Source organism: Kitasatospora sp. NPDC005856, assembly GCF_040629945.1.
Classification (GTDB): Bacteria; Actinomycetota; Actinomycetes; order Streptomycetales; family Streptomycetaceae; genus Kitasatospora.
On record NZ_JBEXWT010000001.1, the window covers coordinates 399,274 to 456,792 of the forward strand.

The following is a 57,519-nucleotide window of genomic DNA, read 5'->3' on the forward strand; positions in this document are numbered from 1 at the left end:
GCCGCCGCCCCCCGCACCGGGTCCGGCTGGCGGCCGGCTCCTACTCGCTGCTGCCCGCCCCGGTCTCCGCCGAGCGCGAGGCGCCGCTCGTCGACTGGGTGCTCGTGGTGGCCGGCGACGTCACCGAGTGGACCGCCAAGCGCCAGCAGCTCGCCGAGAACCTGGCCCGACTGGTCGCCGCCGAGCGCCACCGCCGCGACGAGGGCCGCCGGCTGCGCCGCCGCCTCGCCGACGAGGTGCTCGCCCTGCTGCGCCGCGACGCGGACCCGGCCGAGATCAGCCGCACCCTGTACGCCTCCTCGGCGATGGCCGCCCGCTACGAGGGCCCCGAGTCGAAGTCCCAGGCGGAGGAGGGCTCCTGGCTGGTGCTCAGCGCCGAGGGCACCGGCCTGCCGGAGGGCACCGTGCGGGCGGTGCTGGAGGAGGCGCTCGGCGGTGCGACCGACCGCGCCCTGGTCGCCGGGACGGGCACCGGCGCCGCGGTGGTGCTGCCCGTCCTGGAGGGCCCGGTGCCCGCCGACGCCCTGCGCGAGCTGCTCGCCCCGCTGGAGGCCGGGCTCGGCTCGGAGGGCCGGATCACCCTCGGGGTCTCCGGCCCCGCCTCCGGGGCCGGCGGTCTGCGCGGCGCCCTGGAGGAGGCCCGGCACGCCCGCCGGATCGCCGCCTCCCGGGTCGGCCGGGTCTGCGTGGCGGGCCCCGAGGAACTCGCCTCGCACGTGCTGCTGCTGGCCGCCGTCCCGGACGAGGTGCGCCGCGCCTTCCGCGGTCGGCTGCTGGACAAGGTGATCGCGTACGACATCGAGCACCAGGCGGACCTGGTCCGCACCCTGGAGGCCTTCCTGCGTTCGGACGGCTCCTGGACCCGCTGCGCCGCGCAGCTGCACGTCCACGTGAACACCCTGCGGTACCGGATAGGCCGGATCGAGGAGCTGACGGGGCGTGACCTCTCCCGGCTGGAGGACCGGGTGGACTTCTACCTGGCGCTGGAACTGTCCTGACGAACCGCCCTGACGGACCGTCCTGACGGGTCGGTCTGACGGGCCGGCCTGAAGGACCGGCCTGAGGAACCGGCCTGACGAGAACCGTCCTGACGCCGCGCCCGGACACGCGGCAGGGCCCGTCGCGACCACGGTCGCGACGGGCCCTGCCCGTACGGTTCGTTCCCGCTGATCGGCCTACTGGACCGGGATGACCGAGGTCAGCCACTGGAAGGCGCTCGGGACCATCTTCTTCCACTGCTCGGTGGTGTGCGGGCCGGAGCCCTCCTCGACCTGGACGGTGGTCGGGGCCTTGGCCGCGGCGCGGATCGCCTCGCCGTCCTCGTAGCCGTCGCCCTTGGAGCCGCTGACCAGCAGGGCGACCTTCGGCGGCTGCGCGGCGGTCTTCAGGATGTTGACCGGGTTGTTGGCCTCGCGCAGCTTGGCGTCCTTGCCGACCAGGGAGTCCGGCTCCTGCACCGGGTCGTTGTAGCCGGACATCGCGATGGCGGCCCGGTACCGGTTGGGGTGGGACAGCGACAGCTTGGCCGCGCAGTGCGCGCCGGCCGAGTAGCCGGCGATCGCCCAGCGGTCCGCGGACGGGTCGGCACGGAAGTTGTCCAGCACCATCTGCGGGACGTCGCGGGTGACCCAGGCGTCGGCGTTGATCTTGCCGGGGATGTCGGTGCAGCCCGCGTCCTGGTTGTTCAGCAGCTTCGTGCGGGGCGAGACCAGGATGAACGGGGCGACCTTGCCCTGCTGCATCAGCGGCTTGAGCTGCTCGGAGACCTTGAGGGTGCCGTACCAGGTGGACGAGGAGCCGGGGTAGCCCGGGATCAGCTCGACCACGGGGAACTTCTTGTCCTTGAACGCCGGGTCGTTGTACTGCGGCGGCAGCCAGACCAGCACCTCGCCGTCGACGCCGGACACCTGGCCCTTGAGCTCGGTCTTCTGGACGTCGTTCGGGACGAGCGGGTCGTTCACGCCGCCGAAGCTCTGCTTGACCTTCGGCGGTTCCTTGGCGGCGTCGGCGTTCTGGCCGGGGGTGGCGGCGGCGGCCGGGTCGACCGGCGCCACCACGGGCACCGCGCGGACGTGGTTGCCGGTGCCGAGCAGGTCGTCCCAGTTGCCGTAGATCAGGTTGGCGTTGTTGACCATCACGAAGACCATCAGGACGGCCGTGACCTGGCAGAACATGATCATGACGATCCGGGTGAGGTAACGCACCGGCTGCGGTCCGCCGACCTTCCCCCAGAACAGCAGCGCCACCGTGATGGACACCGGCACCAGGATGACGGTGAGGAGGAAGAATGGCGTACCTGTCAGTTCCATCGAGTTCTCGTATCCGGGTCGCACGCCGCCCGGGCCCCACTCGCCCGGACGCACGTCAATGGCATCAGACGGTGGTGGACCGGTGATCGGTTGCCGTCCGAATCTGTGCGGAACCTGAGAGGAACATCACTTTCTCGTGATGAGCCCGTTCGGATCGGCGCCTAAGTCTGCCACCCGGACGGAGCACGTCCGGACCAGATGTTCAGCGAACTACCAGGAAAGGTCCCCCGGGGCACCTTACCTCCCAGGCCGTTCGGCCTGCCGGGCGAGGCGGTGCGATGGCGCGCGACCGGGGAAGGGAGACTATGGGGATGAGCATCACCCGCTTTCGCCCGTCCCGCCGCTTCTGGCCCGTGTGCGCCGTTCTGGCACTCGCGGTCACCGCGGCCGGTTGCAGCAGTACCGGAGGCAGACGCGCCGAGGAGGCCCGCGCCAAGGCCGCGGCCACCGGCGGCAGCGCCGTCACCACCCCCCGCTGGAAGGTCGCCATGGTGACCCACGCCGGCGCCGGGGACGCCTTCTGGGACACTGTGCGCAAGGGCGCCGAGCAGGCCGCCGCCAAGGACAACATCACCTTCCTGTACTCCAACGACGCGCAGACCCAGAACCAGGTCCAGCTCGTCCAGGCCGCCATCGACCAGAAGGTCGACGGCCTGCTGGTCACCCTCGCCAAGGGTGACGCCATGGCCGGCGTCCTCGCCAAGGCCAAGGCCGCCGGCATCCCCGTGATCACGATCAACTCCGGCCAGGAGTTCTCGCAGAAGTTCGGCGCGCTCACCCACATCGGCCAGGACGAGTCCACCGCCGGCCAGGCCGCCGGTACGGAGCTGGCCTCGCGCGGCCGCAAGAACGTGCTGTGCGTGATCCACGAGCAGGGCAACGTCGGCCAGGAGCAGCGTTGCTCCGGAGCCCAGTCCAAGGCCGGCGGCACCTTCCAGGTGCTCTACGTCAACGGTGTCGACATGCCCGACGCCCGCGCCGCGATCTCCGCCAAGCTCCAGGCCGACCCGGCCATCGACACCGTGCTGACCCTCTCCGGTCCGATGGCCGCCACCGGCCTCCAGGCCGTCCAGGACGCCCACCGGGACGTCGAGCTGGACACCTTCGACCTGGGCACCCAGGTGGTGTCCGGGCTCAAGTCCGGCAGCGTCGGCTTCGCCGTCGACCAGCAGCCCTACCTCCAGGGCTACACGGGCGTCGACCTGATCTGGCTGTACAAGTACAACCTGAACATGCTCGGGGGCGGCAAGCCCGTCGAGACCGGTCCGCAGATCCTGACCAAGGACAACGCCGACGCGCTCGCCGAGTACGTCGCGAGGGGGACCAGGTGAGCAGCCCCGACCTCCTCGCCCAGGACGGCCTGGTCGACGGCCGTCCGGCGGCCCTGCGGCGGCTCCTCGCCCGCCCCGAGCTGGGCTCGCTGATCGCCGCCGTCGCGGTCTTCCTGGTCTTCGCCGCCGTCGCCGAGCCCTTCCTGCGGGTCACCTCGCTGGGCACCGTGCTGTACGCGGCCTCCACCATCGGGATCATGGCGGTGCCGGTCTCGCTGCTGATGATCGGCGGCGAGTTCGACCTCTCGGCCGGCGTGCTGGTCACCACCGCCGCGCTGACCTCCTCGATGGTCTCGTACCAGCTCACCGCGGTGACCTGGGTCGGCGTGCTGGTCTCGCTGGTGACCACGCTGGCCATCGGCTGGTTCAACGGGTGGATGCTCGGCCGCACCAAGCTGCCCAGCTTCATCGTCACGCTCGGCACCTTCCTGATGCTGACCGGCGCCAACCTGGGCGTCACCAAGGCGATCTCCGGCACCGTCTCCACCAAGTCGATCTCCGACATGGAGGGCTTCGCCTCCTGCCGCTGGCTGTTCGCCTCCGAGGTGACCGTCGGCGGGCTGACGATCAAGGCCACCGTCTGGTGGTGGCTCGGCCTGCTCGTGGTCGGCAGCTGGATCCTGCTGCGCACCCGCTTCGGCAACTGGATCTTCGCGGTCGGCGGCGACGCGGACGCGGCCCGCGCGGTCGGCGTACCGGTCGCCCGGACGAAGACCCTGCTCTACCTGGGCGTCGGTTTCGGAGCCTGGGTGCTCGGTCAGCACCTGCTGTTCTCCTTCGACACCGTGCAGTCCGGCGAGGGCGTCGGCAACGAGCTGATCTACATCGTCGCGGCCGTCATCGGCGGCTGCCTGATCACCGGCGGCTACGGCTCGGTGGTCGGCTCCGCGCTCGGCGCACTGATCTTCGGCATGGCCAGCAAGGGGATCATCTACGCCCAGTGGAACCCGGACTGGTTCAAGTTCTTCCTCGGCGCGATGCTGCTGCTGGCCGCGCTGCTGAACGCCTACGTCAAGCGCCGGGCCGAGCGGGGGCCGCGATGAGCACCGGGATTCCGGCCGGCGACGAGCTGCTGTCGCTCGAGGGCGTCGGCAAGAGCTACGGCACCGTCCGCGCGCTGCAGGACGTCTCGCTGACCCTGCGGGCCGGTGAGATCAGCTGCGTGCTCGGCGACAACGGGGCCGGCAAGTCCACCCTGATCAAGATCATCGCGGGGCTGCACCGGCACGACGAGGGCACCTTCACCGTCGGCGGCGAGGAGGTCCGCCTGGACTCCCCGCGCCAGGCCCTGGACCGCGGCATCGCCACCGTCTACCAGGACCTCGCGGTCGTCCCGCTGATGCCGGTCTGGCGCAACTTCTTCCTCGGTTCCGAGCAGGGCATGCGCCGCTGGGGCGGCCTGCGGCTGGACGCCGACGGGATGCGCGCCACCACCCGTGAGGCGCTCGCCCGGATGGGCATCGACCTGCACGACGTCGACCGGCCGATCGGCACCCTCTCCGGAGGGCAGCGCCAGTGCGTGGCGATCGCCCGCGCGGTGCACTTCGGCGCCAAGGCGCTGATCCTGGACGAGCCCACCGCCGCGCTCGGCGTCAAGCAGTCCGGGGTGGTGCTCAAGTACGTCACCGCCGCCCGCGACGCCGGGCTCGGGGTCGTGCTGATCACCCACAACCCGCACCACGCGTACCTGGTCGGCGACCACTTCACCCTGCTCAAGCGGGGCCGGATGGCGGGCAGCCATCCGCGTGCCGAGATCAGCCTCGAACAGCTCACCACCGAGATGGCCGGGGGCTCCGACCTCGCCGAGCTGTCGCACGAGCTGGCCCGGCCCTCCGTGCCCGGCCCCGCCGCCTCCGGTCCGTCCGTGTCCGGTCCGTCCGCCTCCGGTCCGTCCGCCTCCGCGCCCGGCGTTTCCGACCCGTCCGATTCCGACCCCCGTGAGGAGCGTCCGCAGCCGTGACCAGCTCCCAAGGCAGCACCCGGCCACCCGTCCTGCCCACCCTCCTCGGCCTCGGCCCGCGCGCCGAGCGCCGCCGCCGCGCCCTGCCCGCCGGGATACTGCGGTTGCCCACCATCGGCGTCGACATCGGCGGCACCAAGGTGGTCGCCGGGGTGGTGGACGGCGAGGGCAAGGTGCTGGAGAAGCTGCGCACGGACACGCCGCACAAGAGCAAGAGCCCCACGGTGGTCGAGGACGTCATCGTCGACCTGGTGCTCCAGCTCGCCGACCGCCACGACGTCCACGCCGTCGGCATCGGCGCGGCCGGCTGGGTCGACGCCGACCGCTCCAAGGTGCTGTTCGCCCCGCACCTCAACTGGCGCAACGAGCCGCTCCAGGAGGCGCTCAGCGAGCGGCTGCGGTTCCCGGTGATCGTGGAGAACGACGCCAACGCGGCCGCCTGGGCCGAGTGGCGCTTCGGCGCCGGGCGCGGCGAGGACCACATGGTGATGCTCACCCTCGGCACCGGCATCGGCGGCGCGGTGGTCCGGGACGGCTACGTGGACCGCGGCAAGTACGGCCTGGCGGGCGAGTTCGGGCACATGCAGGTGGTGCCCGGCGGCCACCGCTGCCCGTGCGGCAACCGGGGCTGCTGGGAGCAGTACTCCTCCGGCAACGCGCTGGTGCGCGACGCGCGCGAGCTGGTCGCCGAGGAGTCGCCGGTGGTGCAGCCGCTGCTGGCCCGGGCCGGCGGTACGGTCGAGGGCATCACCGGCCCGCTGGTCACCGAGGCCGCCCAGGACGGCGACCCGACCGCGACCGAGCTGCTCTACGAGGTCGGCACCTGGCTCGGCGTCGGCATCGCCAACCTGGCCGCCGCGCTGGACCCGGGCCGCTTCGTCATCGGCGGCGGGGTCTCCGAGGCGGGCGACCTGCTGCTCGGTCCGGCCCGGGACACCTTCCGCCGCACCCTCACCGGGCGCGGCTTCCGCCCGGAGGCCGCCATCGTGCACGCCGCCCTCGGGAACGAGGCGGGCCTGGTCGGCGCGGCCGACCTCGCCCGGCAGGTGGCGCGGCGCTTCCGCACGATCAAGCGGCGGCGCGTGGAGCGCACCGCGCTGTAACGCAGGCGAGGGGCGCCGCTGCACTGACAGAGTTCAGCCGACAGCTTTCAGATGACAGATTTCATTTTCTGTCATCTGAAAGCTGTCGGTTGTTTGTCCTCCCCGTGCTCCCCGTCCTCGCCGAGCCCCGTTGCCCCCGTCGATCCGTCAACTACCGGTTGGTAGCGGCGCGGTGTGGTTGTCGGATGATGCCTCCTGTGGAACAACTGATGAGTTGACGTCGACTCAGGAGGACTCGCATGAGAGCTCTGGCCCGTCTCGCGCCGTCTCTGTTGCTCACCACCGCACTGGTCTGGTCCGGCGTCGGGCCGGCCGGCGCCGCGGCCCCGCCCTCGAAGGTGCCGGAGGCGGTGGGCAGGGGCGGTGCGGTGGCCACCGTCGACGCCGACGCCACCGCCGCCGGCATCGAGGTGCTGCGCAAGGGCGGCAACGCGGTGGACGCGGCCGTCGCCGCCGCCGCGGCCCTCGGCGTCACCGAGCCGTACTCCTCCGGCATCGGTGGCGGCGGGTACTTCGTCTACTACGACCACGCCACCGGCCGGGTGCACACCATCGACGGCCGGGAGACCACCGGCCGCACCGCCGACACGGGCCTGTTCCTGGAGGACGGCAAACCGCTGGCCTTCGCCGACGCCGTCACCAGCGGCCTGTCCGTCGGAGTCCCCGGCACCGCCGCCACCTGGGACACCGCGCTGCGCAGGTGGGGCACCCGCTCGCTCGCCCAGAACCTGGAACCGGCCGAGCGGATCGCCGACAACGGCTTCGTCGTGGACGACACCTTCCGCGGCCAGACCGCCGACAACTACGCCCGGTTCAAGGACTTCCCGGCCACCGCCGCGCTCTACCTGCCGAACGGCAAGCCCCCCGAGACCGGCACCCTGCTGCGCAACCCCGACCTCGCCGCCACCTACCGGCTGCTCGCCAAGGACGGCGTCAAGGCCTTCTACCAGGGCGAGTTGGCCGGGGACATCGTCAACACCGTGCAGCACCCGCCGGTCGACCCGGCCTCCGGCCGCAACGCCCGCCCCGGCAAGGTCGACGCCACCGACCTCGCCGCCTACCGGGTCCGCGAGCAGGCGCCCACCCACGTCTCCCACGGCGCCTACGACCTCTACTCGATCGCCCCCTCCAGCTCGGGCGGCACCACCGTCGGCGAGGCGCTCAACATCCTGGAGGACGGCGGCGACGTCTCGACGTACAGCGGCACCCAGTACTACCACCACTTCCTGGAGGCCTCCCGGATCTCCTTCGCCGACCGCAACCGTTGGGTCGGCGACCCGGCCTTCAACGACGTCCCCACCAGGGAGCTGCTCTCCGAGCGCTACGCCGCCTCCCGGGCCTGCCTGATCAGCCCCGACCACGCGCTCACCAGCCCACTGGCCCCCGGCGACCCGCGCCACCCGGCCGACTGCGAGACCGCCGGGCCGGCTGCCGACGAACCGTACGAGGGCACCAACACCACCCACCTGACGGTCGCCGACCGCTGGGGCAACGTCGTCTCGTACACGCTCACCATCGAGCAGACCGGCGGCAGCGGCATCGCCGTCCCCGGCCGGGGCTTCCTGCTCAACAACGAGCTGACGGACTTCAACTTCACCCCGCTCTTCCCCGGGGTCCCCGACCCCAACCTGCCGGGCCCGGGCAAGCGGCCGCGCTCCTCGCTCTCCCCGACCATCGTGCTGCGCGACGGCGAGCCGCTGCTCGCCACCGGCAGCCCCGGCGGCGCGACCATCATCACCACCACCCTCCAGGTGCTGCTCGGCCGGCTCGACCGGGGCCTGAGCCTGGAGCAGGCCATCGCCGCGCCGCGCGCCAGCCAGCGCAACACCGCCGCGACCCAGGCCGAGCCCGGCTTCCTGGCGCTGCCCGAGCGGCCCGCGCTGGAGGGCATCGGGCACAGCTTCACCAGCGTCGCCGAGATCGGCGCCGCCACCGGCGTGGAACGGCTGCCGGACGGCCGCTGGGTGGCCGCCGCCGAACCCGTGCGGCGCGGCGGCGGCTCGGCCGCGGTGGTCCGGCCCACGCGCTGACCGGCCCGGCCTGTCGGTGCCGGACGGTATGTTCGGGGTGGGTCCGTCCGCGAGGGGCGGCCCACCCCGTTCGCATGTCCGTCCACACGTCCGTCCGCACCTCCGTCCGCACCGAACCCCCGGGAAGGCCGCCCGCCGTGACCGTCCGCATCGCCACCTGGAACATCAACTCCGTCACTGCGCGGCTGCCCAAGCTCCTGGAGTGGCTGGAGAGCGCCAAGCCCGACGTGCTCTGCCTCCAGGAGCTCAAGTGCGCGGCCGACGCCTTCCCGTACGAGGCGGTCCGCGAGCTCGGCTACGAGACGGCCGCGCACGGCAACGGCCGCTGGAACGGCGTCGCGATCGTCTCCCGGATCGGCCTGGACGACGTCGTGCGCGGCCTCCCCGACCAGCCCGGCTACCTCGCCGACGGCGCCCTGCTGCCCGAGGTGGAGCCGCGCGCCGTCGCCGCCACCTGCGGCCCGGTCCGGGTCTGGTCGGTCTACGTGCCCAACGGCCGCGAGGTCGGCCACGCGCACTACCAGTACAAGCTGGAGTGGCTGGAGGCCCTGCGCAAGGCCGCCACCGAGGACGCCGCCGGCTCCCGCCCGTTCGCCGTCCTCGGGGACTTCAACATCGCCCCGACCGACGAGGACGTCTTCGACGCCGCCGCCTTCGAGGGACTCACCCACGTCACCCCGGTCGAGCGCGCCGCACTGACGTCGCTCGGCGAGATCGGCCTGCAGGACGTGCTGCCCCGCCCGCTCAAGTACGACCGCCCCTACACCTACTGGGACTACCGCCAGCTGGCCTTCCCCAAGAACCGGGGCATGCGGATCGACCTCACCTACGCCAACAAGCCCTTCGTCGACGCCGTCACCGACAGCTACGTGGACCGCGAGGCCCGCAAGGGCAAGGGCACCTCGGACCACGCGCCGGTCGTGGTGGACCTCGACCTCTGAGCGGCGCCGCGGGCGTCACACCGGGTCACGGGCCGTAACCCGAACGGTCGTGAGCGCTGGCCGGGACCGGGGCGGGTCCCTACCGTCGGTGAATGACCGGGTGCGGTCGATCGACCACGTGGACATGGGAGTCCCCCGGTCGCACCCGAGAATCCCGGAGGTTCCGGCATGCGCCCCATGCGTACGGCCGCCGCCGCCCTGATCGGCGCGACGGCGCTGACCGGCCTGACGGCCCCCCTCGCATCCGCCAGGGACGGTGCGGCCTCGGTCAGCCCGTCCCAGGCCGCACCGGGCCAGACCGTGACGGTCACGGTCGCCTGCGAGAAGTCGGACAAGCCCGACGCCAAGACCATCACCGCCCGTTCCGCCGCCTTCGAGGGCGGTCCGGCGACCCTCACCCTGGGCCCCGACGGCAAGCACAGCGGCTCCGCCCGACTGGCCGGCGAGCACGCCGGGGACAGCAAGGTCGACGGCACCTGCCCGGACGGCGGCGCCTTCGTGACCACCGTCACCGTCACCACCGCAGCCTCCACCACCCCGGACAAGAGCGCCGACAAGGATCCCCAGAAGAATCCCGACAAGAGCCTCGGCGAGTGGGGCGAGGCCGCGGGGGAGTGGGCCGGTTCGCTCGGGCAGTCCGGCGCCGGCAGTCAGCAGGTCGCCCCGCACGGCTCGGTGCAGACCGGTCTCGGCGGCTCGGTCGCGGCGAACCCGGCGGAGCTGGCCGGCGGCCTGGTGCTGGTCGCGGGCGGGGTCACCGGCTTCTGGCTGCTGCGGAGGCGCGGTGCCTGAGGGCCTCACCACCGCGCTCCCCGCGCGCCCCTGTGCCGCGCCGCTGGAACCCGACGGGACCGGCGGTGCGGCGGCGTGTCACGCGGTCCGCGGCCCGGCGCTGCCGAAGCCCTCGCTGGCCTCGCTGGCCTCGCCGGCCTCGCGGTGGAGCCGGTCCTGGTGCCGGAGGGTGCCGTCGGCCAGCAGGTACTGGGCCAGCACGTAGGTCGCCATGATCCAGAACTGATGGCCCGGCAGCTCCCGCCACTTCGCCAGCTGGGTGGCGATCAGCGTGTCGGAGAGCAGGAACAGCGCCCCGCCCAGCCCGGTCCGCCAACCCAGCCCGGCCGAGGTGACGGCCGTCGAGGCCAGCAGCAGGCTGTAGCCCGCCACCGGGATGCGCAGGTCCCCGAGGTCCGGCCAGAGCTGCCCGACCAGGGTCACCCAGGCCGTCGCGTACGCGGCCGCGACCATCAGGGCGCGGCGGCGGTCGGTGAGCGCGCCGCGCTTGACGAACATCGTCACGTAGCAGACGTGCGCCGCCGCGAACGATCCCATGCCCGCGAGGAACGCGGGCTCGTTCTTCAGCTGGAGCAGCACGTCCCCGCCCGCGCTCAGCAGCAGTGCCGGCGCCAGCAGCTTCGGCGCCTCCTGCCCGGCCTGCCTGGCCGCCGCCACGCTCTGCGCGGCCAGCAGCGGCATCAGGGCCGGCTTGGTCGCGTTCCGGAGCACGGAGGCACCGGAGGCGATCGCGCCCAGGTGCGCCACCGAGGTGGCCGCGAAACCGCCCAGCAGACCGGTGGCCGAGCGCAGGCGGGCCCCGAGGCCGGCGCGGTTGGTGGTACGGACAGTCATGCGTGCGCCTCCCGGTGAGCCGTTGCTTCGGACCCGACCCTAGAGGAGCCGGACCGGCGGCGGAAGGCCGGGTTACCCGCGCGTAACCACGACGGGGACGCGGCGGTGACGGGCCGGCCGGCCGGCGGAGCGCGGGCCCCCGCTTCGAGGGCTCTTGCGGAGAGTTCCTCAGGAAGGCGGTTGCTGCCGTCGGGTGGCCCGGGCACCGTCTAGTCTGGACCCCGACATGGATCAGCAGGACTACGCGGTCGGCGCCACCCGGGTGGCCGGCAGGCCGGACGGACGCGCGGGCGGGGCAGGACGGGGAACCGCCGCCGCCGTCCTCGCCGTACGCGAAGCCGGTCCTGACGGCGGTCCGGGTGCCGGTCCCGGAGCCGGTCCCGGAACCGGTCCCGCCGAGAGGGGGCCTGGGGCGGTCGCGGCGAGCGGTGCTGACGACCCGCAGACACCGGCCCCCGCGGCCGTCGACGTGACGCTCTCACCCGACCCGGGGCTGCTGCGCCTGGCCCACTGGTTCGCCGCCGCCACCCCCGGCACCGCCGACGACCTCTGCGCCGCCTCCTTCGGCCTCTACCCCGCCCGCCACCTCGGGGCCGCCGCCGAGCCCGCCGCCGATCCCGGCGTCAGCTGGTGGCACGGTCCCACCGCGCACTCCGCCACGCCCCTGCGCCCCAGGGAGGACCGCGGCGAGGGCGGCCTGCGCCGCGCCCGGCGCGACGACGCGGCACTGCCCGTCGTCCGGTCAGGTGCCAAGCCGGGCAGGCCGGGCCGGCACCGCAGGCCCGAACCCGCGCGGGTGGCGCCGCTCACCGTCGTGGCGCAGGACCGTTCCGGCGAGGAGCTCCCGGTGGCCGAACGCCGGATCGCCGCCCGGCTGTTGCTCGCCCACCCACTGGTCACCGCCTCCGGCCCGCACGCCGACGGCTTCCCGCTGATCCGCCGTCACCGGGACTGGCTGGCCGAGCGATTCGACACCCTGCTCGGCTACCGCCTCGTGGTCGGCCCCTGGCACGCCCGGCTCTGCAAGGCCGGGCTCGGCCCGGATGCCTCCCGCCGACTCGAACACCCCGTCACCGGAGCGCCGTTCACTCCGGGCGGGTATGCCCAACTCGCTCTCGCGCTGGCCCTGTTGGTCGACGCCCCGGAGGAGCTGGACTGCCGGCGGCTGCTCGACGCGATGGCCGCCGCCGCCCCCGAACTCGCCCCCGAACTCGCCGCCGAACCGGCCGACCTCGCCATGGCGCTGGCCGCGCTGGCCGACTGGCAGGTGCTCGGCGAACTGCCCACCGACCCGACCGACGGCTCCTTCGTGCTGACCGTGGACCGCGAACTCGCCCGCGCCGTCCCGGCCGGCCCGCCCGCCCTCGCCGACGACGCCGCCGACCTGATCCGCCGCGCCGCCGACGCCGCGCCCGCCACCGCCGTCCGCCGGCTGCTCGCCGAGACGCCCGCCGTGCTGGCCGCCGACCTCCCCGAGAGCCACCGCGCCTGGCTGCAGGAGCACCGGCTCAGCGACCCGGCGGCGCTCGCCGAATTCCTCGGGCTGGAGGCCGAGCTGCGGGCCGAGGGCGTCGCCCTGCTCGACCCGGCCGCCGAACTCACCGACCTCGCCCTCCCCGGCGCGGGTACCGTCGCCCAGGCCGCCCTGCTGCTGGTCGAGCGCCTGGTCGAGGAGGTCCGCCCGCTGCCCGGCGAGACGGTGACCGGCGACGTCCCGATCCCGGACGCGTTGATAGACGGCGTCCTCGGCGACATCGCGGACGAGTACGGCCTGCCCGCCCGCTACCTCGCCGACCGCACCGCCCTGCGGCGCGACGCCCTCGACCTGCTCCACCGCCTCGCCCTGATCGCCCCCACCCCCCACCCCACCCGCCCCCCGGCCTGGCGCCTGCGCGCCCCGGCCGCCCGCTACGCCCCGGCGCCCGACCTGCATCCCTCGCCCGGCACGGGGCGGCACTCCCGTCCCGGCCCGCTGATCCCGCCGCCGGCCGGTCCCCGCGCGGAGCAGTGGGCGTAGTCGGGGTGCCGTTCGTGGGCGGGGGCTCGGCGCCTGCGTCGGGTCGTTGTTCCCTCCGCTGATCGGACCGCCGCTGATCGGCCCGCCGTTGATCGGACTGTCGCTCACCGTGCTGCCGCGTGCCGCGTGCCGCCGGCGCGAGGTGGGGGCGGGGGCGGGCCGGGAAGCAAGAAGCACCGGGTCCGGGATGGGGACCGCGGTGCTGGGCGGGGTGGGTGCCGGGGTGCTACTTGCTGGCGGAGGCGCTGGCGAGGGGGCCGTGATCGATGGTTTCCACGGTGGCGCCGACGCCCAGGGTGCCGAGGGCGATGGAGGCGAGGACGGCGGTGACGGCGAGCAGCCGGCGGTGCCGCTGGGGCAGGGGGAAGCGCGGTTCCTGGTAGGGCGCCTGAGGGTTGGCGTTCATGACAGGGAGGTTTCCAGGGCGGCGTGAACGGTCGGTACGCGCGGGTGAAGTCCGGACGGGGGTTGGGCGTCGGTTGGCCGCATACGCCCCGATCGTCGCCGGCCGGAGCGTATGCCCAGGTCAGCGGTGCGTGGTCGACTCGCCGACGGCCTCCCGGACGGCGTCCCGCAGGCCGTGCGGCGGGTGGAAGCGGGAGGGTGCGGCGGCCGGGTCCTCGCGGAGTTCCTTCACCAGCGAGACGCACAGCAGCAGCATCACCACCACGAACGGCAGCGCGACCAGGATCGTCGCGTTCTGGAGCGCGGTGAGCCCGCCGGCCAGCAGCAGGGCCGCCGCGACCCCACCCATCAGCACGCCCCAGACCACCACCAGCCAGGTGTGCGGATGCAGCGAGCCCCGGCTGGAGAGCGAGCCGAGCACCAGCGAGGCCGAGTCGGCGCTGGTGATGAAGAAGGTCATCACCAGTAGCACCGCGACCACGCTGGTCACCGAGCCGAGCGGCAGCGAGCGCAGCATCTCGAACAGGGAGGCCTCCGGGCCCTGCGGGATCGTCGCGACCAGGTCGGCCGCGCCGGTGGTGACCAGCCGGATCGCGGTGCCGCCCATCACGCAGAACCAGATGACCGTCGCCCCACTGGGCACCAGCAGCACGCCGAGCAGGAACTGTCGGACGGTGCGGCCGCGCGAGATCCGCGCGATGAAGGTGCCGACGAAGGGCGCCCAGGAGAGCCACCAGGCCCAGTAGAAGATCGTCCAGGAGCCGAGCCAGGCCTCGTCGGTGAAGGCGCCGGTCTGGGTGGACATGGCGAGCAGGTCGGAGAGGTAGCCGCCGACCGAGGAGGGGATCGCGTCCAGTGCGAACACGGTCGGGCCGAACACGAAGACGAAGAGCATGATCAGCGAGGCGAGCACGACGTTCGCGGTGGAGAGCCACTTCACGCCCTTGTGCACTCCGGAGAACGCGGAGACCACGAACGCGGCGGTCAGCGAGCCGATGATGATCAGCTGGGCGTTCTGGGTGTTGCGGACGGAGGAGATGTAGCCGAGCCCGTCGGCGACCTGGAGTGCGCCGAGACCGAGGCTGGTCGCGGAGCCGAAGACGGTGGCGAACACCGCCAGCAGGTCGATCGTGCGCCCGGGCCAGCCGTCCGCGCCGCGTTGTCCGATCAGCGGGACGAAGGCGGCGGAGATCCGGTTGCCCCGGCCCTTGCGGAAGGTGGTGTAGGCGAGGGCCAGGCCGCCGACGGCGTAGATCGCCCACGGGTGCAGGGTCCAGTGGAAGAGCGAGAACTCCAGCGCCTGCTGGGCGGCGGCCGAGCTCTGCGGCTCCAGGCCCGAGCCGGGCTGCGGGGCGGCGAAGAGCTGGAGCGGCTCGCCGACGCCGTAGAACATCAGGCCGATGCCCATGCCGGCGCTGAACATCATGGCGATCCAGGCGAGGGTGGAGAACTCGGGCCGGTCGTCGTCGCGGCCGAGCCGGATCCGGCCGAAGCGGCTGAACGCGAGCAGCACGGCGACGGCGAGGAACACGTCACCGGCCACCACGAACAGCCAGCCGAAGTTGTGCAGCACCCAGCCGAGCGCGGTGCCGGAGGTGCGGCCGAGCGAGTCCTCGGCGAAGACGCCCCAGGCGACCACCGCCAGCACGAGGACGGCGCCGATGCCGAACACCGCCCGGTCGGCCGGAAGGGTCGCGGCGGGTTCGTCGGGCTCCTTCACGGGCTGGTCGGGCGGAGGCGGCTGGCTGTTCATCGGATGGACCTCTCGACATACTCGGCGCGTTCGGACCGTTCGGACCGTTCGGAATCCGTTGGGGATGTTCGGAACCCGTTCGGGGCGCTCGGGACGCTCGGAATCAAGCTGTATGTCGCACTATGTCCAGTCCGCTCCGCGAGCGGCGGGACGGCGCGCCGGGGAGACTCCGGGTCGGGACCTACGTCCCGTCAGGCCGCCTGCCCCGCTTCGTGGTCCTGCTCGTGGTCGTGCCCGGAGTCGCGCGCGGTGGCGAGATAGTGGGAGAGCGCCCGGCGGCTGTGAGTGAGGTCCTCGATCCGGGAGTCCAGGTCGGCGAGTTCGTCGCTCAGGATGGTGAGCAGCCGAGGGCAGGCCTCCAGGACCGGGACGGGACCGGTGGCGCAGGGCAGCAGTTCGGCGATGATCCGGGTGCTCAGGCCGGCCGCGAGCAGGCTGCGGATCTGCCACACCCGGACGGTGTCCCCCTCGCCGTACTCGCGGTAGCCGGCCGCCGTGCGGTCCGGCCGGAGCAGGCCCTGCTCCTCGTAGTAGCGGAGCAGGCGGGTGGACACCCCGGTCAGGCGGGCGAGTTCTCCGATGCGCATGACGTCGCGAACGGCACCGTCCGCCGGGGTGTTCCCGGGGGAGGGGAAGCTCTCGAGGAACTCCGGTAGCACGTCGCGCAGTTCGGTCAGCTCCTCGACCACCGGCAGGTGTCAGCGGGGGAGTTCGGCCGGGGAAGCCGTCCGGCAGTGGAACCCCGGACGATCCGGGCGGGCCGGGTGGCCGACATGAGGTGCTCCTCTGCGGGCCGGGGTTTCGCCGACGGCGGGCACGGTAGGTGTTCACACAAGTTGAGAAGGTCAAACCGGAGAGCGCAGGCCCGGCCAGGACGGCCTTCGGGCCCCGGCCGCGGTTGCGCGCCCCGGCGAACCGCCTAGGCTGACACGGAAGGAACGCCGTTCATGGACGACGAGGTCCGCACCCCGAACGAAGCAGCCCCGATCCCGGCCGCCCCGGCACAGCCCGTCCGCGACGACGGGGTGAACCGCCGGACGGTGCTGCGGATGGTCTCCGCCGCCGGGGTGCTGGTCGCGCCGATCCCGGCCGCTCCGCTGCTCACCGCGGGCCGGGCGGCCGCCGAGGAGGTGCCCGTGTCCAGGCCCTTGCCCGGTCCGGTACCCGGGTCCGCTGCCAGGGCGACGCCGGGGGCGGTGCCCGGACCCGTGCCCGGGATCGTCAAACCGCTGCCCGCCGAGTGGTTCGTGCCGCACGGCACCAACGCCGAGATGCGCTGGGACGCCTTCCGCGACGCCGAAGGCGATGCCGTCGTCGGCCGCCACGTGCCGGTGGAGCGGTTCTTCGTCCGCAACCACACCAGCACCCCGCTGATCGACCCCGACACCTGGAGCCTCAAGCTCTTCGGCAGCGCTCTGCGCGGTGCCCCGACGGCCGAGCACCCGGTCGAGTTCGGCCTGGACGACCTGCGGGAGCTGCCGTCCACCCGGATCAGCGCGCTGATCGAGTGCGCCGGCAACGCCCGCAGCTACTACCTCAAGCAGCAGAACCAGTCCGTCCCGGGCACGCCGTGGACGCTCGGCGGCGTCGGCTCGGCGAGCTGGCGGGGCGTCCGGCTGGCCGAGGTGCTGCGGGCCGCCGGGCTGACCGGGGCGGCGGTGGACGTGCTGCCCACCGGCCTGGACCCGGACTACGTCGTCGGCGGCACCAACTACGGCCCGGTGCGCCGCCCGCTGCCGATCGCCAAGGCGTTGGACGACGTCCTGCTCGCGTACGAGATGAACGGCGAGCCGCTGACCCCGGACCACGGCGCCCCGGCCCGGCTGGTGGTGCCCGGCTGGGTGGGCATCGCCTCGATCAAGTGGGTCGGCAGCGTGGAGGTCGCCGCCCATCGGCTGTACTCGCCGTGGAACACCGACTTCTACCGGATGTTCGGCCCGGACTACCCGCCGGGCGGCGGCGACCCGCTCACCGAGCAGGTGGTCAAGAGCGCCTTCGAGCTGGCTGCGGGGGTGCGGCTGGAGGCGGGCCGTGAGCACCGGCTGTACGGGCGCTCGTGGTCCGGGGCGGCGGCGGTGCGCCGGGTCGAGGTGAGCGCCGACGGCGGCCGGTCCTGGCGGCGCGCCGAACTGCGCGACGAGCCAAGGGCCGACGGCTGGGTGCGCTGGAGCATCGACTGGCGCCCCGAGCGGCCCGGCCCGTACGAGCTGCGCGCCCGCACGACGGACCGCCGGGGCAACACCCAGCCCGAGCGGGCGGTGTTCAACCGGGAGGGCTACCTGTTCGGTGCGGTGGTGGCCCACCCGGTGACGGTGGTCTGAGCCGCGCCGGTGCTTGAGCCGTGCCGGTGGGCCGGGCCGCGCCGGCCCACCGGCCGACGAGCCCGGCCCGCCAGCCGACGAGCCCGGCCCACCGGTCGGGGCTCAGCCGGTGGACTGGACCTCGTACGGGGCGGGGTACCGCGTCTCGTACGGAGTGAGCACCAGCCGCACCACGTCCTCCAGACGCCGCCGGGCGTCCCCGAGGGTGGTGCGGCCGGTCACCCAGGCGGTCAGCTCGCCCTGCCAGGCGTGGGCGACGATGTGCCGCACCAGGTCGCTCGCGGCGGCCGGCACCTCGGTCGTCACGGCCTGCAGGGCGGTGCTGTCGGCCCGGGCCATGCCTTGCAGGGCCTCGCTGGCGAACGGGTCGGTGGAGGCGGCCACGGCCACCCTCAGCCGGGCGAGTTCGGGCTGCCGCTGGTAGGCCCGCATCCCGCCCCGGACGAACCTGACCGCCCGGTCGGTGGCCCCCAGCCCGGATCTCGGCCCGCGCAGCTCGGCCACGAGGTCGGCCAGCAGCAGGCGATGCCACTCGGCGATCGCCGCCGCCAGGAGATGGTCCTTGGAGGAGAAGTAGCGGTACGCCGTCCCCAGGGCGACTCCGGACCGCTCGCAGACCTGCTTCATCTGCATCCGCTCGACGCCGATCTCGTTCACCAGGGCGAGCGCGGCCGCGATCAGGCTTTCGCGGCGTTCGAGCTGACGCGGAGACATCGCCTCCACCGGCCGTGGTGACAGGTCAACCTTGGTCACCCGCACCATGATACGGGCCGGGGCCGCTCAGGAGTATGACGCCGTCCGGCCCCCTTCCGTTCGTCGGGGAGTCACCGGGGCGCCCCGGGGGCCGGGCCTGCTGGCCGGACCTGCTAGCCGAGCCTGCGGACCAGGGCCTCCTGGACGGCGGAGGCGACCAGTCGGCCGTCCAGGTCGTAGAACTCGCCGAGCGTCAGGCCGCGGCCGTCCGAGGAGGTCGGGCTGCGCTGGGCGAACAGCAGCCAGTCGTCGGCCCGGAACGGGCGGTGGAACCAGAGCGCGTGGTCCAGCGAGGCCAGCAGCAGCCGGGGCGGCCCGGGGCGCTGGAAGAAGTTCGGCTGCTCGTTCAGCCCGGCGGTGGAGGCCAGGGTGAGGTCGGCCAGGTAGGTGAGGGCACCGGCGTGCGCCAGCGGGTCGTCCTCCGGGAGCGGCGTGGTGGTGCGCAGCCAGACGAACTGCTGCGGCATCCCGGGGACGGCCGGCGGGAGCCCCGGGGAGTCCGGCGGCACGAAGCGCAGCTCGAGATCGCGGAACCCGCTCGACTTCCGTGCCGCCTCGCGCAGTTTCCCGGGCCAGCCGGAGAGCGCGTCGGGCAGGGACTCCGGGGCGGGCACCGGGGGCATGCCGCGGTGGCGCTCGTCGGTCGACTCGGGGCGTTTGAAGGAGGCGGTGAGGGTGAAGATCTCCTGCTCCTCCTGGACCGCCCGGACCCTGCGGGCGGAGTAGGTCACCCCCTCGCGCAGCCGCTCGACCTCGTACGTGATCGGCCGGGTCGGGTCGGCGGGCAGGAGGAAGTAGCTGTGCAGGGAGTGCACCGTGCGCTGCGCCTTGCAGGTGCGTCCGGCGGCGACGAGGGCCTGGGCGGCGACGTGGCCGCCGAAGGCGCGCGTGGGGGCGCCCTCGTGGCACTGGCCCCGGAACGTGTTCTCGTTCAGCTGCTCGATCTCCAGCAGCCCGGCGAAGGAGGTGGCCGGGCTGTGCTCCTGTTCGGCCGGGATCTGCTGTTCAGTCAGGTCGGTCACGGGCCCATAGTGGCAGAAGCCAACCGTGCGGCGATGTGACCTGGGTAACGCCCGGGGGCTTGGAGGGTGGATAGAACACGTTTCAGTTGGTGGTCGGTGCGCCGGATTGTCAGTGTCCTCACCTAGCGTGCTCGGCATGACGCAATCCGCACACGCGTACGCCTATCTGCGTCCGTCCGCCGTCCTGGACGGCGCCGACGGCCGCAGCCTCGATCTGGCCACCTCCGGCGGTGCCACCCCGCTCGGCGCCGCCGCCAACCCGCGCTTCTTCGCGGGCTTCCTGGCCGATCCGGCGCCGGCCGCCGCCGCGCTGCTCGCGGTCGCGGACGTCGCCGCCGCGCGCTACCACCAGCCGCAGCTGCGCGCCTCGCTCGACCCGGTGGTCACCGCCAACGGGGACCGGCTGCGCTTCGAGTCCTTCTCGGGCTGCTGCGGCGTCTACGCCCGGCTCGACGTGCTCCGGGCCGGGCTGGACGGGGACGAGATCGGCCACGGCACCACCAACGTGGACGTCAACAACCCGCTGCGCGAGGCGCTGACCAGGATCGGCCCCGCCGACCCGCTGCACCTCGCGGTCGGGCCGGACGCGCTGGAGGTCACCGGTTTCGACGGGCCGCTGGTCGAGAAGAAGGTCCCGCTGCCGGAGCGCTGGCTGCGCGGCTTCGCCGAGACCCAGGTCGTCGCGGCCGGCTTCGAGCCGCGCGCCGAGCTGCCCGCCGCCGAGGCCGTCCGGTTCCTGCGCTCGCTTCCGCGTTCCGGGCGCGGCGGGCGGGCCGGCGTCGGCTGGGTCGTCCCGGCCGGCAAGGCCCTGCGGCCGACCACCCGGCCGGTGCCGGGCGCGGTCTGCCTGCCCGGGCCCGAGCGGCTGGTGGCGCTCCAGCGGGTGCTGCGGCACGCGCTCGCCCTGCGGGTGTACGGGCCGGTGGCGGCCGGGGAGCCGACCGCCTCCGCCTGGGAGGCGGTGCTGCCCGGCATGCGGCTGACCCTGACGCTGTCGCCCGACGCCTCCCGGGGCTTCTCCGGCGAGGGCGGGGTGCTGGACTCGCTCGCCACCGGAACGGCCGAGCGGGACGCCGAGCTGATCGCGGTGCTGCTCGCCTGGGAGCCCCGGATCGAGGTCGGGGACCTCGCCGCCCAGTCCGGGCTGAGCCCCGAGCGGGTCCGCGCCGCGCTCACCCGGCTGGGCACCGCCGGGCAGATCGGGTACGACACCGCCGAGGCCGCGTACTTCCACCGGCAGCTCCCGTACGACGCCGGGCGGGCCGAGGCGGCCAATCCCCGGCTGCGGGCCGCCCGGGCACTGGTCGAGGCGGGCGCGGTGCGGGTGGAGGCGGGCGGGGCGACGGCCGTCGTCACGGTGGACGACCACATCCAGCGGGTCCGGACGGACGAGTCGGGGCGGCTGAGCTGCACCTGCCTGTGGTGGGGCAAGTACCGGGGCGGACGCGGGCCGTGCAAGCACGCGCTGGCGGTCGGGATGGTGCGGGACTCGGCCGCCGGGACCGCGGAGGCGAAGGGGGCCGGAGCGTGAGTCGGACCGGGAACAGCAGCGTGAACCGGGCCGACAGTACGACTGCGGGTGCCGACCGGCACGGTCCGGTCGACGAACTGCTGACGGCCGTCCGGTCCGGACGGCTCGCGCGGATACCGGAGCTGCTCGCCGCCCTGGACGCGGTCCAGCGGCGGAACTGCCTGCCCGCCCTCAAGGAGCTGCGCAGGGAACTGCGCCAGGAGTGGTCGCGGGAGGCCGTCGAGGCCAGGGCCAGGCTGCTGGTGGCCGGGGCGGGCTGCCACGCCGGCCCGGCCGGCGCCGCCACCTGGCTGGCGGGCAGTGACTTCAGCGGCCGCCAGTGGGCCCGGAACTCCGTGCTGCACCAGGTCATCGAGGCGCAGCCGGTGGAGTGGCAGGTCGAGGTGGTCACCCGGCTCGCCGCCCGGCCGACCCGCTCCTGGGGTTCGACGATGTACCCGGTGATCGAGGCCGTGGTCCGGCGCACCGGCTGCGAGGTGCCGCGCTCGGAGTCCTTCGTCCGGGGCTGGATGGACCGTGCCGAGGACCTGGGCGGCGCGCGTCCGACGCTGGCCCAGAAGGTTCGCGAGGACGGCTTCACCCCGGTCCTGCTGCCCGAGGTGTTCGAACTCGCGGACGTCGGCTGGCAGCTGACCTGCCGGTACAGCCCGCGCCCCGGCGACGTCTGGACGGAGGCGATCGGCGATCTGGCCGCGGCCGGCGTGGTGGACCGGGCCGAACTGCTCGACCGCTGCCTGGCCCGGCTGCTGCGCGGCGGCAAACCGGCAGACCAGCGGGCCTTCCTGGAGGTGCTGCGGGCGCTCGACCCGACGCCCGAGGAGTACGCGGCCCGGGTGCGCGACGTGGTGGCGCTCGTGGACGGCCTGTCGGTGCTCGCCGGGCACGCCCAAGAGGTGCTCGCCGGGCTGGACGAGGCCGGGCTGATCGAGCCCGAGGTGCTCACCGAGGCCTCGGCCGTGGTGCTGTTCCGCAGCGAGAAGAAGCTGGTCCGCGCCCAGCTGGCCTGGCTGGAGAAGGCCGCCCGGCGCTCGCCCGAACGCTCCGGCCCGGTGGTGCTGGCCGCGGCCGAGGCCTTCGGGCACCCGGACACGGCCCTCCAGGCACGGGCGCTGAACGTGGTGGCCCGTCACCTGAAGGCGGCGGGGACGGCGGTGGTGGCGGAGCTGCGAAGCGCTGCCGAGACGTTGAACCCGGTCCACCACCGGCGCGCGGGCGAGCTGTTCGGTGCGCCGGACGGCGACGGCGAGGACGATCCCGACACCGGGTGGAACGAACTCCTCCCCCCGGCCCCCGGGCCGCGCCCGCTCGGCGCGCCGATCGCCTCGGCGGCCGAACTCGCGGAGGAGCTGTCGGCCCTGCTCGCCGCGCGCGAGCCCGGCGTGGCGGCCTTCGAACGGGTGCTGGACGGGCTGGTCCGGCTGACCCACCTGGACCGGAAGGCGTTGGCCGAGGCGGTGGAGCCGGTCCGCCGGGCGCACCCGTGGAGCGGCACCGGCAGCTGGGGGGACTGCGCGCCCCGGGAGATCCTCTACGTGGTCGCCGCGGTGGCCGGCGAGACGCCGCCCTGGAAGCTCTGGGACTACCTCGGCGGTGCGGGCCGCCACAAGCTGAGCGGCCCGCGCACCACGGTGCACGGGGCGGTCCTCGCCGCCCGGCTGGAGGAGGTGGCCTGGCACACCGTCCAGGCCCCGCTGCCGTACCTGCTCGCGACCCCGACCGACGCCACCGGCGCCCTGGAGGCGGCCGTGCTGGTCGAGCGGATCGCGGGGTACGAGGCGGCGGACGTCAAGCCGGGGAAGGCCGACCTCTCCCAGGCCCTGCTGCGGGTCGGCGCCGCGGACGAGGTGGTGCTGGCGGCGGCCGAGGAGCTCGGTTCCCCGGCCGGGCGCCGGGTGGCGCACTGGCTGCGCACCGGCGGTCTGCCCGGGCAGCCGTCCGAGCGGGTGCTGTTCGCGCCCGGCAAGGGGCTGCGGCGCGCCAACGTGTACGGGGACCGCTGGTGGGAGGAGGTCGAGCGGATCGCCGTGGCCCAGCCGGGCATCGGCGCCGGGCCGAAGGGGCCGGGCGGCGAGCGGCTGTCGGCCGAGCTGCGGGCGCTGCTGGACGGCACCGAGCCCAGCGTCGCCCGGGCCCGCACGGTGTACGACTGGAGCCGGCGGCCCGTCGAGCACTGGTTCGCGATGCTCCCGTGGCACCGGGAGGAGCTGGCCGCGCGCTGGCTCGACCCCTTCGCCGAGGGCGCCGACCGGGACGAGCGCGGCGCCGCCCGTCACCTTCCGCTGCTCGCCGAGGCGGGCGGTCCGGCCGGGCTCGCGCTGCACCTGGCGCTGGCCTACGGCCTGGGCGCCCGGCACACCGAGGACCGGACGGCGGCGGTGGACGCCCTGCTGGTGCTCGCCGCGCGCGGCGACCTGGACGGCGCGCTGCTCGGGCGGGAGCTGGGCGCCCTGGTGGCCTGCGGCACGGTGATGGCAGGTCGACTGGGGGCGGCGCTCGCCCTTGCGGCGGAGACCGGGGCCCGGGCGACGGTCTGGTCGGTGCTCGGGCCGGCCCTGCCGGGCCTGCTGGGGGAGGCCGACCCGTCGACGCGCGGGCTGGGCGACCTGATCGCGCTGGCCGCCGACTGTGCCCGGCGTACGGGCGCCCGCGGGCCGGTCGCCGAGGTGACGGCGATGGCCGAGCGCGCGGGCTCGGGCCGGGTGGTCAAGGAGGCCCGGGCGCTGCGGGACGTTCTCGCGGGCTGAGGGGGTGGGTGGGGGCTGACGGCGGACGGATGTCGGCTGACGACTTTCAGCGAACAGATTTTGAAATCTGTTCGCTGAAAGTCGTCGTCTGTTCGCGCCCATCGGCAGCCCCCACGGCCCCCGCGGCCCCCGCAGCCCCCGCAGCCTCCGTCCCCGACCGCTCGCCGGCCAGCGGCGGAATGCCGCGCGGGGTGGCGGCGACGGCCCGCCACCACAGCCGCAGGGCGGGCGGGTCGGCGGGCTCGAAGGGCTTGCCGGGACGGGGCACCGCGAGCCGGGCGCCGAGCGCCTGGGCGGCGGCGACCACCCGCTCGGCGGGCTCGTCCCAGGGGTGCAGCGCGAGGTTGAAGGTGCACCAGTGGATCGGCAGCAGCAGCTCGCCGCCCAGATCCAGGTGCGCCCGCACACCCTCCTCGGGGGTCATGTGCACCTCGGGCCAGAAGTCGCTGTACGCGCCGACCTGCATCATCGTCGCGTCGAACGGGCCGAGCCGCCGGCCGATCTCGGCGAAGCCGGGGAAGTAGCCGGTGTCCCCGCTGTGGAAGATCCGCTGCCCGCCACCGGCGACCACCCAGGACGCCCACAGGAACAGCGCGCTGGTGCGCGGCCCACGGCTGCAGTAGTGACGGGCCGGCGTGGCGGTCAGCGTCAGTCCGGCGACCTCGGCCGACTCCCACCAGTCCAGTTCGACGATCCGCTCGACCGGGACGCCCCAGTGCTCCAGGTGCGCACCGACCCCGAGCGGGACGGCGAACACCGCGCCCGTCCCGATCAGCGCCCGGACGGTGCCCATGTCGAGGTGGTCGTAGTGGTCGTGGGAGACCACCACCACGTCCACCGGCCCGAGTTCGGACAGCGGCAGCGGCACCGGGTGCAGCCGCTTGGGTCCGGTCCAGGAGAACGGGGAGCAGCGCTCGCCCCAGACCGGGTCGAGCAGGACCCGCCGTCCGCCGATCTCGGCCAGGACCGTGGCGTGCCCCAGCCAGGTCAGCCGCAGCCCGGATTCCGGCGGTGCGGCCAGGTCGCCGGGGAGCAGCCGGTGCACCGGCACGGCGGCGGTCGGCGCGCGGCGGGCCTTGTCCCCGGCCAGCTGGGCGCGGGTGATCTCCAGCGGGCTGCGCTCGTACACCAGGCGGCGGGTGGGCACCGGGTTGCGGAAGGCGCCGTCGGCGAACTGCGGGGAGCGGCGGATGCGGGCCAGCCGCTCGCCCCGGGGCTCGGCGCCGAAGGCGTCGGTCCGGATCCGGTGCCAGGCGGCCCGGGGCAGTCCGGCCAGTCCGGGTACGGCGCGCTCGGCGGCGGGGTCGGTGGACGGCGGGACGAACAGCGCGGACAGACCGGCGAGGCGGGAGAACCACGGGGCGGGGCGGGGCACGGCTCCTCCAGGGACGGTCACGGCTACCGGGCGTGCCGGGGCGCGCAGCGCAGTGGCTCATGGGGCTGCTGCGGTACGACAACCATCTCGTCGGAGGTTACTCGCCATGGGCCGTCCGGACCTGGTGGAGGGCCCGGCGCGGTCCAATCGGCGTATCCGGGAGGGCGGCGCGGGCCGGAGCCCGGGTCCCGCTCGGCTCTCCCCGCGGCACCCGCCCCGGCACCCGCCGGGTCCTGGTCCGGCTCCGGCGCGTCAGGCGTAGAAGCGGGTGATCGTCTCCGCGACGCAGTGCGGCTTGGCGCTCCGCTCGCTGGTCACGGTGAACCGCACCACGGCCTGGACCCCGCCCGGCACCTCGGTGGCCGAGACCAGCTCGGCGGTGGCCCGGACCGCCGTGCCCACCGGCACCGGCGCCGGGAAACGCACCTTGTCGGAGCCGTAGTTCAGCGCCATCCGTACGCCCTCGACGGTGTAGCACTCCTTCGCCAGCACCGGGATCATCGACTGGGTCAGGTAGCCGTGCGCGATCGTCGAGCCGAACTGGCTCTCCTTGGCCCGCTCCGGGTCCACGTGGATCCACTGGTGGTCACCCGTCGCCTCGGCGAACAGGTCGATCTGCCGCTGCTCTATGGTGTGCCACTGGCTGGTGCCCAGCTCGGTGCCGACGGCGGCGGTCAGCTCGGCGAGGGAGGCGAAGGTCGTCACGGTGCGCTCCTGGTGGGGACGGGCCCGGGGAGGGATCAGGACGCCGGAAGCGTATGCCTACCCACCGGTATCTGTCAGGAGCCGAACGGAAATCCGGTGTTCGCGGACGGGGTGCTCGCCTGCCCGGCGCTCATCCGCCCGGTGCTCGCCTGCCCGGTGCTCGCCTGCCCGGCGCTCATCTGCCGCCGCGTCCGGCGGCCCGGGGCGCCCGGCCCGGTCGGGAACAGCCGGCGGCCGCTGACCAGCTCCGGCACCAGCGCGATGAACAGCGGCTCCGGATCGCCCACCCAGGGCCGCAGGCCGGAGCGCAGCACCCGTCGGACCTGCTCGGGATCGCTCACCACGTCGGCCCGCCCGTGCACCAGTACGCTCCACCCGGTGCGGGTGACCGGGTCCAGCAGATCCGCCTGGAAGGCCACCACCGTGCCGTCAAGCCCGCGCGCGGTGGCACTTCCCCGGCGTACGGCGAGCACCAGCCGCCCGTCCAGGACCTCGAAGGAGACCGGCAGGACGGCCGGCAGTGCGTGCTCGGTGTACACCACGCGCCCGACGGGCACGGTGCTGAGCAGCCGCAGGCACTCGGCCTCGCTCAGGGTCTCCACACGGTCCTCACGCTCCATGCGTCCGATCGTCCTCGGTCGGTGCGCGCATCGATAGGGCCCATGGTCCCTGAGCGGGCGGGCCGGGAGCCCCGTCGGAGGCGGCTCGGGGCGGTAGCCTGCCCGGCGGGTGGAGAAATGGTGCAGGAGGGGGACGGCCGGATGGCGGGCGGGGTCGATCTGGTGGTGATCGGGGCGGACGGCGGGCCCGACCGAGCCTTCGGGGGTGCGGCGCTCGCGCCGGACGGCGCCCGGCTGCTCGCCGAGGTGCTGCCCGGGATGTGCTTCGACACCGGCGCGGCCGGCTGCCGGGTCACCACGGTGGCGCCGGACGCGGACGCCAACGCGATGCTCACCGCCGTCCGGGACGCCGCCCAGCACCCCGGCCGCTGGCTGCTGGTCTGCCTGGTCGGCCAGCTGGTGGTCGATCCGCGCGGGCGACGGCTGGCCCTGGTCACCGCCGGGAGCACCGCCGACAACGCCTACCGCCGGGGCCTGGCCTGGGACTGGGTGGTCAGCGCGATGGTGCACGGGGACCAGGAGGAGGCGCTGCTGCTGGTCGACGCGGTGGTCGACCGCGACAGCTGGGCGGCATTGGAGCGCGGCGAGGACGGCGCGGGCGAACTGCTGAGCTACTCGAGGGTTCCGCTGTGGGGCCGGATCGGCCGCCATGCCCCGGGCAGCCGCTACGCGCCGGGCAGACGCGGCCGGGACGCCGTCCTGCCGGGCGGGGAGGGCTCGTTCAGCCGGGCCCTGACCACCGTCCTGCGCCAGGGCGTCCCGGGTGCCCCTGCGGCCGTCGCCCCGCTCGATCTCCAGCCGGCCGTGGCCGCGCTGACGGACGGTGGAGAAGCGTCCGGTAGTTCGGGTGCGCCCGGCGCGCGCCTGCTCGTTCCGCCACACGCCGGGCGGCTCCTGATGCGCAATCGGGCCGCGGTTCGGGGCGCATTGGCCGGATTGTCGCTTTCCGAAGAACTGTTGGCCGTTCTGTGGCGGGAAAGTGCCCCGACGGAACCTCCTTCCGCGTAAGGTCAGGGGGCCTGAGGTGTTGCCGTGATGGGGTGGGTTGGCGAAGAATCGATCCTCAGCGGAAACACCGGCGGGACGGCGGAATTCTCCTGGCGGCCGTGGATCACGGATCGGGTCGGTCGCAACGAGGTGGGGCCATGCGGCAGCGCGGAAATGTGTTGCGCCCAGGGGCGGTTGGGGTCGGTGGGGCGGTTCTGGTGTTGCTGCTCGGTGCTTGTGCGAGCGGTGGTGCGGGCGGTTCCGTCGATCGCATCGGGTCGGCCGCGCCCACTGTCGCGGGAGTGGACCCGCTAACTCCTTCGAGTGGTCCGGTAAACGGCTCGATCGCGCCGACCAGCGGTCCGGAAGGGGCCATGGGACGGCTGGCCCTGAAGGCGTATCAGGACTGGTGGCAGGCCCAGGCCCAGGTCTTCGGGCACTCGGATTCGGACGCTTACGGACTGGAGCAGTACTCCTCCGGTCGTGCGCTGTCCGACAGCCTGGTCAGCCTCCGGCAACTGCGCGACGCCAAAGTGGTGATGACCGGGACTCCGCGCAATTCCGCGGTGGTCAAGGCCATCGATCTCAAAGCCGATCCGCAAACCGCCGTGATCGAGGACTGCGTCGACCTGTCGGGCTGGCACCGCGTCGATGCCGTCACCGGGGCCGCCAAGGATCCCGGAACACGTCTGAACCGGTACGTCGGGACCGCCTCCCTGCGCTGGTTCCAGGCGCATTGGCTGATCTACGACTTCAAACGGGAGGTGGACCGGACATGCTGAACGCGCGGAAACCGGCCCGGCGAATCGCGATCGCCGCGTCGATGTCGGCCGGACTGCTGCTGTCCTCGGCCGTCAACGCGACCGCGGACGAACCGCCGGGCGGCGGCGCCGAGCAGTGCTACCCGAACGTGATCTGCATAGACGTCAATTCCGGCGGATCGACCACGACGCCCGGCGGAACGACGCATGGCGGTGGCGGCGGTTCGGACACCGGCCCGCAGCTGTGCAGCTACCACGAGGTCGCGTGGGCCTGCCACGACCCCCAGCTGGGCTGGTTCAACAGCGACAAGGGCTGCTACTTCCGCGCGTTGGACAACCCGCCGCCCGCGGGCGACCCGGCGTGGGAAGGCCACGACCCGAAGGACGGCATGCTCTACACGAAGGTCTGTCCGCAGACCGACGGCGGCCAGGGCGGCGCGGAGATCGTCTTCGAGGCCACCGTGCCGGGCGGACAGAACGTCAACGCCGAGGCCATGGCCATCCAGAGGGCCTACGACCAGGTCCGCTTCCGGCCGCCGGTGGGCCGGGCCGCGCCCCAGGCCACGGCGGTGGTCAACGCCCCGGTCTGGCTCTGGGCGGACGACGCCAGCCTGCCCGCCCCGGGCAACGCGTCGGTCGGGGGCGTCTCGGTCACCGTCACGCCCCGGCTGGTCCGGGCGGACTGGAGCTTCGGCGAGCACCTCCAGACCTCCTGCACCACGACCGGCACGCCGTACGACCCCAAGTACGGCGACGCGAAGTCCCCGGACTGCGGCTACGAGTTCAGGACCAGCTCGGCCCGCGAGAAGAACGGCGTCTTCAACGCCACGGTGACGATGCACTGGGAGGCCGCCGTGGTGGTCACCGGAGGGCCGAACCCGCGGAAGTTCACGATCCCGGGGATCAACCAGAGCAGCAAGCCCTTCGAGCTCAAGGTCGCCGAGATGCAGGTGCTCAACTGAGAGCGCCGGCGCGGCGATTCGCACACTGACCAGCCAGACGAGCCAGAGACGAACGAGGGAAGGGCGGAACCCGGTGGAGAACCGTACGTTCGCGACGCCGGGATCCGGCACCTCCGCGGGCGCGGCGTCGTCCGTGGCGATCCCGGAGCAGCAGGAGCAGGCGGGCCCGGGCAAGGGCCGGGGCCGGGCGGCCCCGCACGCGCCGGGGCGGACCATGGGGGCGCGGCGGCGGCGCCCGGCGGTGCTGGCGATGGCGGTCGCGCTGATCGCCGCCGGCGGGCTGGGCGGGGCCGTCCTCTACAACAGCACCGGCCAGCGGGTCGCGGTGCTGGCGCTGGCCCGGGACGTGCCCTGGGGCCAGGTGATCACCGAGGACGACCTGGTGGTCGCCCGGATCGCGGGGGACCCCGCGCTGCGCCCGGTGTCGGCGCAGGACCGGGCGAAGGCGGTCGGCATGCGGGCCGCCACCGACCTCAAGCGCGGTGCGATGCTCACCGGTTCCGACCTCGCGCAGGGCCTGTCGGTGCAGCCCGGCCAGATCGTGGTCGGGGTGTCGGCCAAGCGCACCCAGCTGCCCGCCAGCCGGCTCCAGCCCGGCGTGCAGCTGGTCGTGGTCTTCACCCCCGACAACGGCCGGGCCGACTCGCTGTCGGCCACGGTGATCACCGTCGGCCGGGTGGACACCGACGGCAGCCAGGTGATCGACGTGGCGGTCGGCGCCGCGGACGGTCCCCGGCTGGCGCAGTGGGTGGCGAGCGGGCGGATCCAGGTACTGCTCGCGCCGCGCGGTGCGGCAGCCGGCGGCGCCGCCGCGCCGGCCCCGGCACCGGGCGGTGCGCCCTCGGCCGGCGCCACCACGCCCGGGGGCGCGGCACCCGGAGCCACCGCGCCGGGGGCCGCGACGCCCGGCGCCGCCGCACCCGGGGCCCCGGCCGCGACGGGCGGAGCCTGATGGCCGTGATCGCGGTGGTCGGCGGCCCGGGCGCACCGGGAGCGACCACCACCGCCCTGGCGCTGCTGCTGTCCTGGCCGCTGCCGCCCGGCCGGCGGATCCTGCTGGTCGAGGCCGACCCGGACGGCGGCGCGGTGCTCGCCGGCGCCCTGGAGGGCCGGGTCGAGGCGGTGTACGGGCTGCGCAACCTGGCCGTCGCCGACCGGCGCGGACTGCTCACGCAGACCATCTGGGAGCAACTGATCGACCTCTCGCCCGAGGGCAACGCCGAACGGCTGCTGCTGCCCGGGCTGACCGACCCCGTCCAGGCACCCGGCCTCGCCTACACCTGGGAGCCGCTCGCCGAACTGCTGCACGGCGTGGAACAGCAGGGTTACGACGTCATCGTGGACCTCGGCCGCTCCGGCGCCACCGGCCACAGCGCGGTGCTGGCCCGCCGCGCCGACGCGGTGGTGGCGACGGTGCGCACCACGTTGCGCGGGCTGAGCTCGGTCCGGCCCCGGCTCGCCGCCCTGGCCGAGGACCTGGCCACCGCCGGCACCGGGGCGGACGCGCTCGGACTGCTGCTGGTCGCCGAGGGCCCGTACACCAGGGCGGAGGTGAGCCGCGAGCTCGGGCTGCCAGTGCTCGGGGTGCTGCCGCACGCCACCCGGACGGCGAAGGTGCTCTCCGACGGCGGGGACACCACCGACCGGCGGTTCGTCCGCTCGGAGCTCATGCGGACGGCGCGGTCGGCGGCGGACGAGGTGCAGCTGCTGATCCGCCGGCGGCGCCAGCGGCTCGCGCCGGGCGCCGTGCAGGACGCGGCGCCGGCCCAGCTGACGGCGGGCGGCCCGGCGGCGGGCCCGGTCGCGGCGGCGGTGCCGACGCCGCCGATACCGGCCCCGCCCGTGTCGATGGCGCCGCAGCCGTCGATGCCCGCGCCCGGGGTCGGGGCCGGGCCGCTGCCTTCGCCCGGGCCGGGCCCGTACGGGCAGCCGGGGTACGCCCAGCCGGGGCACGGTCAGTCGGGGTACGCCCAGCCGGGGCACGGCCAGGCGCCGTACCCGCCCGGAGGGTACGGCGCGGCGGGCCACGGCCAGTTCGCGCAGGGCCAGTTCGTGCAGGGCCAGTCCGTGCCCGGCGGCCCCGGCTACGGGCCGATGGACGGCGAGCAGCCCTCGTACACCCCGCCGCAGCCCGTACCGCCGGTGATCACCACCGGCCCGGTGGCGCCGCTGGCCGGGCTGGCGCCGCAGCCGGCCGCGCCGGCGCCGTTCCCGGCGCACGTCCAGTCCGCGCCGTACGGCGAGCAGGACGACCAGTACCACCTCCAGCAACCGATCGTGACGGACGGTCAGGACGAAGTGAACGGGCCGTACCCGCACAACCCCGGGGAGGTGCTCCGTGCGCGGTAGCCCCCTGCACCAGCGTCCCGCCTCCGATCCGGCCGCGCTGCCCTGGAGCGCACCGCTGCCCGGCCCGGTCGTCCCGCCGCACGGGTACCAGCCCGGCCCGGTCGCGCCCCAGCCCGTACCGGCGCAGCCCGTCGTGCCCCAGGCCGTTCCGTCCGGCGCGGCCGGGTCGGCCTCCGGGCCCACCGCCGTGCCCTCCCAGCTGCCCTCGCTGGACCTGCGCGGCTCCGCCACCCGGCCCGCCGTCGACCCGCAGGTCGCCCGCGAGCTCAAGCGCCAGGTCGCCGCCGAACTGCACCAGCAGATCACCCGGTTGACCGCCGCCTCCGGCTCCGATCCGGACCGTGCCACCCGCCGCCAGCGCGGCCGGGCGCTGATCGAGGAGGCCGTCGCCCGGTGGTCCGACGCGTATGCGCAGACCCACGGCATCCCGCCCACCCGGGAGCAGGACCGCGCCCTCGCCGAGGCCGTCTTCGACCTGCTGTTCCGGGCCGGGCGGCTCCAGCCCTACCTGGACGACCCGGAGATCGAGAACATCCTGATCAACGGCTGCGACGACGTCTGGGTCTCCAAGGTGCACCAACCCCTGCGCCAGGTGCCGCCGGTGGCCGAGAGCGACGCCGAACTCATCGAACTGCTCCAGGACCTGGCCCGCCAGCACGGCGGCGGCGAGCGCAGCCTGTCCACCGCCAGCCCGACCCTCGCGCTGCGGCTCGAGGGCGGCATGCGCCTCCAGGCGCTCACCGAGGTGACGCCCCGCCCGTACGTGGCGATCCGGCGCCACCGGGTGGCCTCGGCGACGCTGCCCGAGATGGTCGAACTCGGCACTCTGGACGCCACATTGGCGGCCTTCCTGGCCTCCGCGATCCGGGCCCGGAAGAACGTGATGATCACCGGCACCCAGGGCGTCGGCAAGACCAGCCTGCTGCGCGCGATGGCCGCCGAGATCCCGCCGGACGAGCGGATCGGCACCCTGGAGTCGGAGTTCGAACTCTGGCTGCACACCCTCGGCCACCTGCGCCAGGTCGTCCCGATGGAGGCCCGCGAGGGCAACGGCGAGCGCGTCGAGGGGCGCCTGGCCGGGGAGTTGACCATCGGCGACCTCATCCCGGCCGCGCTGCGCATGACGCTCTCCCGGATCATCGTCGGGGAGGTCCGCTCCGGCGAGGTCGTCCCGATGCTGCGGGTGATGACCAACGGCGAGGGCGGGTCGATGTGCACCCTGCACGCCCGCGGCCCGCACATGGTCGTCGACCGCATCGCCGAACTCTGCCTGGAGTACGGCTCGCACATGACCGACTCACTCGCCTACCGGCTCACCGCCAACGCCCTGGACCTCATCGTGCACGTCACCATGGTCGACGAGACCGCCGTCGGCGGCCGCCGGCACCGCTTCGTCTCCCACGTCCTGGAGGTCACCGGCCTCGGGGAGAGCGGCCGGCCCGCGCTGAACACCGTCTTCGGCCCCCGGCCGGACCTCGGTGAGCCGCGGGCCGTCCCGCACACCCCGCCGCAGTGCCTGGACGACCTGCGCCGGGCCGGCTTCGACGCCTCGCTGCTCGGCTCCCGGTACGGGAGTTGGGCCACCCCGCTCCAGCTGCGGATCGGCGGTGGCGCGCGGTGATGCTGCTCTTCGCCCTCTGCGGGCTGGCGGTCGCGGGCGGCCTGGTCGCCCTGGTGGTCTGGGCCCGCGGCAGCGAGCCCGGCGACGAGGACGGGGCCGAGCGGGAGCCCAACCCGCTGGCCGGCCGGCTCCACGTGTTCTGGTACGGCGCCCCCGGGACGGCCGCGCACCGGATGGTGCGGCTGCGCCGCGTCCAGCTGCCGCTCGCGCTCGCCGGCGCGCCGCTGGCCTGGCTCTTCACCGGCATCCCGCTGACCGCGCTGCTGGTGCCGCTGGCCGTCTTCGGCCTGCCCTGGCTGTTCGACACCACCCGCCCGGACACCCACCGGATCGAGCGGCTGGAGGCGCTCTCCGAGTGGACCCAGCGGATCGCCGACGTGCTGCTGCTCGGCGTCGGCCTCAACCAGGCCATCGTCACCAGCCGCCGCACCGCCCCGGCCGCCCTGGAGGACGAGATCGGCGAACTGGCCGCCCGACTGCAGGCCCGCTGGCGGCCCGAGGAGGCGCTGCGCGCCTTCGCCGACAGCCTCGCCGACGCCACCGCCGACAAGGTGCTCGCCGCGCTCGTGCTGCGGGCCGGGGACAGCGGCCCCGGCCTGGCCCGCACGCTCTCCGACATGGCCGACTCGGTGCGCGAGGAGGTCCGCCAGCGCCGGGCCATCGAGGCCGACCGGGCCAAGCACCGGACCACCATCCGCTGGCTGGTCGGCATCATCGTGCTGGTCGTCACCGTCGGCTCCTTCAACACCGAGTACACCCGGCCGTACGGGACCTTCCTCGGCCAGGTGGTGCTCGCCGTGGTGGCCGCCCTGTTCGTGGCGATCATCGCCTGGATGCGGGCGCTGGCCTCCCATCCGCCGGTACCCCGGTTGCTGGCGCCGGACCGGCGCAGCAGGAGCGGGCGACGGTCCGCCGCACCGGCGACCACGCCGGAGCCGACCGAGCAGCTCGGGGAGGTCCGGTGATCTCGCCCTGGTCCGTGCTGGCCGGAGCGGTCGCGGCCGGCGGCCTCGCCCTCCTGGTCGCCGAACTGCGGCCCGCGCCGCCGGACCTGCGCCAGGCGCTGGACCGGCTGCACGCCACCCCCGCCGACCGCGAGCAGGACCCGGACGAGCGGCCCCGCTGGTACGACCGGATCGGCGAGCGGTCCGTCCACCTGCGCGGGGTCTCCGTCCCGCGCCGTGAGCTCGCCCTGATCGGCCGCAGTCCGGCCCGGTTCATGGTGCACAAGCTGCTGTTCGCCGCGCTCGGCCTGCTGCTGCCCGCCTACCTGGGGGCGATGGCCGTGCTGATGGACACCGGCCTGCCGTTCGCGCTGCCGCTGGTCGCCGGGCCGCTGCTGGCCGGACTGCTCTGGTTCGTCCCGGACGCCATCGTGCGCGGCGAGGCCAAGGAGGCGCGCACCGAGTACCTGCACGGCATCGCCGCCTACCTGGAACTCGTCGCGATGGAGCGGGCCGCCGACTGCGGCCCCGCCGAGGCGCTGCGCCGGGCCGCCTCGGTCGGGCAGGGTGCGGTGTTCCGGCGGATCCGCGACGCCCTGGAGCGCGCGGCCACCGACCGGCTCCCCCCGTGGGCCGGACTCGACGCACTCGCCGAGGAGTTGGGGCTCAGTCCGCTCCAGGACGTGGCCGACATCATGCGGCTGTCCGGCACCGACGGCGCCGCCGTGTACGACACCCTGCGGGCCCGCGCCAAGGGCCTGCGCGGGGAACTGCTCGCCGAGGACCTCGCCCGTGCGAACGCCGACAGCGAGCGGATGGTCGCGCCCGGGGCCGCACTGACCCTGCTGATGACCGTCCTGATCGTCTTCCCCGCCCTGCACCAGATGCTCAACTGAACGATCTCCACGACCACTTGCCGTACCCGACCGGCCCTCGCGAGCCTCACCCGCCGGTCTCGGAGCAGCAGGCGCCACCACCACACCACACCGCCACATCCTCCGGGAGAACCCGATGACCGTACGACTCGCCCGACTGGCAGTCCGGGCGCTGCGACCCGCCCTGCTACCGGTCCAGTTCGCACTGATGCTCTTCACCCTGCGGCTCGGCCGGCTGCGGGCCGCCCGCGTGCGCGGCGACCGCGGTGCGATCAGCATCGAACTGGCCCTCGCCATCATCGCGTTGGTCTTCGTCGCGGGTGCCGTGGCGACCGCCCTCTACCTGCTGAAGGACAAGGTCGTCAAGAAGGTCGAGCAGGACCCGAACATGCCGGGCGGCGCGGGCGCGGGCGGCGCCACCCAGTGATGCGTCCTGCTCTCCGCCGCAGGGGCGACCGGGGGTCGATGAGCGTGAGCCTCGCCATCGTCTTCCCGGTCGTCCTGCTGCTCCTGCTGCTCGTCGTCCAGGCCGCGTTGCTCTGGTACGACCGGCAGGTCGCGCTCACTGCGGCCCGCGAGGGCGTGGACGCCGGACGGGTGCAGAGCAGCGCGACGGACGGCGAGAAGAACGAGGCCGCCGAGCGGCAGGCCCGCGACTTCCTCGACCGGCAGGGCGTGCACGGGTACGCGGTGCGGACCGACGGCAGCACGGCGGAGACCATCCGGGTCACCGTCCAGTTGACCCCGCCGCTGCTGATACCCGGACTCAGGGCGCCCACCGTCACCCAGTTCGCCGAGGCGCCGCGCGAGCGCTTCGTGGCGCCGGCGGTGAAGCCGTGAGGGGCGCCGGGTGTGAAGCCGTGAGGGACACCGAGGGTGAAGCTGCGAGGGGTGCCGGGGGTGAAGCCGTGACGGGCGCGTCGCGGGCACCGGGCCGGTGGCGGGGGCCGGTGCGGCCAGGGCCACCACGGCCGCGGTTCCGGTCGCGCCTGCGCAGGCGCGACCGGGGCGGGATCGCGATCGAGGCGGCGATCGTCGTTCCGGGGGTGGTCGGACTGGTCCTGGTGGCCATCGCCGCCGGACGGGTGCAGACCACGGCCGGCACCGTGGAGGCCGCCGCCCGGGCCGGGGCCAGGACCGCCTCCCTGCAGCGCAGCGTGGACGGGATGGACCAGCCGGCCAGGGACTCCGCCCTCGCGACACTGCGCCAGCAGGGCGTGTCCTGCCGCAACGGGGACGTGCGGGTCGACAAGGGGGAGCTGAACCTGCCCGGCGGACCGGCCACGACCGTCACCGTCACGGTGATCTGCGACGTGGAACTGGCGGACCTGATCGGCGGACCGTCCGGGATACCCGTGACGAAGCACCTCGTCGGCGAGTTCACCTCGGTGGTGGACCGTTACCGGGGCACATGACGGCGCGCGGCGTCGTCGCCGGCAAGACGGGGGATTGGAGACGGCCCGTGCGGGGGAGACGCAAGCGGAGAGCGCCCGGGGGATGACACAGCAGAACCGAGTGGCGCCCGGTGGGGGCCGGTGGGGAGAGCAGCGTGCGAAGTGGGGGGAGGGGACGGGAGTGGTGAGCCGTCTGCGGCGACGGCTGTCGGCGCGCCGGTCCGACCGGGGCGCGGTGGCCCTCTTCGTGGCGATCTGCGCGGCCTACACCGTGCTCGTCATCGCCCTGGTGATCGACGCCGGCGGCCGACTGCGGGTCGCCGAGCGGACCGACGCCTACGCCCTGGAGGCCGCGCGGGTCGGCGGCCAGCAGCTCGACCGGGCGGCCGTCCTGCAGGGCAAGGGCTTCAAGGTCCAGGAGGAGTACGTCCGGGACGCCGCCGACGCCTACCTGCGCCTGTACGGCCTGCGGGCGGGCGACATCGGGTTCTCCGGTGACGGCAAGGTCGTCACCGTCACCGTGCAGGCCGACTACCGCCCGGTCCTGCTGGGCGCACTCGGGGAACGGAAGGTAACGGGCAAGGGCAGTGCGACCCTCGTCCACGGAGTCGAGAAAGCGGAGACCGACTGATGGCCGCGCCACGTGCCAAGGACCAGGCCCGTACCGCCCAGGCCCGCAACGGCCGGGCCGGGACGTCCCATCGCGCCGGCGGCGCCCGAAGGCCGGCCGCCCCGGCGCCCCGACCACCCCGCGGGCGCGGGCGCGCCGTGGTCACCGCGCTCGGCGCGCTGGTCGCCCTGCTCGCCCTGCTGATCGGCGTTCCCGCCCTGCTGCTGTACGGCACTCAGGCGGTCGCCGGGATGGGCGAGGTCGCCTCGGGCGGGGTGGGCGAGGCGCTCACCAGCCCGGACGACGGAAGCCTGTTCCTGTGGGCGCTGGTGGTGGTCGGCTGGATCGCCTGGGCCTGCTTCGCGCTCTCCGTCCTGCTGGAGATCCCCGCCCAGCTGCGCGGCCGGATCGCCCGCCGCATCCCGGCCTTCGGCTGGAGCCAGCGGCTCGCGGCCGGACTGGTCGGCTCGGTTCTCGCTCTGCTGCCGGTGGCGGGCTCGGCGTTCGCGGCCGTCCCCGAACTGACCCAGGGGCCGGTCGTCCAGGCACAGTTGACGCCGGGCGTGCAGCGCGCCGCACTGCCCGCCGCGCAGGCCGCACCGGCCCTGACCCCGGCCGCCGAGCAGCAGAGCACCTACACGGTGCGCGACGCCCGGCCGGCCGACAGCCTCTGGTCCATCGCTGAGCGCCAACTGGGCTCGGGGGAACGGTGGGTGGAGATCGCCAAGCTCAACGAGGGCCGGGTGATGGGTGATTCGGGCACCCGTTTCGACGCCGAACGCCCGATCCAGCCCGGCTGGGAACTGCTGATGCCGGCGGACGCCAAGCCGGACGAGGCGAGGACGCCGGCACCCGCTCCCGCTCCGGCACCCGCGCCGGCTCCGTCCGGGGACGCGGCGCAGGGCACTCCGCAGGGGACGCCGCAGAACGCCCCGCAGTCCGGGACGGAGGCCGGGGGGCCCGGTGGCGCCGGCGGTACGGGCGGATCCGGCGGGCAGCGGACGGTCACCGTCCAGGTCGGGGACAGCCTGTCGGCCATCGCCCAGCGGGAGTTGGGGGACGGCGAACAGTGGCCGACGCTGTTCGAGGCGAACAAGGGGGCGCAGGCCCCGGACGGCGAGCAGCTGACGGACCCGGACGTGGTGGTGCCGGGGATGGTGCTCGCGGTACCGGGGGCGGGTGGCGCCACTCCGGCGCCGGCCGATCAGCCCCCGGCTCCGGCGCCCGCACCGGCTCCCGCCGATCAGGCCCCGGCGCAGACTCCGGCTCCGGCACCGGCTCCCGCCGACCAGGCCCCGGCGCCGGGCGTCCCCGCGCAGGGCACGCCGCAGTCGGCCCCGGCGCCCGCGCCCACCCACGCACCGGCCCACGCCCCCGCTCCCGCCGCGCACGCCGACCAGGACTCCGACGACGACTACACCGTCGCCCTCTCGGCCTCCACAGTCGGCGTCCTGCTCGCCGCCATCATGGTCGGCGCCGTCGCCCACAAGCGCGGCGGCCAGCAGCGCGCCCGCCGCCCCCGGCACCGCATCGCGATGCCCGGCGCCGGGGCCGCCGCCTTCGAGAACGAGCTGATGGCCCGGCAGGACCAGGCCGGACTGGAACTGCTGGACCGCGCCCTGCGCACCCTGGCCCGCAACACCGTGCGCGGCGGCAAGCGGCTGCCCGCCATCGTCGCCGCCCGGATCACCCAGGGCCAGACCATCGAGCTGCACCTGTCCGGCCCGGCCACCCCGATCGCGCCGTTCCGCGCCGCGCACGCCGCCAACGTGTGGTGGTGCAGCGCCGACTCGGGCGACCTGCTCAGCCCCGCCCAGGCCCGGAAGACCGCCGCTCCGTACCCCGCGCTGGTCACCCTCGGCACCTCGCCGGACGGCTCGGTGGTCCTCGCCGACCTCGAGGCCGTCCGGCTGCTCCACCTGTCCGGCCACCCGGACGACGCCCGGGACGTGCTGCGCACCCTCGCCATCGAACTGGCCCACAGCCCGCTGGCCGACCGGCTCCACCTGCACCTGGTGGACCTCGCCGAGGAGGTGCCGATCAGCGGCCCGGCCGCCGAACGGGTGCACCGCCACCCGACCCTGGAGGCCGCGCTCGCCGCCCTCGGCCCGCGCACCGCCAAGGCCCGTGCCACCCTGGTCGCCGCCGAGGCCATCAGCCCGCGCGAGGCCCGCAGCCGGGGCCAGGCCGACGAGTCCTGGACGCCCGAGATCGTGCTCTGCGCCCACCAGCCCGGCGGGGACATCCCGGCCGAGCTCGGGCGCCTGCTCGACGCCCGCCCGCGCACCTGCGTCGCCGTCATCACCCGGGCCCCGGAGCGCGGCACCGGCCCGGTCGCCCGGTGGACCCTGCCGACCTCCGGCCAGGCCGCGATCCCGGGCCTGCACCTCACCGTCGAGCTCCAGCGGCTCAGCGGGCAGCAGTACGACCAGGTCGCCGAGCTGCTCCGGGCCGCCGACGACACCACCCAGCACCCGGCCCCGGCCTGGACCCTGGACGGGCCGGAGGACGACACCGACACCACCGACCTGCCCGCCGCCGTACCGGTGCTGGCCGCCGTCGGGGCCTCGGTGGGTGGGGCTTCGGCGGGCGGGGCCTCGGTCGGTGGGGCTTCGGCGGGTCGGGCGGAGGAGGGCGCGGACGCGGCCGCCGGTCCCCGGCTGCTCGCCCGGGTCATCGGCACCGGTGCGAGCCCGTTCGCCGGTACCGATCCGGTGACGCCGGCCCCGGCTCCAGCCGCCCTGCCGCCCGCCGCTTCGGCTGCGACCCCGGTTCCGGCTCCCGTGCCGGCGCCGGTTCCGGCCGGGCCGGCGCGGTTCAGCGTCAACGGGCAGGGGCGGCAGGCCGGCAGCGACGAGAGCACCCGGGACCTGCGGCGGCCCGGTCTGCCGGAGGGCGAGGGGGCGGACGAGTCGGGGGACACCTCCTCGGAGTCCACGACGACGGTCGTGCTCGCCGTCCAGCCGGTCGTGCCACAGCCCGTCGCGGCTGAGCCGGTCGTGGCGGAGCCGACCGCGCCGGAGACGGTCGAGGAGCCGACGCCGTCGGCCGAGTCCGCTCCGGAGCCTGCCGTCGCCGCCGGGGCCGGGCCGGCCGGGACCGGGCCGGCCGGGATCGCGGACCCCGTCGGTACGGAGGAGCCCGAGCCCGCCGTCGAGCCGGGCCCGGCCGCCGCGGCCCCGGTCGCCCGGACCACGCCCGGGCGCAGCGACAGCGACGACCTGCTCGCCATCCTCCGCTCCCCGGAGGCGCACGCCCCTCGCAACGCCCCCCGGATCCGGCTGCTCGGCCCGGTGGACGTCGCGGGAGTCCACGGCACCGCCGCACCCGGCGCTCTGTCCAGGCTCACCGAACTGGCCGTCTACCTGGCGCTGCGTCCGGGCTCCGACCACCACGCGCTCGACCACGATCTGCACCCCGGTGCGGCGCACCTCGACCCGCACCCCACCACGGCCGACGCCAGGAGCCCGCTGCCGGCCAAACTCGCCGATCTGGCCGCCTGGTTCGGCGCCTCGCCGGAGGGCCGCGCCTTCCTGCCGACGGAGGGGGCCGAAGGGTACTCCTTCACCCCGGCGGTCACCTGCGACTGGGACGAGTTCCGCGGCCTCTACCGGCGCGGCATGCGCAGCACCAGTGCGAGCGCCGACGCGGCGCTCGCCCACGCCCTGGCACTGGTCCGCGGCGCGCCGTTCGCCGAGGCCCCGCCGGCCTCGTACGGCTGGGCCGAGGCCGAACGGCAGGACATGATCGCGGCGATCGTCGACACGGCCCACGAACTGGCCGCCCGCCGCCTGCAGTACGGCGACCACCGCAGCGCCGAGGCCGCCGTCTTCCGCGGCCTCGCCGTCGCCCCGGACGTCGAACTGCTGCACCGGGACCTCTTCTACGCCTACGCCTCGGCCGGCGCCAGGGACCAACTCCTGCGCGCCGTCAACCGGTTGGACGCGCTCAGTCGCCGTACCGGCCGGGACCTGGACGCCGACACCGTCGCCCTGCTGCGGGACCTGCTCGCGGGTTCCTGACGCGGATCGCCGACTGCCCGGTCGCTCCCACGGGGGTGGCCGGGCAGTCGTGTTGACGGGCCAGGGGCCGATGCGGTCGGTCGATTGGCGGATCGGCAGGCCTGAGGCCGCTCAGGCTGCCCGCAGCCAGGCGTCCAGGGCGGTGAAGTCCGCCTCGGTGAGCCCGCGTCGGGGGTCCACCCAGTGGAGCAGGGCGCGGGCGGGGGAGTGGGCGGCGACCCAACGGCGGTCGGGCTCGGTGATCTCGTCGTCCACCCAGGCGAACGGCCGCCCGTTCGCCCATGCGACCAGCGTACGGGTCTTCCAGTGCACGCGGTCCGGGCCGTCCGGCCGGTTCGTGATGTCCATTCGGTCCTTCGTGTCCGTGGCTTCCACGGCGTTCACGGCGGTCACGGCTTTCACGGCTTCCACGGCGCCCGCGTCGTCAGTGTCATCCGCGTCGTCCACCGGCCAGTCCACGACGGGGAGTCGGGGCAGACCGAGCCAGGGCGCGAGGCACTCGTTGGCGTCCTCCAACCAGGTGGTGGCCCACACCGGCCAGCACGGGAGGCTCAGCAGTCGCGGCCCCAACTCCGGGTCCACGCGGGCGATCAGCGGGTTCCCGCCCATTGCCGCGCCGGGCCGGACGTACGGGCTGCGGTAGGTGGGGTATCCGCCGGGGGGCGGGTCGCCGAAGGGGATCAGCGGGCCGTCCACGTCGAGGAACAGCAGGGGGCGATCGGCATCGATCATGACGGCACCTTAGTCGGGCGGTGCGGGTGGTGTGGCGCGCCGATCGGCCACCCGGCCTGGAACGGGTGAGCCGGGATCTCGTAGGGTGGCGCGCACGGAGTGTGGTGGCAGGCACCACGCAGGCGAGGGCATCAGACGCCGCGGGAGCGGCGGGGCGGGGCGGTGACCAGGAGATGGCGGAGACGACAGCGGTTTCCGGAGGTCCCGACCCGGCAGGCGGCTCGGGGCCCTGGGACGCCGTACCGCCGCCTCCGCGCCTCCCGGCCGAGGAGCACCCGCCCGGCCCGGCCGCGCTGTACGAGCCGCCGCCCGTGCCCCCGGCGGCCCCCGCCCCCGTTCCGGGCACGGCTTCGGTCCCGGGCGCGGTTCCGGGCGCCGCGCCGGCTTCCGGGGTGGGCGCGCAGGGGGGCGTGCAGCCGGTCGGGCAGGCGCCCACGCCACCGCCCGCGCCCCCGGCCGCACCGCCCGTCCCGCCCACCGGATGGACCCTCACCGGGATGCCCGCCGCCGGGGCGGCCTCCTCGGCGACCCCGCCGCCGTTCCCGGTCCAGAGCACGGCGCCCGCCGCCGCCGCCGTCGTCGGCGCGGGCGGGCCCGGCGCGGGTGGACTCGGCACCGCGCCGCGCGGGCGGATCCTGGTGATCGAGGGCGGGTACGGCAACTCCGGCCGCCGCACCTGGGGCCGTGGCGGACCGGCCCAGGCACCCGTGCTCTCGGCGATGCTCGCCGCCGTCTCGCCGCAGGTGCTGCTCGCCGCGGACGCGGTGGACGCCGTCCACCTTCCCGGCGCCGGTGACCCGCACACCGTCCTCGCCCACCTGCGCGCCGCCTCCCGCCACCCGGGACCGCTGCTGATCCACCTCGGCGGCCACGTCGTCGCCGACAAGCGCGGCGGACAGCTCCAGCTGACCCTGCGCGACGCCAAGCAGGACGGCCTCCCCTGGCAGGCCGTCGCCGCCGAGCTGAGCCACCGTCCGGCCGAGTGGCAGACCCTCGTCATCGCCGACCTGAGCGCCGACCAGAACGCCTGGCCGTACCTCCAGGGCACCGTCTCGCCGCTCAGCGAGGGCATCCCGCTGTGGGCGGTGGTCAGCCCGGACCCGGAGCAGATCGGCACCTTCACCCGCGCGCTGATCGAGGCGCTGCACGGCGGACGGCCTGGCGCGGGCGAGGTGCTCGCGCCCGAGCAGCTGCGGCAGCAGGTGTACTCGGTGCTGCGGCCGGACGTGGTCATCCTGGCGACCCACGCCCCGGACCGGCCGTTCTTCCGCAACACCGCCCGTCGCGGCGAGGGCCTGCCGGCCGACGTGCCGCCGGTGCCGGCCGCCGGGGCGGCGCACTCCGACGTGCCACCGCCCGCGGCGCCGCCGCTGCCGCGCCCGACGGAGCCGCGGGACGCCGTCCCGGGGCGGCCGTTGCCGGTGCCGACCGCGGTGCCCGAGCCGTCGAGCGCGGCCGTCGGCTATCCGGCGACCGAGGGCGGCCCGGTGAGCCTGGTCAAGCCGGGCGTACCGCCCACTCCGCCGCGGCCGGCCCGCCCGGTGAGCCTGCTGAAGGCGGTCGTGGCCGCCGAGGCCGCGGGCGTGACCCTGCTCAAGGCCGTCCCGGTCGACGGCACGCCCCAGGACGGCACGCCCCCGGCGGGCGTCACGCTCCTCAAGTTCCGGCCGGAGACCGCGGACGTCGTCGTCGCCGAGCCCGAACTCCCGCAGGAGGACGCCGTGGTGGCCAACGAGGCCGCGGCTGAGGCGGAGACGGTCGAGGTTCTTGCCAGGGCTGAGGCCGAGACGGTCGAGGATCTGGTTGCTGCTGAGGCGGAGACGGTCGAGGACCTGGCTGCGGCTGCGGCTGCGGCTGGGGCTGAGGCCGCGACGATCGAAGCGATCGAAGCGATCGAGGCGATCGAGGCGATGGTGGAGCCGTCGGCGGAGGAGCCGGGCGAGGAGCCGGGCGAGCACGCTACCGAGGAGCTCATCGCGGCAGAGCCAGAGGCTGTGGATGAGCCCGGGGACGCCGTCCCGCCGGAGCCGAGGGAAGCGGAGGAACTGCCCGCCGAGTCGACGCCGGTCGACGGGACGCCGACCGACGAGAGGCCGACCGGCGGGGAGCCCGCCGACGCCGTGCCGCAGGACGAAGGGTCGGCCGACTCGCCATCCGCACCGGCCGACAGCCCGGCTGACAGCGCTTCCGAAGCACCGGCCGACAGCCCGGCTGACAGCGCTTCCGAAGCACCGGCCGACGAGGCCGCTGCGGCGGCTCCGCCCCGGCCGGACTACCGCGAGGTCATCGGGCGGATCGTCCGTAGCGCCGACGCGGGTGACCATGCCGCCGCCACCGACCTGGCGTTCGCCCTCGAACTGGAGGCGATCGCAGAGCACGGTGCCGTCTCCGAGCCGGTGCTGCAGGTCCGACAGGTCCGGGCGCACGTCTGCCGGCTCGCGGGCCGCTCGGCCGAGGCTGCGGACATCTACCGCGAGGTGGCGCTGACGCTGCTCCGCTCCCAGGGCCCGGACCACCCGGAGACCCAGCAGGCGGCCACCAACGCCGAGGCCTGCTGGCGCGCGATCACCGACCGCTCCGAGGCCATCCGGATCGCCCCGGAGATCATCGAACTGCGCGCCTACCTCCCGGGCCCGGACGGCCGCAAGCTCCGCGCCGCCGAGCGCTACCTCGCCCAGCTGGCCGCTGCCGCCGCCGGCTGACGGGCCGACGGGCTGACAGGTCGACGGCCGACGGCCGACGGGGAACAGCGGACGGATAACAGCAGACGGAAAACAGCGAACAGCTGACAGATTTCGAAATCTGTCAGCTGTTCGCTGTCATCTGTTATCCGTCACTCGTCATCTGTCACCCGTCACCGGCCACTCGCACCGGTGACCAGGCGGTTCAGCGACCGGCGATCGCGTGCACGAACTTCGCGCCGTCGATGGTGCCCAGGCCGCTGGCGAGGTCGTAGCCCTCGGTGGCGTTGTAGCCGGTGACGCCGTTCCAGCCGTTGTCGCCCTGCTTGACGTCCACGATGCCGCTCCACTTGCTCGGCATCAGGTTCATGCCGTACAGGCGCCAGTTGAGCTGGCCGAGGCGGTGGCCGGCGAGCTGGTCGGCGAGCGCGACGACGCCGGAGAAGAGCGGGGTGGCCTCGCTGGTGCCGCCGGTGAGGTGCCAGCCGACCGAGGTCGGGTCGTAGGACTCGTAGGTCCAGGCGGCGCCGTCCACGGCCGCGCTCATGCTGATGTCCGGGGTGCCGCGGTGGTTGCCGGTCACGTTGGCCACGCCGGCCTGGTACCACGGGCGCTCGAAGATGCCCGAGACGCCACCGCCGCCGGCACCGGACTTGTCGTGCCACACCTTGTCGGGTGCGGTGCGCTTGCCGGAGTCGTCCAGGGTGAGCTGGGCGCCGCCGATGGAGGTGACCAGCGGGTCCGAGGACGGCCAGGAGTTGACCTTGTACGGGTACAGGTCGCTGCCGTTCTCCTGGGCGTCGGTGGCGCCGTTGTCGCCGGAGGCGGCGAGCACGGTCACGTTGTGGTCGGCCGCGGCCTGGAAGGCGTACCGCAGGTCGGTGAGCGACTTGAAGTCGCCCTTGTCGTAGCCCGGGAAGGTGTTCTCGGTGGCGCCGAAGCTCTGCGAGATGACGTCGGCCCGGCCGGCCTTGATGAGGGCCTTCTCGGCGTCCATCATCTCGGGCAGACCGGTGGTGCCCTCGGTCTCGGCGACGCCGGTCTCGACCAGGATGATGTGCGCGTCGGGGGCGATCGCGTGGGCGTACTCGACGTCCAGGGTGGTCTCGCCGGCCCAGCCGGTGTGGTCGGGGTTCTTCGGGTCCCAGGCGGGGACGTTGCCCCACTTGACCACCTCGACGTTGGTGTCCGGAATGCCCCACTGCTTGTCGAAGACCTCCAGGTCGTGCTGGATGGTCGGCGAGCCGAAGGAGTCGACGATGACGATCGTGCGGCCCTTGCCGGTGATGCCCTCCTGGTACAGCGGGTCCAGGTTGTAGGCGGTCCGGTACTGGAGCGGCGAGTAGCAGTGGATGCCGACCTGGCTGACGCACTGGGTGGTGCTCAGCGGGGCGGGGCGGCCCTGGGCGCTGTGCTGCCCGAAGGAGGCGGGGCGGACGTGGACGCCCGTGAGGTCGTGCGTGGGGGCGGCGATCGCGGTGCCGGCGGCCGGTACGGCGACGGTGCCGGCCGTGAGGGCGGTGGCCCCCACGGCGAGAAGGGCCAGGGCGCGGCGGAGGGTGGCGGGGCTGCCCATGGGACTCCTTGGGACGCAGGGCCCGACCTGGTTCGGTCGGGTCGGTCCGGCCATCCCATCGATAGCTGCATGATCATGCCATAGTCATTTGGTGGGGTCATCTGATCAAGGAGATGGTCATGCTCGGCCACGCGAAAAGGTAAAGGCCGCCCCAGGGGAAAGTAACCTCCCACCTGGGGCGACCCGGTGACGGTGCGTCAGGACGGCGCCTAGCGCGCCCCGCCGTTGACGTACAGCGTCTGCCCGCTGACGTAGGAGGCCTCCTCGCTGGCGAGGAAGGCGACGACCGAGGCGATCTCCTCCGGCTGCCCGACCCGGCGCAGCGGCGTCCGGGCGGCGACCTCGGCCTGGTGGTCCTCGGCGCGGCTGCCGACCCGCTCCGCGGTGGCCGCGGTCATCGCGGTGGCGATGTACCCGGGCGCGACGGCGTTGACGTTGATGTTGAACGGACCGAGCTCGATCGCCAGGGTCGCGGTGAGGCCCTGGATGCCGGCCTTGGCGGCCGCGTAGTTGGCCTGCCCCCGGTTGCCGAGGGCGGAGCGCGAGCTGAGCGAGACGATCTTCCCGTACTTCTGCGCCACCATGTACTTCTGTGCGACGTGGCTGCAGTTGTACGCGCTGGTCAGGTTGACCGTCAGCACCGCGTCCCAGTCGGACTTGGGCATCTTGAAGAACAGGTTGTCCCGGGTGATCCCGGCGTTGTTGACCAGGATGTGCACCCCGCCGAGGTCCGCCGCGACCTGGGCGAACACCGCCTCCACGGCGTCGTAGTCGGCCACGTCGCAGCCGTACGCCCGAGCGGTGCCGCCCTTGGCGGTGATCTCGGCGACCGTCCCGGCCGCCCGCTCGGCGGTGAGGTCGACGACGGCGACCGCCGCCCCCTCCTCCGCCAGCCGGCGGGCGGTGGCCGCCCCGATGCCCTGTGCCGCGCCGGTCACCACGGCGACCTTCCCCGCGAACCGCGTCATGTGAACTCCTCGGAGGTCTGGATCAACATCTGGATCGGCAGTCGACAACAGCCGATGAATGAACGGTCGGTCGACGGTCGACGATCGACGGACGGCAGGTGGTCAGACGTTCTCGACCAGCACGGCCGTGCCCTGCCCGACACCCACGCACATGGTGGCCAGGCCGCGCCGGGCACCGGTACGGCGCATCCGGTGCAGCAGGGTGGTGAGGATACGGGCGCCGGAGCCGCCCAGGGGGTGGCCGAGCGCGATCGCGCCGCCGCTGGGGTTGACCACCTCCTCCGCCTGCTCCGGGCTGAACCCGATGCCGTCGGCGGAGGCGAGTGCCTGGGCGGCGAAGGCCTCGTTCAGCTCGGCGGTGTCCAGGTCGGCGAGCGACCAGCCGGACCGCGCGAGCACCTTCGCCGTGGCCGGCACCGGGCCGATGCCCATGACGTCCGGGTGCACCCCGGCCGAGGCACCGGCCACGTACCGGCCGAGCGGCTGGAGCCCGAGGTCGTGCAGCGCCTCCTCGCCGACCAGGACGAGGCCGGCCGCACCGTCGTTCATCGGCGAGGCGTTCCCGGCGGTGACCGTGCCGCCGGCGCGGAACACCGGCTTGAGGCCGGCGAGCTTCGCCAGGCTGGTGTCCTCGCGGATGCCCTCGTCCCGGCTCACCGTCACCCCGTCCGGCCGCTCCACCGGGACGAGTTCGGCGTCGAAGTGCCCGTCCTTGCGGGCGGCGCCGGCCCGCTGGTGGCTGCGCAGCGCGAAGGCGTCCTGGCGCTCCCGGCCGATGCCGTACCGGGTGGCCACCTCCTCGGCGGTCTCGCCCATGCTGAGCACGCCGTGCAGTTCGGCCATCCGCGGGTTGGTGAGCCGCCAGCCGAGCCGGGTGTCGAAGGTCTCCATCCGGTGCGGCAGCGCCTCGTCCGGGCGGGGGAGGACGACGGGGGCGCGGGTCATCGACTCGCAGCCGCCGGCCAGCACCACGTCCGCCTCGCCGGAGCCGATGGCCCGGGCGGCGAGGGTGACGGCCTCCAGGCCGGAGGCGCAGAGCCGGTTGACGGTGGCTCCGGGGACGGTCTCCGGCAGGCCGGCCAGCAGGACGGCCATCCGGGCGGCGTTGCGGTTGTCCTCGCCGGCCTGGTTGGCGGCGCCCCAGTAGACGTCGTCGATCCGGGCGGGGTCGAGCGCGGGTACGTCGGTGAGCAGGGCGCGCAGCACGGTGGCCGAGAGGTCGTCCGGGCGGACCGTGGCGAGCGCACCGCGCAGCCGGCCGATGGGTGTGCGGCGGGCGGCGGCGAAGTAGACGGGACGCACGTCGTCGGGCTCCTTGTCGGGGGCGGGGCGGGGCAGAGCGTGGCGGGGGCAGGGGTGCCGGTGCCGGTGGCGGGGCGGTGGGCCGGTGGGCGGGTTCAGAAGGCGTTGACGCCGGTGAGGGCGCGTCCGATGAGCAACTGGTGGATCTGGCTGGTGCCCTCGTAGAGGGTCATCACCCGCGCGTCGCGCAGGTACTTGCCGACCGGGTACTCGTCGATGAACCCGTAGCCGCCGAAGACCTGGAGCGCGTTGTTGGCGGCCCGTACGGCGGCCTCACTGGCGTACAGCTTGGCGACGGAGGACTCGGTGGCGAACGGCAGGCCGCGCTCGATGTGGTCGGCGACCTTCCAGGTGAGCAGCCGGGCCGCCTCGACGTCCACGGCGATGCCGGCCAGCAGCTCCTGGACGAGCTGGTGCGAGGCGATCGGCTTGCCGAACTGCTCGCGCTCGCCCGCGTAACGGACGGCGGCCTCCAGGCAGGCCCGGGCGATGCCGACGCAGCCGGCCGCCACCGACATCCGGCCCTTGGCCAGCGCGGCCATCGCCACCGTGAACCCCTTGCCGACCTCGCCGAGCCGGGCGCTGTCCGGCACCCGGACGTCCTCGAAGGTGAGCCCTGCGGTGGCCTGGCCGCGCAGGCCCAGCTTGCCGTGGATCTCGGTGCGGGTGAATCCGGGCAGGTCGGTGGGGACGAGGAAGGCGGTGATGCCCCGGTGGCCCCGCTGTTCGGGTGCGTCGCCGCCGGTGCGGGCGAAGACCAGGGCGACGTCGGCCCAGGTGCCGTTGGTGATGAAGGTCTTGGCGCCGCTGATCAGCCAGTCTCCCCCACTCTTCGAGCGGGAGGTGCCCCCATCGTCCCGGACGGCCCGGGTGGTGAGTTCGGCGGCGTCCGATCCGGTGCCCGGCTCGGTGAGCGCGAAGCAGCCGAGGGCCTCGCCGGAGGTGAGCCGGGGCAGCCAGTGCCGCTTCTGCTCCTCGGTGCCGAAGGCGTTGACCGACTTGCCGACCAGGCCGAGCGAGACCGAGACGATCCCGCGCACGGCCGAGTCGCCGCGCCCGAGCTCCTCCAGGACGAGGCAGTACGCGAGGTGGTCGCCGCCGCTGCCGCCGTACTCCTCCGGGATGGTCAGCCCGAGGAAGCCGACCTTCGCCAGCTTGCCGATGATCGCGCGGTCGACGGACTCGGCGCGGTCCCACTCGGCGGCGTACGGGACGATCTCGCGGTCGGTGAAGGAGGCGGCGAGGTCCCGGACGGCGCTCTGCTCCTCGGACAACTCCAGGTTCACGGCGGCTCCCGAATCCGGTGTCCAGGGCCAGGTGCGAGGGCCGGGCCCGTTAAACTAGCGCTGCAAGTTTTATGGGGGGACTGTAGCCCCGCCCGGCCCGCGCTGGGAAGGGGCACCTGCCAGAATCGGTCCCCCGCACACCCGACCGGAGGAACCGGAGGCCCCGCCGCGATGGCCCGTCCACGCACCCCGCTGCTCAGCCGCGAGCGCATCGTCGCCGCCGCGCTGCGGCTGATCGACGACGAGGGACTGGACGCCCTCTCCACCCGCCGACTCGCCACCGAGCTGTCGGTCAGCGGGCCCTCGCTCTACAACCACTTCGCGACCAAGGACGACCTGCTGGACGCGGTGGTGGACAGCGTCATCGGCGAGGTCGACCTGTCGATGTTCGGTACCGCCGCCGGAGCCGCCGGAGCCGCCGGAGCCGCCGAGACCGGCGGAGCCGCGCGGGCGGCCGGAGCCGCCGGAAGCGTGCGGACCGCCGGGACCGCCTGGCCGGAGGCGCTGCGCGACTGGGCGCGCTCCTACCGCGCCGCGCTGGCCGCCCACCCCAACATCGTCCCGGTACTGGCCCAGGGCCCCGGGCGCCGGCCGAACGCGCTGCGGCTGGCCGACGCGGTCTTCGGCCACCTGGTCGAGTCCGGGTGGCCCCGTGGACAGGCGACCAGGATCGGCGCGCTGATGCGCTACTTCGTCACCGGCTCGGCGCTCGCCTCCTTCGCGGCCGGCTTCCCGGCGGACGCCGAGGTCTACGACGCGGCCGACTACCCGCACCTCGGCGAGGCGCACCGGCTGGCCGGCCACCGGGGGACGGTGGACGAGGGCGCCTTCGAGACCGGGCTGGAGGCGCTGCTGGACGGGCTCGCCCTGCGCTACGCCCGGCTCGCCGAGCGGTCCTGAGCCCGCAGGAACGCCTCGCCTCACCGGGCGCTGTCGAAACGTTCCGCCGCGCGAAGCGCTGCTGACCTGTTGCCACGCTCCGCCTTGCCACGCTCCGCCTCGTGACGCCCGCCTCGCGAGCCCGGCCCTGCGGAAAACGATTCGGCCCCCGCGCCTCCGCGCTGATCGCGCGGGGGGTGCGGGGGCCGGGAGTCCGACGGGCGGATCAGCCCATGTCCTCCAGCCGGACGCCCTTGGTCTCCTTCATGAACCTCGCCACGAAGAGGATGGACAGTGCCGCGAAGGCGGCGTAGATCAGGTAGGTCGCCGACAGGTTCCAGCGCGACATGGACGGGAACGAGACGGTGATCACCCAGTTGGCGATCCACTGCGCGGAGGCGGCGACGGAGAGCGCGGCGGCGCGGATCCGGTTCGGGAACATCTCGCCGAGCATCACCCAGACGACCACGCCCCAGGACATCGCGAAGAACAGCACGAAGGCGTTGGCGGCGACCAGCGCGACGGTGCCCTGGAGGTCGGGCAGGGTGAGGTTGTCCCCGCTGCCGGTGGCCGAGGAGAAGGCCCAGCCGGCCGTGCCGAGCGCGACCGCCATGCCGGCCGAGCCGATCAGGGCGAGCGGCTTGCGGCCGATCCGGTCGACCAGCACGATCGCGATCACGGTGCCGAGGATGTTGATCACCGAGCCGACGAAGCTGATCAGCAGCGAGTTGCCCTGGTCGATGCCGACCGACTGCCACAGGATCGACGAGTAGTAGAAGATCACGTTGATGCCGACCAGCTGCTGGAAGACCGACAGGCCGATGCCCACCCAGACGATGGGGAGCAGACCGAAGCGGCCGCCGAGCAGGTCGCGGAAGCGCGGGCGGTGGTCGGAGGCGATCAGTGCCTGGACCTCGGCGATCCGGGCGTCGGTGTCCACGCCCTCGCCCTCGACCTCGGCGAGCACCTTGCGGGCGTCGTCCAGGCGCCCGGCCTGGATCAGGTAGCGCGGGGACTCGGGGATGACGGAGGAGAGCACGAAGTAGACCACGGCTGGGACGACGCAGATGCCGAGCATCCACTGCCAGGCCTCCAGCCCGAGCAGCTGGCCGCGGGTGTCACCGCCGGCCGCCTGTGCCAGCACCCAGTTGACCAGCTGGGATATCGCGATGCCGAGCACGATCGCGGCCTGCTGGAAGGAGGCCAGCCGGCCCCGGTACTTGGTCGGCGCGACCTCGGCGATGTAGGTCGGGGCGATCACCGAGGCGATGCCGATGGCCGCGCCGCCGAGGACGCGCCAGAGCGCGAGGTCCCAGGCGGAGAACGGCAGCATGGAGCCGACCGCGCTGACCGCGAACATCAGCGCGCCCGCCTTCATGACCTTGATGCGGCCGTACCGGTCGGCGAACCGTCCGGCGAACGCGGCGCCGATCGCCGAGCCCAGCAGCGCCGAGGAGACGATCAGGCCGGTCACGCCGCTGCCGACGCCGAACTTCTCCTGGATCCCGGAGACGGCGCCGTTGATCACGGAGCTGTCGTAGCCGAACAGGAAACCGCCGAGGGCCGCTGCCGCGGTGATGAAGACGACGAAGCCGAGGCGGCCGGGCGCGGGGGCCTCGACCGCCCCGGAGGGCTTCTGGGTGACGCTCACGATCTGACTCCTGGTACTCAACGCTGAGCTCGGTAGCCGAGATCGTAACCCCTATTCGTTTAAGACTTGTACACCAGGACCCTCAAGTTTTGCTCTGAGAATTCGTAAGGTGAACAAGCAAATTGGGCCGCTCGGGTGTGCCGTCAGGCCGGGGAGGCCAGGGAGAGCCCGAACCGGCCCTGGGGATCGGTCCACCAGTGGCTCAGCCGCAGCCCGGCCGCCGCCAGCTCCCGGGCCACCCGCTCCCGGCGGAACTTGGCCGACACCTCGGTGCGCAGCTCCTCGCCCCGGGCGAAGTGCACCGGCAGGTCCAGGGCGGGGATCTTCACGGTCTGCGAGCGCAGCGAGCGGAGCCGCATCTCGATCCACTCCTGCTCGGCGTCCCAGAGCGCGACGTGCTCGAAGGCGTCCGGGTCGAAGTCGGCGCCCAGTTCGCGGTTGAGCACGTTCAGCACGTTCCGGTTGAACTCGGCGGTCACCCCGGCGGAGTCGTCGTAGGCGGCGACCAGCACCGCCGGGTCCTTGACCAGGTCGGTCCCGAGCAGCAGGAAGTCGCCCGGGTCGAGGGCGGCGCGCAGGCCGCGCAGGAAGGCCGCGCGCTCCAGGGGCAGCAGGTTGCCCAGGGTGCCGCCGAGGAAGGCGACCAGGCGCGGGCCGCCCTCCGGCGGCAGTCCGAGCCGGGCGGTGAAGTCGGCGAGCACGCCGTGCACCGCGAGCCCGGGGTACTCGGCGGCGAGCGCGGCGCCGGCCGCGGTCAGCGCGCTCTCGCTGACGTCCACCGGGACGTACGTCTCCAGGGTGCCGAGCGCGCGCAGGGCGTCCAGCAGCAGCCGGGTCTTCTCGGAGGAGCCGGAGCCCAGTTCGACCAGGGTGCGGGCCCCGGTGGCGGCGGCGATCTCGCCGGCCCGGGCGGTCAGGATGGCCCGCTCCGCGCGGGTCGGGTAGTACTCGGGCAGCCGGGTGATCTCCTCGAACAGCTCGCTGCCCCGCGCGTCGTAGAACCACTTCGGCGGCAGCCACTTGGGCTGCGAGGTCAGCCCGTGCTGCACGTCGTGGTGCAGCGCGGTGCTGAAGTGGTCGGCGGGCAGCAGTCGGGTGAGTTCGAAGGTGTCCATGACAGGGTGGTTCCTCTGTTCAGAAGATGAAGGGAAAGTGGAGGGTCAGTCGCGACCGGGGAGAGCGTTCACGGTGAGGCCGCGCGCGTCCGCCAGCAGCAGCGAACCGTCCGGGACGGGAGTCCAGCCCGGCGCGTCGTCGTACGGCTCGGAGGCCACCACCGTGCCGAGGCCCGGCAGGGCGCGGTGGTACAGGGTGTCGCCCCAGGTGGTCGCGGCGATCGCGGTGCCGTCGGTGAGCAGCAGGTTGAGCCGGCCGGTGGTGTGCGCGGAGACGTCCGCGACGGTGCCCGCCAGCGCCTCGCCGAGCCCCGCGCCGGCCCGCAGCCGGTGCAGGGTGAGCGCCCACAGCAGCGCCGAGTCGGTGCGCGCCTCCAGGTCCAGCAGCTCGGCCGGGGGCAGCAGCGCCGCCAGGGCGTCCAGCTTTCCGGGCCAGCCCGCCACCGCGCCGTTGTGGCTGAACAGCCAGCGCTCGGCGGCGAACGGCGCGGCCGCGCCCTCGCCCGCCGCGCATCCCTCGGTGGCGGAGCGGACGGCGGCCAGCAGCGCCCGGGTGCGGACCACCCGGGCGAGGTCGGCGAAGGTCTCGTCCGCCCAGATCGGCCCGGTTCGGCGGTAGCGGGCGGGCACCTCGTCGCCGTCCGCGTACCAGCCGAGGCCGAAGCCGTCCGCGTTGACCGTGCCGTACTGCTGGACCCGGGGCGCCCAGGACTGCCGGTACAGCCCGAACGGCGGGTGCACCAGTAGTTCCCTCGGTGCCAACAGCTCGCCCAGATAGGCGATGTGACGGCACATCAGGCCGGCTCCAGATCGCGCGCGGTGCGGAACCCGGCGAAGATCTGCCGCCGGATCGGGTAGTCCCAGTTGCGGAACGTGCCCCGACAGGCGACCGGCGCCACCGCGAAGCAGCCGCCGCGCAGCACCTTGTACTCGGGGCCGAAGAACACCTCCGAGTACTCCTCGTACGGCCAGGCCCGGAAGCCCGGGTAGGAGCGGAAGTCGCTGGCCGTCCACTCCCACACGTCGCCGATCAACTGCCTTACACCGTAAGCGGACTGGCCCTTCGGATAGCTTCCGGCCCCGGCCGGTCGCAGGTGGCGCTGCCCGAGGTTGGCGTGCTCGGGGCCGGGCGGCCCGTCGCCCCAGGGGTAGCGGCGGGAGCGGCCGGTGGCCGGGTCGTGCCGGGCCGCCTTCTCCCACTCGGCCTCGGTCGGCAGTCGCCGTCCGGCCCATCGGGCGTACGCGTCCGCCTCGTACCAACTGACGTGCAGGACCGGCTCGTTCGGTTCGACCGGTGCGACGGTGCCGAAGCGTCGGCGCAGCCACTGGCCGTCCTGGTGGCGCCAGAAGAGCGGGGCGCTCAGGTCGGCGCGCCGGCGGTGCTCCCAACCCTCCGGCGTCCACCAGCGCGGGTCGTCGTAGCCGCCGTCCGCGATGAACCGCTGGTAGGCGGCGTTGGTGACCGGAGTGGTGTCCAGCAGGAAGGCCGGCAGGTCGACGGTGTGCGCCGGGCGCTCGTTGTCCAGTGCCCACGGCTCGGTGTCCGTGCCCATGGTGAACGGCCCTGCCGGGATGAGGACTTCGGCGGGCAGGGTGGCCACGTCGGCGGGCGCGGGCGGCGGTGGGGGAGCGACCAGGGCCGGCTCGCCCCTGCGGAGCTGGTGGGTGATCAGCATGGTCTCGTCGTGCTGCTGCTCGTGCTGGGCGATCATCCCGAACGCGAAGCCGGCCTCCAGCAGCGGTGCACCCTCCAGCGGGCTGGCGGCCAGCAGGTCGAGCACCCGGCCGCGCACCTCGTGGGCGTAGGCACGGGCCTCGGCGGGCGGCAGCAGCGGCAGGCTGGGGCGCTCGGCGCGGGGGTGCTGGAAGGCGTCGTAGAGCGGATCGATCTCGGGGTGCATCGGGTCGCGGCCGCCGACGTTGCGCAGCAGCCAGAGCTCCTCCTGGTTGCCGATGTGTGCGAGGTCCCAGACCAGCGGGGACATCAGCGGGGAGTGCTGGGCGGTGAGATCGCCGTCCTCGACGCAGTCGGTCAGCGCGGCGGTGCGGGCGCGGGCGGCCAGCAGCTCGGTGGCGATGCTCTCGCGCAGCGCCTCGGTGCCGATGCTGCCGATCGTGCCGGCGTCGATCACGGCAGTGCCGTTGCCTTCGGTGCCGTTGTTCTCGGTCGGGGCGTCGGTGCGGTCGGAGCCGGCTGCCCCGGTGCCCCCGTGGGGTCGGACGTCGGTCATGGTGCGGCCTCCTCCGGGGGAGTGCGTCGGGTGCCGGAGCGCAGGGCGTCCAGCTGGTCGTCGGCCGGGCAGCGGCCGCGCGCGGGGTAGCGCTCGGCGAACTCCGCGACGGCGGTGCGCAGCCGCCCGGCACCGGGCAGGCGGCCCAGTGCGGCGTCGGCGGCCGCGAAGCAGGCGAGGGCGGCGCGGCGCAGTTCGGGGTCGGCCATCGCCAGGGTGGCGGCGCGGCGCCAGACCTCGCTGCGCGGCGGGCGCGGACCGTCCGCTCCCTCCCGCCGGTCGAGGGAGTCCAGCGGCTCCAGTGCGGCCAGCGCGGCCTCGGCGGCCACCGGGTCCTCCAGCAGCGCGGTGACCAGCGCGGCGACCACCACCCAGCCGTCCCCGGGCTGGGCGTCGATCATCCGCAGCTCCAGGTGGCCGCGCGGGCGCACCGGCGGGAAGAGGGTGGTGCGGTGGTATTCCAAGTCGTCGAGCGTGGGCGGGCGTTCGCCCGCGCCGCGGATCCAGTCGCGGAAGGTCAGCCCGGCCGGGGCCGTCCAGGGAAGGCCCTCGGGCCTTCGCACGCACAGCACCTGGGCGTCCAGCACGTACTGCGCCCACGCCTCGCGCGGATCGCCGTGGTCCGGCTCCGGGGCGAGCGTGCGGGTGGGGTCCATCCGGGACCAGACGGTCTGTCGGGTGGACCGGTGACCGGTCGGACTGCCGTCCAGGATCGGTGAGTTGGCGAAGGCGGCGACCAGTACCGGGCCCAACAGGTGGGACAGCCGCCAGCGGCGCTCCACCGCGTGCGGACCGTCCGTTTCGCCGGCGTCCAGGCACACCTGCACCGACGCGGTACCGGTCATCATGATCCGGCCCCAGGGCCCGGCGGAGTCGAAGAAGTGCTCCATCGCGAGGTAGCGGGGGTGGTCCAGCACCATCCGTCGGGGGCGGGCCAGTGGGTCCGTCCCGGTGCCGGTGAGTCGAAGGCCCTGCGCCGCGAAGGCGGCCCGCAGGGCGGTCAGATCGCGTCGGGTGTCCTCGACGCAGGCCAGGAGGCCGGTGGCGGGCGGGGAGCTGAGCTCGACCTGTCCGCCGGGTTCGAGCGTGAGGCGCGAACCAGAGGGGAGCGAGGCGCCGTCCGGGCCGCCGAGAGGCAGCGAATCCAGTGCGGCGTGGAGCAGTTCCGGCCGTACGGGCCGGGTGGGACATCGATCGTCATGGACGAACCACTCGACTTCCACCCCCACCAGGCGGGGGGGTCCGATCTTGAAGCAGACGCCCGACACGTGGCTGCGCGCCCCCGATTCGGTCAACGGGGTCACCCCCGGCGGGGGTGGTGGCGTGCTCTGCCGGTCGGGCGGAGTGGTGCGGGATACCGGTATCACCGGACTCACCATCCTCGGGATCACGATTGCGGCCCGGTCTACCCTGCCCAGTCTGCTACGGAGCATGCGGGGGCGCCCCGCAAATATCGCGTGAACGTTCGTTTTCGCAGGTCGGCGGTGTGGCGAACGGGTGAGGGCGGGGTCTTCCGGGCGCTCGACGGGCCGGGCCCGGGCCGGATCCGGCCCGGGCATGTGCCGGGGTCACGGGCGTTCCAGTCGCTCCAGCCGCCGCAGGACGGTGCTGAGCACCGGCCCCGGAAGGGCGTAGTTCAGGCGCAGCGAACCCTGCCCGCCGGGGCCGAACTCGGCACCGTCGGAGGCCTCCAGTGCGCAGCGCTCCAGCAGCGCCCGGCGGGCGTCGGCGGGCGGCAGGCCGAGCGCGGCGGCGTCCAGCCAGAGCAGGTAGGAGGCGCGCGGGGCGGAGCGGACGGCGGGCCCGAGCCGGTCGGTCAGCCGGGTGCGGGCGGCGGCCAGGTGGGCGAGCAGCGCGTCCAGCCACGGGCCGCCCTCGCGCAGTGCCGCCCGCTGCACGGTCTGCTCCAGCAGACCGCCCTCCCAGAGGCCGTAGCCGGCCAGTGCCTCGGTGAACCGGGTGCGCAGCACCGGGTCGGGGACGAGGGCGAAACTGCTGGGAACGCCGGAGCAGTTGAAGGTCTTGCC

Annotated in this window: 48 protein-coding genes (2 of these 48 cut by a window edge); 27 read left to right on the forward strand and 21 right to left on the reverse strand. The window is 74.3% G+C overall.

The window, feature by feature from the left end; translation table 11 throughout:
• Window positions 1-998: the 3' portion of a helix-turn-helix domain-containing protein gene (locus tag ABZ449_RS01725; protein WP_360338336.1), read on the forward strand. The gene continues 595 nt to the left of window position 1, outside the view; the window shows 998 of its 1,593 coding nt (coding positions 596-1,593); its start codon lies beyond the left edge, outside the window; it ends in the stop codon at window positions 996-998.
• Between the two features lie 177 nt (window positions 999-1,175).
• Here ABZ449_RS01725 and ABZ449_RS01730 read toward each other — a convergent pair whose 3' ends face one another.
• Window positions 1,176-2,309: an alpha/beta hydrolase-fold protein gene (locus ABZ449_RS01730; RefSeq protein WP_360338339.1), complete on the reverse strand. Its 1,134-nt coding sequence runs from the start codon at window positions 2,307-2,309 to the stop codon at window positions 1,176-1,178.
• 311 nt (window positions 2,310-2,620) lie between these two features.
• On the opposite strand from ABZ449_RS01730, the gene ABZ449_RS01735 reads away from it, so the two are divergent.
• The 7 genes from ABZ449_RS01735 (at window position 2,621) to ABZ449_RS01765 (ending at window position 10,466) form a co-directional block, all read left to right on the forward strand.
• Window positions 2,621-3,640 carry a sugar ABC transporter substrate-binding protein gene (locus tag ABZ449_RS01735; RefSeq protein WP_360338342.1) on the forward strand — a complete coding sequence of 340 codons (1,020 nt, stop codon included), beginning with the start codon at window positions 2,621-2,623 and terminating at the stop codon, window positions 3,638-3,640.
• Entirely contained in the window at window positions 3,637-4,683 is a 1,047-nt protein-coding gene (locus ABZ449_RS01740) for an ABC transporter permease (protein WP_360338345.1), read from the forward strand. Before ABZ449_RS01735 ends, ABZ449_RS01740 begins: the two co-directional genes overlap by 4 nt.
• The gene (locus tag ABZ449_RS01745) at window positions 4,680-5,600 is read left to right on the forward strand and encodes an ATP-binding cassette domain-containing protein (protein WP_360338348.1); all 921 of its coding nucleotides are present in this window, start codon (window positions 4,680-4,682) and stop codon (window positions 5,598-5,600) included. Before ABZ449_RS01740 ends, ABZ449_RS01745 begins: the two co-directional genes overlap by 4 nt.
• On the forward strand, window positions 5,597-6,703 hold the full coding sequence (locus tag ABZ449_RS01750) for an ROK family glucokinase (RefSeq protein WP_360338351.1): 1,107 nt from the start codon (window positions 5,597-5,599) through the stop codon (window positions 6,701-6,703). The genes ABZ449_RS01745 and ABZ449_RS01750 overlap by 4 nt, the downstream gene beginning before the upstream one ends.
• A 239-nt stretch (window positions 6,704-6,942) precedes the next feature.
• Window positions 6,943-8,733: a gamma-glutamyltransferase gene (gene ggt / locus ABZ449_RS01755; protein ID WP_360338354.1), complete on the forward strand. Its 1,791-nt coding sequence runs from the start codon at window positions 6,943-6,945 to the stop codon at window positions 8,731-8,733.
• 137 nt (window positions 8,734-8,870) lie between these two features.
• A complete protein-coding gene (locus ABZ449_RS01760) occupies window positions 8,871-9,674 on the forward strand; it encodes an exodeoxyribonuclease III (RefSeq protein WP_360338803.1) in 804 nt (267 codons plus the stop codon).
• Between the two features lie 168 nt (window positions 9,675-9,842).
• Window positions 9,843-10,466 carry a hypothetical protein gene (locus ABZ449_RS01765; RefSeq protein WP_360338357.1) on the forward strand — a complete coding sequence of 208 codons (624 nt, stop codon included), beginning with the start codon at window positions 9,843-9,845 and terminating at the stop codon, window positions 10,464-10,466.
• 78 nt (window positions 10,467-10,544) lie between these two features.
• Here ABZ449_RS01765 and ABZ449_RS01770 read toward each other — a convergent pair whose 3' ends face one another.
• On the reverse strand, window positions 10,545-11,300 hold the full coding sequence (locus tag ABZ449_RS01770) for a lysoplasmalogenase (protein WP_360338360.1): 756 nt from the start codon (window positions 11,298-11,300) through the stop codon (window positions 10,545-10,547).
• A 469-nt stretch (window positions 11,301-11,769) separates the two neighbouring features.
• Between ABZ449_RS01770 and ABZ449_RS01775 the strand changes: the two genes are divergently transcribed.
• On the forward strand, window positions 11,770-13,317 hold the full coding sequence (locus ABZ449_RS01775) for a DUF2398 family protein (RefSeq protein ID WP_360338363.1): 1,548 nt from the start codon (window positions 11,770-11,772) through the stop codon (window positions 13,315-13,317).
• Between the two features lie 226 nt (window positions 13,318-13,543).
• Here the strand turns inward: ABZ449_RS01775 and ABZ449_RS01780 are convergent, their stop codons facing one another.
• The 3 genes from ABZ449_RS01780 to ABZ449_RS01790 all read right to left on the reverse strand — a co-directional run bounded on the left by ABZ449_RS01780 (window position 13,544) and on the right by ABZ449_RS01790 (window position 16,164).
• On the reverse strand, window positions 13,544-13,723 hold the full coding sequence (locus ABZ449_RS01780) for a hypothetical protein (RefSeq protein ID WP_360338366.1): 180 nt from the start codon (window positions 13,721-13,723) through the stop codon (window positions 13,544-13,546).
• A 120-nt stretch (window positions 13,724-13,843) separates the two neighbouring features.
• Complete coding sequence (locus ABZ449_RS01785) at window positions 13,844-15,475, reverse strand: BCCT family transporter (RefSeq protein ID WP_360338369.1); 1,632 nt, start codon at window positions 15,473-15,475, stop codon at window positions 13,844-13,846.
• Between the two features lie 191 nt (window positions 15,476-15,666).
• Window positions 15,667-16,164: a MerR family transcriptional regulator gene (locus ABZ449_RS01790; RefSeq protein WP_360338372.1), complete on the reverse strand. Its 498-nt coding sequence runs from the start codon at window positions 16,162-16,164 to the stop codon at window positions 15,667-15,669.
• Between the two features lie 258 nt (window positions 16,165-16,422).
• Here ABZ449_RS01790 and ABZ449_RS01795 point away from each other — a divergent pair, with 258 nt between their 5' ends.
• Entirely contained in the window at window positions 16,423-17,796 is a 1,374-nt protein-coding gene (locus ABZ449_RS01795) for a sulfite oxidase (protein WP_360338375.1), read from the forward strand.
• Window positions 17,797-17,898: 102 nt separating this feature from the next.
• Here the strand turns inward: ABZ449_RS01795 and ABZ449_RS01800 are convergent, their stop codons facing one another.
• Together ABZ449_RS01800 and ABZ449_RS01805 are read right to left on the reverse strand one after the other, a co-directional pair.
• Entirely contained in the window at window positions 17,899-18,549 is a 651-nt protein-coding gene (locus tag ABZ449_RS01800; RefSeq protein ID WP_360338378.1) for a TetR/AcrR family transcriptional regulator, read from the reverse strand.
• A gap of 113 nt (window positions 18,550-18,662) precedes the next feature.
• Window positions 18,663-19,571 carry an acyl-CoA thioesterase II gene (locus ABZ449_RS01805; RefSeq protein ID WP_360338381.1) on the reverse strand — a complete coding sequence of 303 codons (909 nt, stop codon included), beginning with the start codon at window positions 19,569-19,571 and terminating at the stop codon, window positions 18,663-18,665.
• 136 nt (window positions 19,572-19,707) lie between these two features.
• On the opposite strand from ABZ449_RS01805, the gene ABZ449_RS01810 reads away from it, so the two are divergent.
• Complete coding sequence (locus ABZ449_RS01810; RefSeq protein WP_360338384.1) at window positions 19,708-21,102, forward strand: SWIM zinc finger family protein; 1,395 nt, start codon at window positions 19,708-19,710, stop codon at window positions 21,100-21,102.
• Window positions 21,099-23,846 (forward strand): DUF6493 family protein, encoded by a 2,748-nt coding sequence (locus tag ABZ449_RS01815; RefSeq protein WP_360338387.1) that lies wholly within the window; start codon window positions 21,099-21,101, stop codon window positions 23,844-23,846. Before ABZ449_RS01810 ends, ABZ449_RS01815 begins: the two co-directional genes overlap by 4 nt.
• Window positions 23,847-23,892: 46 nt before the next feature.
• On the opposite strand, the gene ABZ449_RS01820 is transcribed toward ABZ449_RS01815, so the two are convergent.
• From ABZ449_RS01820 to ABZ449_RS01830, 3 genes are all read right to left on the reverse strand, one after another.
• Window positions 23,893-25,122 carry an MBL fold metallo-hydrolase gene (locus ABZ449_RS01820; RefSeq protein WP_360338805.1) on the reverse strand — a complete coding sequence of 410 codons (1,230 nt, stop codon included), beginning with the start codon at window positions 25,120-25,122 and terminating at the stop codon, window positions 23,893-23,895.
• Window positions 25,123-25,473: 351 nt separating this feature from the next.
• On the reverse strand, window positions 25,474-25,926 hold the full coding sequence (locus ABZ449_RS01825) for a MaoC family dehydratase (protein ID WP_360338390.1): 453 nt from the start codon (window positions 25,924-25,926) through the stop codon (window positions 25,474-25,476).
• A gap of 74 nt (window positions 25,927-26,000) precedes the next feature.
• Complete coding sequence (locus ABZ449_RS01830; RefSeq protein ID WP_360338393.1) at window positions 26,001-26,546, reverse strand: pyridoxamine 5'-phosphate oxidase family protein; 546 nt, start codon at window positions 26,544-26,546, stop codon at window positions 26,001-26,003.
• Between the two features lie 117 nt (window positions 26,547-26,663).
• On the opposite strand from ABZ449_RS01830, the gene ABZ449_RS01835 reads away from it, so the two are divergent.
• The 13 genes from ABZ449_RS01835 (at window position 26,664) to ABZ449_RS01895 (ending at window position 41,071) form a co-directional block, all read left to right on the forward strand.
• Entirely contained in the window at window positions 26,664-27,554 is an 891-nt protein-coding gene (locus tag ABZ449_RS01835) for a hypothetical protein (RefSeq protein WP_360338396.1), read from the forward strand.
• Between the two features lie 137 nt (window positions 27,555-27,691).
• Window positions 27,692-28,315: a hypothetical protein gene (locus tag ABZ449_RS01840; protein ID WP_360338399.1), complete on the forward strand. Its 624-nt coding sequence runs from the start codon at window positions 27,692-27,694 to the stop codon at window positions 28,313-28,315.
• A complete protein-coding gene (locus ABZ449_RS01845) occupies window positions 28,309-29,256 on the forward strand; it encodes a hypothetical protein (protein WP_360338402.1) in 948 nt (315 codons plus the stop codon). Before ABZ449_RS01840 ends, ABZ449_RS01845 begins: the two co-directional genes overlap by 7 nt.
• A gap of 73 nt (window positions 29,257-29,329) precedes the next feature.
• Entirely contained in the window at window positions 29,330-30,208 is an 879-nt protein-coding gene (locus ABZ449_RS01850) for an SAF domain-containing protein (RefSeq protein ID WP_360338405.1), read from the forward strand.
• Window positions 30,208-31,605 carry a hypothetical protein gene (locus ABZ449_RS01855; protein WP_360338408.1) on the forward strand — a complete coding sequence of 466 codons (1,398 nt, stop codon included), beginning with the start codon at window positions 30,208-30,210 and terminating at the stop codon, window positions 31,603-31,605. The genes ABZ449_RS01850 and ABZ449_RS01855 overlap by 1 nt, the downstream gene beginning before the upstream one ends.
• Complete coding sequence (locus tag ABZ449_RS01860) at window positions 31,595-33,226, forward strand: ATPase, T2SS/T4P/T4SS family (RefSeq protein WP_360338411.1); 1,632 nt, start codon at window positions 31,595-31,597, stop codon at window positions 33,224-33,226. Before ABZ449_RS01855 ends, ABZ449_RS01860 begins: the two co-directional genes overlap by 11 nt.
• A complete protein-coding gene (locus tag ABZ449_RS01865) occupies window positions 33,226-34,191 on the forward strand; it encodes a type II secretion system F family protein (RefSeq protein ID WP_360338414.1) in 966 nt (321 codons plus the stop codon). The genes ABZ449_RS01860 and ABZ449_RS01865 overlap by 1 nt, the downstream gene beginning before the upstream one ends.
• On the forward strand, window positions 34,188-35,066 hold the full coding sequence (locus ABZ449_RS01870; protein ID WP_360338417.1) for a hypothetical protein: 879 nt from the start codon (window positions 34,188-34,190) through the stop codon (window positions 35,064-35,066). The genes ABZ449_RS01865 and ABZ449_RS01870 overlap by 4 nt, the downstream gene beginning before the upstream one ends.
• Window positions 35,067-35,181: 115 nt before the next feature.
• Window positions 35,182-35,472 (forward strand): hypothetical protein, encoded by a 291-nt coding sequence (locus ABZ449_RS01875; RefSeq protein WP_360338420.1) that lies wholly within the window; start codon window positions 35,182-35,184, stop codon window positions 35,470-35,472.
• A gap of 38 nt (window positions 35,473-35,510) precedes the next feature.
• Complete coding sequence (locus ABZ449_RS01880; RefSeq protein WP_360338423.1) at window positions 35,511-35,885, forward strand: TadE/TadG family type IV pilus assembly protein; 375 nt, start codon at window positions 35,511-35,513, stop codon at window positions 35,883-35,885.
• A gap of 206 nt (window positions 35,886-36,091) precedes the next feature.
• Window positions 36,092-36,460 carry a pilus assembly protein gene (locus ABZ449_RS01885; RefSeq protein WP_360338426.1) on the forward strand — a complete coding sequence of 123 codons (369 nt, stop codon included), beginning with the start codon at window positions 36,092-36,094 and terminating at the stop codon, window positions 36,458-36,460.
• Between the two features lie 163 nt (window positions 36,461-36,623).
• Entirely contained in the window at window positions 36,624-37,070 is a 447-nt protein-coding gene (locus tag ABZ449_RS01890; protein ID WP_360338429.1) for a hypothetical protein, read from the forward strand.
• Window positions 37,070-41,071 carry a BTAD domain-containing putative transcriptional regulator gene (locus ABZ449_RS01895; RefSeq protein ID WP_360338432.1) on the forward strand — a complete coding sequence of 1,334 codons (4,002 nt, stop codon included), beginning with the start codon at window positions 37,070-37,072 and terminating at the stop codon, window positions 41,069-41,071. The genes ABZ449_RS01890 and ABZ449_RS01895 overlap by 1 nt, the downstream gene beginning before the upstream one ends.
• Window positions 41,072-41,182: 111 nt before the next feature.
• Here ABZ449_RS01895 and ABZ449_RS01900 read toward each other — a convergent pair whose 3' ends face one another.
• The gene (locus tag ABZ449_RS01900; RefSeq protein WP_360338435.1) at window positions 41,183-41,803 is read right to left on the reverse strand and encodes a hypothetical protein; all 621 of its coding nucleotides are present in this window, start codon (window positions 41,801-41,803) and stop codon (window positions 41,183-41,185) included.
• A gap of 497 nt (window positions 41,804-42,300) precedes the next feature.
• On the opposite strand from ABZ449_RS01900, the gene ABZ449_RS01905 reads away from it, so the two are divergent.
• Window positions 42,301-44,505, forward strand: coding sequence for a hypothetical protein (locus ABZ449_RS01905; RefSeq protein WP_360338438.1), 2,205 nt, complete (start codon window positions 42,301-42,303; stop codon window positions 44,503-44,505).
• A 184-nt stretch (window positions 44,506-44,689) separates the two neighbouring features.
• Here the strand turns inward: ABZ449_RS01905 and ABZ449_RS01910 are convergent, their stop codons facing one another.
• The 4 genes from ABZ449_RS01910 to ABZ449_RS01925 all read right to left on the reverse strand — a co-directional run bounded on the left by ABZ449_RS01910 (window position 44,690) and on the right by ABZ449_RS01925 (window position 49,616).
• Complete coding sequence (locus ABZ449_RS01910; protein WP_360338441.1) at window positions 44,690-46,060, reverse strand: S53 family peptidase; 1,371 nt, start codon at window positions 46,058-46,060, stop codon at window positions 44,690-44,692.
• Window positions 46,061-46,269: 209 nt separating this feature from the next.
• Window positions 46,270-47,028 (reverse strand): 3-oxoacyl-ACP reductase FabG, encoded by a 759-nt coding sequence (fabG, locus tag ABZ449_RS01915; protein ID WP_360338444.1) that lies wholly within the window; start codon window positions 47,026-47,028, stop codon window positions 46,270-46,272.
• A gap of 102 nt (window positions 47,029-47,130) precedes the next feature.
• A complete protein-coding gene (locus ABZ449_RS01920) occupies window positions 47,131-48,330 on the reverse strand; it encodes an acetyl-CoA C-acyltransferase (RefSeq protein WP_360338447.1) in 1,200 nt (399 codons plus the stop codon).
• A 95-nt stretch (window positions 48,331-48,425) separates the two neighbouring features.
• On the reverse strand, window positions 48,426-49,616 hold the full coding sequence (locus ABZ449_RS01925) for an acyl-CoA dehydrogenase family protein (RefSeq protein ID WP_360338450.1): 1,191 nt from the start codon (window positions 49,614-49,616) through the stop codon (window positions 48,426-48,428).
• 171 nt (window positions 49,617-49,787) lie between these two features.
• Here ABZ449_RS01925 and ABZ449_RS01930 point away from each other — a divergent pair, with 171 nt between their 5' ends.
• Entirely contained in the window at window positions 49,788-50,516 is a 729-nt protein-coding gene (locus ABZ449_RS01930; RefSeq protein WP_360338453.1) for a TetR/AcrR family transcriptional regulator, read from the forward strand.
• 205 nt (window positions 50,517-50,721) lie between these two features.
• Here the strand turns inward: ABZ449_RS01930 and ABZ449_RS01935 are convergent, their stop codons facing one another.
• The 6 genes from ABZ449_RS01935 to ABZ449_RS01960 all read right to left on the reverse strand — a co-directional run.
• A complete protein-coding gene (locus ABZ449_RS01935; RefSeq protein WP_360338456.1) occupies window positions 50,722-52,146 on the reverse strand; it encodes a sugar porter family MFS transporter in 1,425 nt (474 codons plus the stop codon).
• A gap of 143 nt (window positions 52,147-52,289) precedes the next feature.
• Window positions 52,290-53,261, reverse strand: coding sequence for an L-histidine N(alpha)-methyltransferase (egtD, locus tag ABZ449_RS01940; protein ID WP_360338459.1), 972 nt, complete (start codon window positions 53,259-53,261; stop codon window positions 52,290-52,292).
• Window positions 53,262-53,306: 45 nt separating this feature from the next.
• On the reverse strand, window positions 53,307-54,056 hold the full coding sequence (gene egtC / locus ABZ449_RS01945; RefSeq protein WP_360338462.1) for an ergothioneine biosynthesis protein EgtC: 750 nt from the start codon (window positions 54,054-54,056) through the stop codon (window positions 53,307-53,309).
• Window positions 54,056-55,492, reverse strand: a complete 1,437-nt coding sequence (egtB, locus tag ABZ449_RS01950; protein ID WP_360338465.1) for an ergothioneine biosynthesis protein EgtB — start codon at window positions 55,490-55,492, stop codon at window positions 54,056-54,058. Before egtB ends, egtC begins: the two co-directional genes overlap by 1 nt.
• Entirely contained in the window at window positions 55,489-56,868 is a 1,380-nt protein-coding gene (gene egtA / locus ABZ449_RS01955; protein ID WP_360338808.1) for an ergothioneine biosynthesis glutamate--cysteine ligase EgtA, read from the reverse strand. The genes egtB and egtA overlap by 4 nt, the downstream gene beginning before the upstream one ends.
• A gap of 192 nt (window positions 56,869-57,060) precedes the next feature.
• Window positions 57,061-57,519, reverse strand: the 3' portion of a protein-coding gene (locus ABZ449_RS01960; RefSeq protein WP_360338468.1) for an aminotransferase class I/II-fold pyridoxal phosphate-dependent enzyme. It continues 591 nt past the right edge of the window; 459 of the gene's 1,050 nt are visible here — the last part of the coding sequence; the start codon falls outside the window, past its right edge; it ends in the stop codon at window positions 57,061-57,063.

Bases quoted from the DNA above. Each gene is read 5' to 3' on its own strand.
- ABZ449_RS01730 (WP_360338339.1), bottom strand. From the start codon at position 2,309: ATGGAACTGACAGGTACGCCATTCTTCCTCCTCACCGTCATCCTGGTG.
- ABZ449_RS01735 (WP_360338342.1), top strand. From the start codon at position 2,621: ATGAGCATCACCCGCTTTCGCCCGTCCCGCCGCTTCTGGCCCGTGTGC.
- ABZ449_RS01745 (WP_360338348.1), top strand. From the start codon at position 4,680: ATGAGCACCGGGATTCCGGCCGGCGACGAGCTGCTGTCGCTCGAGGGC.
- ggt (WP_360338354.1), top strand. From the start codon at position 6,943: ATGAGAGCTCTGGCCCGTCTCGCGCCGTCTCTGTTGCTCACCACCGCA.
- ABZ449_RS01765 (WP_360338357.1), top strand. From the start codon at position 9,843: ATGCGCCCCATGCGTACGGCCGCCGCCGCCCTGATCGGCGCGACGGCG.
- ABZ449_RS01770 (WP_360338360.1), bottom strand. From the start codon at position 11,300: ATGACTGTCCGTACCACCAACCGCGCCGGCCTCGGGGCCCGCCTGCGC.
- ABZ449_RS01780 (WP_360338366.1), bottom strand. From the start codon at position 13,723: ATGAACGCCAACCCTCAGGCGCCCTACCAGGAACCGCGCTTCCCCCTG.
- ABZ449_RS01785 (WP_360338369.1), bottom strand. From the start codon at position 15,475: ATGAACAGCCAGCCGCCTCCGCCCGACCAGCCCGTGAAGGAGCCCGAC.
- ABZ449_RS01795 (WP_360338375.1), top strand. From the start codon at position 16,423: ATGGACGACGAGGTCCGCACCCCGAACGAAGCAGCCCCGATCCCGGCC.
- ABZ449_RS01810 (WP_360338384.1), top strand. From the start codon at position 19,708: ATGACGCAATCCGCACACGCGTACGCCTATCTGCGTCCGTCCGCCGTC.
- ABZ449_RS01830 (WP_360338393.1), bottom strand. From the start codon at position 26,546: ATGGAGCGTGAGGACCGTGTGGAGACCCTGAGCGAGGCCGAGTGCCTG.
- ABZ449_RS01835 (WP_360338396.1), top strand. From the start codon at position 26,664: ATGGTGCAGGAGGGGGACGGCCGGATGGCGGGCGGGGTCGATCTGGTG.
- ABZ449_RS01840 (WP_360338399.1), top strand. From the start codon at position 27,692: ATGCGGCAGCGCGGAAATGTGTTGCGCCCAGGGGCGGTTGGGGTCGGT.
- ABZ449_RS01845 (WP_360338402.1), top strand. From the start codon at position 28,309: ATGCTGAACGCGCGGAAACCGGCCCGGCGAATCGCGATCGCCGCGTCG.
- ABZ449_RS01855 (WP_360338408.1), top strand. From the start codon at position 30,208: ATGGCCGTGATCGCGGTGGTCGGCGGCCCGGGCGCACCGGGAGCGACC.
- ABZ449_RS01865 (WP_360338414.1), top strand. From the start codon at position 33,226: ATGCTGCTCTTCGCCCTCTGCGGGCTGGCGGTCGCGGGCGGCCTGGTC.
- ABZ449_RS01875 (WP_360338420.1), top strand. From the start codon at position 35,182: ATGACCGTACGACTCGCCCGACTGGCAGTCCGGGCGCTGCGACCCGCC.
- ABZ449_RS01880 (WP_360338423.1), top strand. From the start codon at position 35,511: ATGAGCGTGAGCCTCGCCATCGTCTTCCCGGTCGTCCTGCTGCTCCTG.
- ABZ449_RS01895 (WP_360338432.1), top strand. From the start codon at position 37,070: ATGGCCGCGCCACGTGCCAAGGACCAGGCCCGTACCGCCCAGGCCCGC.
- ABZ449_RS01900 (WP_360338435.1), bottom strand. From the start codon at position 41,803: ATGATCGATGCCGATCGCCCCCTGCTGTTCCTCGACGTGGACGGCCCG.
- ABZ449_RS01905 (WP_360338438.1), top strand. From the start codon at position 42,301: ATGCCCGCCGCCGGGGCGGCCTCCTCGGCGACCCCGCCGCCGTTCCCG.
- ABZ449_RS01910 (WP_360338441.1), bottom strand. From the start codon at position 46,060: ATGGGCAGCCCCGCCACCCTCCGCCGCGCCCTGGCCCTTCTCGCCGTG.
- fabG (WP_360338444.1), bottom strand. From the start codon at position 47,028: ATGACGCGGTTCGCGGGGAAGGTCGCCGTGGTGACCGGCGCGGCACAG.
- ABZ449_RS01930 (WP_360338453.1), top strand. From the start codon at position 49,788: ATGGCCCGTCCACGCACCCCGCTGCTCAGCCGCGAGCGCATCGTCGCC.
- egtD (WP_360338459.1), bottom strand. From the start codon at position 53,261: ATGGACACCTTCGAACTCACCCGACTGCTGCCCGCCGACCACTTCAGC.
- egtC (WP_360338462.1), bottom strand. From the start codon at position 54,056: ATGTGCCGTCACATCGCCTATCTGGGCGAGCTGTTGGCACCGAGGGAA.
- egtB (WP_360338465.1), bottom strand. From the start codon at position 55,492: ATGACCGACGTCCGACCCCACGGGGGCACCGGGGCAGCCGGCTCCGAC.